The organism is Kitasatospora sp. NPDC054795 (assembly GCF_053611565.1).
The window spans coordinates 1-41005 of sequence record NZ_JBSHAP010000082.1 but is presented as its reverse complement, the minus strand read 5'-3'; the positions used below and the strand labels follow the sequence as shown (position 1 = coordinate 41005).

Annotated in this window: 33 protein-coding genes and 1 pseudogene; 27 read left to right on the top strand and 7 right to left on the bottom strand. The window is 73.7% G+C overall.

Annotated elements, in window-relative coordinates; all coding sequences use genetic code 11:
* Nucleotides 1-247: 247 nt before the first annotated feature.
* From ACWGJO_RS26750 to ACWGJO_RS26715, 8 genes are all read left to right on the top strand, one after another.
* Nucleotides 248-1657 carry a sensor histidine kinase gene (locus ACWGJO_RS26750; protein WP_452187513.1) on the top strand — a complete coding sequence of 470 codons (1410 nt, stop codon included), beginning with the start codon at nt 248-250 and terminating at the stop codon, nt 1655-1657.
* On the top strand, nt 1609-2274 hold the full coding sequence (locus ACWGJO_RS26745; RefSeq protein ID WP_387736816.1) for a response regulator transcription factor: 666 nt from the start codon (nt 1609-1611) through the stop codon (nt 2272-2274). The genes ACWGJO_RS26750 and ACWGJO_RS26745 overlap by 49 nt, the downstream gene beginning before the upstream one ends.
* Before the next feature lie 220 nt (nt 2275-2494).
* Nucleotides 2495-4135: a DUF2637 domain-containing protein gene (locus ACWGJO_RS26740; RefSeq protein ID WP_452187511.1), complete on the top strand. Its 1641-nt coding sequence runs from the start codon at nt 2495-2497 to the stop codon at nt 4133-4135.
* Nucleotides 4136-4245: 110 nt separating this feature from the next.
* Nucleotides 4246-5535 (top strand): DUF6986 family protein, encoded by a 1290-nt coding sequence (locus ACWGJO_RS26735; RefSeq protein WP_452187510.1) that lies wholly within the window; start codon nt 4246-4248, stop codon nt 5533-5535.
* Nucleotides 5536-5667: 132 nt separating this feature from the next.
* Nucleotides 5668-6324 carry a YigZ family protein gene (locus tag ACWGJO_RS26730; protein ID WP_359909213.1) on the top strand — a complete coding sequence of 219 codons (657 nt, stop codon included), beginning with the start codon at nt 5668-5670 and terminating at the stop codon, nt 6322-6324.
* 299 nt (nt 6325-6623) lie between these two features.
* Complete coding sequence (locus ACWGJO_RS26725; RefSeq protein ID WP_452187508.1) at nt 6624-8630, top strand: hypothetical protein; 2007 nt, start codon at nt 6624-6626, stop codon at nt 8628-8630.
* A 114-nt stretch (nt 8631-8744) separates the two neighbouring features.
* Nucleotides 8745-10511 (top strand): restriction endonuclease, encoded by a 1767-nt coding sequence (locus ACWGJO_RS26720; RefSeq protein WP_452187506.1) that lies wholly within the window; start codon nt 8745-8747, stop codon nt 10509-10511.
* Between the two features lie 267 nt (nt 10512-10778).
* Nucleotides 10779-11543 carry a ZIP family metal transporter gene (locus ACWGJO_RS26715; RefSeq protein ID WP_387695008.1) on the top strand — a complete coding sequence of 255 codons (765 nt, stop codon included), beginning with the start codon at nt 10779-10781 and terminating at the stop codon, nt 11541-11543.
* A gap of 47 nt (nt 11544-11590) precedes the next feature.
* Here ACWGJO_RS26715 and ACWGJO_RS26710 read toward each other — a convergent pair whose 3' ends face one another.
* Nucleotides 11591-12496: a LysR family transcriptional regulator gene (locus tag ACWGJO_RS26710; RefSeq protein WP_452187502.1), complete on the bottom strand. Its 906-nt coding sequence runs from the start codon at nt 12494-12496 to the stop codon at nt 11591-11593.
* Between the two features lie 169 nt (nt 12497-12665).
* Between ACWGJO_RS26710 and ACWGJO_RS26705 the strand changes: the two genes are divergently transcribed.
* Nucleotides 12666-13607, top strand: coding sequence for an EamA family transporter (locus ACWGJO_RS26705; protein ID WP_452187515.1), 942 nt, complete (start codon nt 12666-12668; stop codon nt 13605-13607).
* On the opposite strand, the gene ACWGJO_RS26700 is transcribed toward ACWGJO_RS26705, so the two are convergent.
* Complete coding sequence (locus ACWGJO_RS26700; protein WP_359909198.1) at nt 13522-14043, bottom strand: MarR family winged helix-turn-helix transcriptional regulator; 522 nt, start codon at nt 14041-14043, stop codon at nt 13522-13524. The two genes, ACWGJO_RS26705 and ACWGJO_RS26700, sit on opposite strands and share 86 nt — an antisense overlap.
* Before the next feature lie 167 nt (nt 14044-14210).
* On the opposite strand from ACWGJO_RS26700, the gene ACWGJO_RS26695 reads away from it, so the two are divergent.
* Nucleotides 14211-14546, top strand: coding sequence for a DUF2218 domain-containing protein (locus tag ACWGJO_RS26695; protein WP_359909195.1), 336 nt, complete (start codon nt 14211-14213; stop codon nt 14544-14546).
* Here the strand turns inward: ACWGJO_RS26695 and ACWGJO_RS26690 are convergent.
* A complete protein-coding gene (locus tag ACWGJO_RS26690) occupies nt 14516-15193 on the bottom strand; it encodes a phosphatase PAP2 family protein (protein ID WP_452187500.1) in 678 nt (225 codons plus the stop codon). The genes ACWGJO_RS26695 and ACWGJO_RS26690 overlap by 31 nt on opposite strands.
* A 468-nt stretch (nt 15194-15661) precedes the next feature.
* Nucleotides 15662-17002, bottom strand: coding sequence for a 4-aminobutyrate--2-oxoglutarate transaminase (gene gabT, locus ACWGJO_RS26685; protein ID WP_452187498.1), 1341 nt, complete (start codon nt 17000-17002; stop codon nt 15662-15664).
* 245 nt (nt 17003-17247) lie between these two features.
* Between gabT and ACWGJO_RS26680 the strand changes: the two genes are divergently transcribed.
* The 3 genes from ACWGJO_RS26680 (at nt 17248) to ACWGJO_RS26670 (ending at nt 22709) form a co-directional block, all read left to right on the top strand.
* Entirely contained in the window at nt 17248-19320 is a 2073-nt protein-coding gene (locus ACWGJO_RS26680) for an ATP-binding protein (protein ID WP_452187496.1), read from the top strand.
* 153 nt (nt 19321-19473) lie between these two features.
* A complete protein-coding gene (locus ACWGJO_RS26675; RefSeq protein ID WP_387695013.1) occupies nt 19474-21042 on the top strand; it encodes a PucR family transcriptional regulator in 1569 nt (522 codons plus the stop codon).
* A gap of 224 nt (nt 21043-21266) precedes the next feature.
* Nucleotides 21267-22709 carry an aldehyde dehydrogenase family protein gene (locus tag ACWGJO_RS26670; RefSeq protein WP_452187494.1) on the top strand — a complete coding sequence of 481 codons (1443 nt, stop codon included), beginning with the start codon at nt 21267-21269 and terminating at the stop codon, nt 22707-22709.
* Between the two features lie 89 nt (nt 22710-22798).
* Here ACWGJO_RS26670 and ACWGJO_RS26665 read toward each other — a convergent pair whose 3' ends face one another.
* On the bottom strand, nt 22799-23467 hold the full coding sequence (locus ACWGJO_RS26665; protein WP_452187492.1) for an NAD(P)-binding oxidoreductase: 669 nt from the start codon (nt 23465-23467) through the stop codon (nt 22799-22801).
* A gap of 122 nt (nt 23468-23589) precedes the next feature.
* Between ACWGJO_RS26665 and dxr the strand changes: the two genes are divergently transcribed.
* The 5 genes from dxr to ACWGJO_RS26640 all read left to right on the top strand — a co-directional run bounded on the left by dxr (nt 23590) and on the right by ACWGJO_RS26640 (nt 29256).
* A complete protein-coding gene (gene dxr, locus ACWGJO_RS26660) occupies nt 23590-24831 on the top strand; it encodes a 1-deoxy-D-xylulose-5-phosphate reductoisomerase (protein WP_452187490.1) in 1242 nt (413 codons plus the stop codon).
* 69 nt (nt 24832-24900) lie between these two features.
* The gene (locus tag ACWGJO_RS26655) at nt 24901-26205 is read left to right on the top strand and encodes a M50 family metallopeptidase (RefSeq protein ID WP_452187488.1); all 1305 of its coding nucleotides are present in this window, start codon (nt 24901-24903) and stop codon (nt 26203-26205) included.
* 143 nt (nt 26206-26348) lie between these two features.
* Nucleotides 26349-27509, top strand: a complete 1161-nt coding sequence (gene ispG / locus ACWGJO_RS26650; RefSeq protein ID WP_452187486.1) for a flavodoxin-dependent (E)-4-hydroxy-3-methylbut-2-enyl-diphosphate synthase — start codon at nt 26349-26351, stop codon at nt 27507-27509.
* 214 nt (nt 27510-27723) lie between these two features.
* On the top strand, nt 27724-28599 hold the full coding sequence (locus ACWGJO_RS26645) for a GNAT family N-acetyltransferase (RefSeq protein WP_380545025.1): 876 nt from the start codon (nt 27724-27726) through the stop codon (nt 28597-28599).
* A gap of 90 nt (nt 28600-28689) precedes the next feature.
* Entirely contained in the window at nt 28690-29256 is a 567-nt protein-coding gene (locus ACWGJO_RS26640) for a GNAT family N-acetyltransferase (protein WP_452187484.1), read from the top strand.
* Nucleotides 29257-29273: 17 nt separating this feature from the next.
* On the opposite strand, the gene ACWGJO_RS26635 is transcribed toward ACWGJO_RS26640, so the two are convergent.
* Both ACWGJO_RS26635 and ACWGJO_RS26630 read right to left on the bottom strand, forming a co-directional pair.
* Nucleotides 29274-30191, bottom strand: a complete 918-nt coding sequence (locus tag ACWGJO_RS26635; protein ID WP_452187482.1) for an aminoglycoside phosphotransferase family protein — start codon at nt 30189-30191, stop codon at nt 29274-29276.
* 84 nt (nt 30192-30275) lie between these two features.
* Nucleotides 30276-31208, bottom strand: a complete 933-nt coding sequence (locus tag ACWGJO_RS26630; RefSeq protein ID WP_452187480.1) for a ferritin-like domain-containing protein — start codon at nt 31206-31208, stop codon at nt 30276-30278.
* A 283-nt stretch (nt 31209-31491) separates the two neighbouring features.
* Here ACWGJO_RS26630 and rimP point away from each other — a divergent pair, with 283 nt between their 5' ends.
* The 9 genes and pseudogenes from rimP to ACWGJO_RS26585 all read left to right on the top strand — a co-directional run.
* Entirely contained in the window at nt 31492-32028 is a 537-nt protein-coding gene (gene rimP / locus ACWGJO_RS26625; protein WP_359909157.1) for a ribosome maturation factor RimP, read from the top strand.
* A 55-nt stretch (nt 32029-32083) separates the two neighbouring features.
* Entirely contained in the window at nt 32084-33085 is a 1002-nt protein-coding gene (gene nusA, locus ACWGJO_RS26620; protein WP_359909154.1) for a transcription termination factor NusA, read from the top strand.
* 127 nt (nt 33086-33212) lie between these two features.
* A complete protein-coding gene (locus ACWGJO_RS26615) occupies nt 33213-33455 on the top strand; it encodes a YlxR family protein (RefSeq protein WP_387695021.1) in 243 nt (80 codons plus the stop codon).
* 228 nt (nt 33456-33683) lie between these two features.
* Nucleotides 33684-36809 carry a translation initiation factor IF-2 gene (infB, locus tag ACWGJO_RS26610; protein WP_452187478.1) on the top strand — a complete coding sequence of 1042 codons (3126 nt, stop codon included), beginning with the start codon at nt 33684-33686 and terminating at the stop codon, nt 36807-36809.
* Between the two features lie 152 nt (nt 36810-36961).
* Entirely contained in the window at nt 36962-37258 is a 297-nt protein-coding gene (locus ACWGJO_RS26605; RefSeq protein WP_030311386.1) for a DUF503 domain-containing protein, read from the top strand.
* A 153-nt stretch (nt 37259-37411) separates the two neighbouring features.
* Nucleotides 37412-37852, top strand: a complete 441-nt coding sequence (rbfA, locus tag ACWGJO_RS26600) for a 30S ribosome-binding factor RbfA (RefSeq protein WP_359909144.1) — start codon at nt 37412-37414, stop codon at nt 37850-37852.
* Between the two features lie 2 nt (nt 37853-37854).
* Complete coding sequence (locus tag ACWGJO_RS26595) at nt 37855-38958, top strand: DHH family phosphoesterase (RefSeq protein ID WP_387695023.1); 1104 nt, start codon at nt 37855-37857, stop codon at nt 38956-38958.
* Between the two features lie 35 nt (nt 38959-38993).
* Nucleotides 38994-39923 (top strand): tRNA pseudouridine(55) synthase TruB, encoded by a 930-nt coding sequence (gene truB / locus ACWGJO_RS26590; RefSeq protein WP_452187475.1) that lies wholly within the window; start codon nt 38994-38996, stop codon nt 39921-39923.
* A 208-nt stretch (nt 39924-40131) separates the two neighbouring features.
* Nucleotides 40132-41005: pseudogene (locus ACWGJO_RS26585) on the top strand (hypothetical protein); the annotation flags it as partial.

Genomic DNA, 41005 nt, shown 5'->3' with positions numbered 1-41005 from the left:
ATGGTACTGCAGGGGGGACCCTGTGGGAGAGTAGGACGCCGCCGAACAATTATTCAGAAGAACCCCCATCCGGGATCCGGATGGGGGTTCTTCGCATTTCCGGACTGTCTCATCGGTCGGTGTCACTTCCTCCACTCGCAGGTGGTCCTAGGTCTACCTCGGGATTGGGGTGCCATGGCCAGTGTGGGTGATGGACGGTTCGTGAAGACTGATGGAGGACGATCGGTACCGGCATCAGGAGCTTCCCGTGACAACAGTGAGTCGTACGAGCGGCGCGTCCGTACGTGCTCAGGCCCAGGCGGCCTTCAAGGCCGGCGGTGAGGGGCTGGCGCGGCTCGGTGTGGTGGTGTTGGCAGCGGTGCCGGGGGTGGTGCTGCCGGTGGGCGCGGCGATCTTCTCGGGGGCGGTAACGGCCCGCCTCCTGCAGTCGTACGACCTGGGGCTCTTCCTCGCGCTTCTGGTAGCAGTGACTGCCGGCGGTGTGGTGGCCGCAGCCAGCGTCCGCCGTACCGCGAACCGCACCCGCGGCCAGTTGGAGCGCTGGTTCGGCATACGGCTGCCGGCGGTCTACGAGCCGTGGCCGGAGCTGGAGTTGGACGGCCGGGGGCACTGGTGGACGGGCTACACCTACCACCGATCACGGACGGTGGCGAAGTACGCCCAGGTGGTCCACTGGGGCCTGCGGGACCGGACCACCCGCGGCGAACTGCTCTGGCTGCTGGTGAACCCGTTCCTCGTGGTGGCCTTGGCCGGCCCGCTGGCTGTCCTGCTCGGGCTGGGCGTCGCCTACACCCTGTCCTCGCCGGTGCCGGCGGACGACTTCGGCCCGCTGAGCGGCCGGATGGCGTCCATGCTGCTGAGCGTCGTGCTCGGAGCCGCCATGGTCGTCGGCGGCATACTCCTGGCACCGTTCGCGGTGCGGGGGTACGTGGAGGCCGCCCGCCGGGTGCTGGACCAGGACGGCCGGGCGACGCGCGCCCAGCTGACCAGGCGGGTCGTCGAGTTGACCGAGACGCGGGCGGACGCGGCGGGCAGCCAGGCGGCAGAGCTGCGACGGATCGAGCGGGACCTGCACGACGGCGCCCAGGCTCGACTGGTCGCGATCGGGATGACGCTGGGCACCATCGAGCACCTGATGGACACCGACCAGAGGGCCGCGCGGGAGCTCCTGGCCGAGGCTCGCCAGTCCTCGGCCCGGGCCCTCCAGGAGCTGCGGGACCTGGTGCGCGGCATCCACCCGCCGGTGCTCGCCGAGCGCGGACTCGGCGATGCCGTCCGGGCCCTCGCGCTGGACAGCGCGCTGCCGACCGAGGTGTGCGTGAGCCTGCCGGACCGTCCGCCGGCGCCGGTGGAGGCCGCCGTGTACTTCAGCATCTGTGAGCTGCTGGCCAATGCGGCCAAGCACTCGGAGGCGGAGCAGGTCTGGGTGGACATCCTCTACCGGGCCGGCCTCCTGCGGATCACGGTGACGGACGACGGGGTGGGGGTGGCGGACCCTTCGCGGGGGACGGGACTGCGTGGTATCGAGAAGCGATTGGGTACCTTCGACGGTGTCCTCTCCATCGACAGCACGTCGGGCGGACCCACCACCATCACCTTGGAGTTGCCGTGCGAGTTGTCCTCGCCGAGGACCTCTACCTCCTTCGCGAAGGCCTGATCCGGCTGCTGGAAGCGCACGGCTTCACCATCGCCGCGGCGGTGGAGACCGGTCCCGAGCTGCTGGAGGCGCTTCTGACCCACCGGCCGGACGTTGCCGTGGTCGACGTCCGGCTGCCCCCGACGCTCACCGACGAGGGCCTGCAGGCCGCGCTCAAGGCACGGCGGGAGATCCAGGGCCTGCCGGTGCTGGTGCTGTCGCAGCACGTCCAGCAGCTCTACGCGCGGGAGTTGCTGGCCGACGGCACCGGGGGGATCGGCTACCTGCTGAAGGACCGGGTGTTCAACGCCGGGCAGTTCATCGACGCGGTCCGCCGGGTGGCGGCCGGCGGCACGGCGATGGACCCGGACGTGATCGCCAAGCTGATGGAGACCACCGCACGCAGGCCCGGTCCGTTGCTGCGGCTGTCCCCGCGGGAGCGCGAGGTGCTGGAACTGATGGCCGAGGGCTGTTCCAACTCGGCGATCGCCGCCCGGCTGTCGGTGAGCGACGGTGCGGTGGCCAAGCACATCGCCAACATCTTCAGCAAGCTCGACCTCGCCCCGGACGAGGACGCCAACCGCCGGGTGCTGGCCGTACTGGCCTACCTCAACGGCACGGCGAGGCAGACCCGCTGACGGTCCGGCCGGCCCCGGCGCCGATCCGCACGGTGCCGGGGCCGGCGTTCGGCCGCCGCACTGTGACACCCCAGGCTGTGGGAACGCTTAAACACGCGTACGAGTAAACTCCGGTGGGCCGAGCCCGGAGGCTGCTCAGCCGTCCGGCGGCCCGACCAACGGGACCCGGCAGCCGAGGCACTGTACGCCAGCGGCCGACATCCAGGGGTTGATAGACGTAATGGCACGCCCAACGCTCACCAAGGCCCATCGTGGCCTGCTCGGCCTGGTCGCGGCCGGTGCCTTCATCATCTCGGGCATCGGCTTCGCGGGCTCGTACAACGCGGTGCGCGAGCTGGCCGAGGAGAAGGGCTTCGGCGCCTTCTCCTACGCCTTCCCGATCGGCGTGGACGCCGGCATCGTCGTGCTCCTCGCGCTCGACCTGGTGCTGACCTGGCTGCGGATACCCTTCCCGATGCTGCGGCAGACCGCGTGGGTGCTGACCGTCGCCACCATCGCCTTCAACGCGGCCGCGTCCTGGGGCGACCCGCTCGGCATGGGGATGCACGCGGTCATTCCGGTGCTCTTCGTCGTCGTGGTCGAGGCCTCGCGGCACGCGGTCGGCCGAATAGCGGCGATCACGGCGGACCGCCACATGGAGTCGGTCCGGGTGATGCGCTGGCTCCTCTCGCCGGTGCCGACCTTCCGGCTCTGGCGGCGGATGAAGCTCTGGGAGCTCCGCTCCTACGACGAGGTCATCCGACTGGAACAGAACCGTCTGGTCTACCGGGCGCAGCTGCGTTTCCGGTACGGCCGCGGCTGGCGCCGCTCGGCGCCGATCCAGGCGCTGCTGCCGCTCAAGCTCGCCAAGTTCGGCGTGCCGCTGGACCCGGCGCTGCTCGACCGGCTGGATGACGAGGGTCGTGTGCGCGAGGTCCCGGAGGCGCTGCCGGAGCAGGAGGCGCAGGGGATACCCGGCCAGGAGAACCGCGCCACCGCGGCCATCGCCCCGGTTGCCGAGGCCCAGGCCCAGCAGGCCCAGCAGCCGCAGCAGCCCCAGCACTCGCAGCAGGAGCCGCAGGCCGCCCAGCAGGCTGCTCCGCAGGTTCAGCAGGTTCAGCAGGCCCAGCCCGAACAGGCTGCGGCACAGGCACAGGCACAGGCACAGGCACAGGCACAGGCACAGGCACAGGCACCCGCGGCCGTCGCGCCGTTGTCCGCCGAGGTCGCCGCGCCGATGCTCGCGAAGCTGGCCGCCGTCCGGCTGCGGGCCGCCCAGGAGCCGGACGAGGTGGCGGACGCCACCCCGCAGCCGCGCGGCGAGGAGCTGAACGTCTGGACCGAGCGCCCGGTCCGCACCACCGGCCACCCGGCCGACGCCGCCCCGGGTGGGCGGGTGCCCGGTCAGGCCTCGCCCTGGTTCAAGCCCCCGCGCCCGGTCGCCGAGGAGCCCATCGCCCTCGCCGCCACCGCCACCGCCCTCGCCCCCGCCTCGACCTCCGCCCCCGAGTCGGGTCCGCAGGCCCAGCACGCGGCCGGCTCGCAGCGGCAGCCCGAGCACTCCGAGCGGCTTGAGCAGCCTGCCGAGCCCGAGCAGCAGGTCCCGGCCGAGGAACGCGTCCACGCCGAGCAGCCGGTCCACGCCGAGCAGCGCGCGGTTGCTCCGGTGCCCGCGCGCCTCGACCCGGACCTCGCCTACGAGGCGCTCGTCTCGTACATGGACAGCTACGGTCACCAGCCCGACCCCCAGCGCCTCGCCGACTGGCTGACCAGGGAGTTCGGCGTCACCGGCAAGGGGCCGGACGGTTCGGTCCACCCCAAGGAGGTCGCCGACCTGTACCCGGAGCTGAACGAGCGCTACGCCGCCGCCGGGAGGGACTGACCGCGGCTGCCACCGTCCGGTGCCGGGTCGGCCATTGACGCCCGTACCCGCCGGAGCTACCTTCGCCTCAACAAACTGTTGAAGCGCTGGTTCGGCATGGAGGAGTGCGGATGACACGGGTCGGGACCGACGGAAACGGGCCGACGGACGCGGCCTCCTTCTCCACCGCGGCCCGCGCCGCCGTGGAGGCGCTGCTCGCCCCCGTCGACGCCGATCTGGCACGCCGTTACCCGGGCGAACCCGGGACCAGGCAGCCGGTGCACACCGTCTACGTCCCGGCCGACGCCTTCGGTGCCGACACCGTGCGGGAGTGGGGCCGCCGGGCCCTGGATGCCTTCGACCGGCACGCCGCCACCCCCGCCGAACTGGCCCGCGCCCTCGGCGTCGCGGACGACGAACTGCTCGCCGACGTGCACGCCCGGGTCCGCGCCAAGCTGGAGCGCGAGCCGATCGAGGACCTGCGGATCGACTTCGAGGACGGCTACGGCCCCCGCCCCGATGCCGAGGAGGACGCGGCCGCCGTCCGCGCCGCCGGGCTGGTCGCCGCCGCGGTGGCCGGGGGTGGCGCCCCGCCGTACCTCGGCATCCGGATCAAGTGCATGGAGGCCGCCGTCCGGGCCCGCGGCATCCGCACCCTGGAGCTGTTCCTGGCCACCCTGATGGCCCGCGGAGGGCTGCCGGAGGGCCTGGTCCTGACCCTGCCGAAGGTGACCTACGCCGAGCAGGTCACCGCGCTGGTCCGGCTGCTGGAGGACTTCGAGGGCCGGGCCGGGCTGCCCGCCGGCCGGATCGGCTTCGAGATCCAGATCGAGACCACCCAGGCGATCCTCGGCCCGGACGGCCGGGCCACCGTCGCCCGGATGATCGAGGCCGCCGAGGGACGCGCCACCGGCCTGCACTACGGGACCTTCGACTACAGCGCCGCCTGCGGCGTCAGCGCGGCCCACCAGAGCATGGACCACCCGGTCGCCGACCACGCCAAGGCGGTCATGCAGGTGGCGGCCGCGGGCACCGGGGTCCGGCTCTCCGACGGCTCGACCAACGTCGTCCCGACCGGTTCCACCGAGCAGGTGCACGCCGCCTGGAAGCTCCACCACGGCCTGGTCCGCCGCTCGCTGGCCCGCGCTTACTACCAGGGCTGGGACATGCACCCGGCGCACCTGCCCACCCGCTACGTCGCGGTCTACTCCTTCTACCGCGAGGGCCTGGCGGCCGCCGCCGCCCGACTGGCCGCGTACGTCGCGAAGGCGGGCGGTGACGTGATGGACGAGCCGGCCACCGCCCGGGCGCTGAGCGGCTACCTGCTGCGCGGCCTGGACTGCGGCGCCGTCGACCTCCCCGAGGTCACCGCGCTGACCGGTCTGGACCGCGCGCGGCTGAACGCCCTGGCCGGGCGCTGACCCGTCGGCGGCCGACGGCCGGTGGCCGGCCGCCGGTCCTCCCGTCGTGCGCCAACTAGGCTGGCGGTGCCGCCCCGGTGTCCCGGGGCGGGCGCCGTCAGCCTTCGCCGTCCTCGGGAGGACCTCCCCACCATGTCCGCCACGCCGGAGCCCACCGCCAGGCCGTACCTCACCATCCGGCGGGCCGGCAGCCACGAGACCGAGATCAAGAAGTCCCGGTTCATCTGTCACCTCGCCCGGGTCGCCGACGAGGAGGAGGCGCAGGCGTTCATCGCCGGCATCCGCAAGCAGTACTGGGACGCCCGGCACAACTGCACCGCCTTCGTGGTCGGCGACGAGCAGCGCCGCGAGCGCTCCAGCGACGACGGCGAACCCGGTGGCACGGCCGGGGTGCCGATGCTGGAGGTGCTGCGTCGGCGCGGGCTGACCGACACCGTCGCCGTGGTCACCCGGTACTTCGGCGGGATCAAGCTCGGTGCGGGCGGCCTGGTGCGGGCGTACGGCAACGCGGTCTCGGCGGCGGTGGACGGGATCGGCCTGCTGGAGCGGCGGCCGGTCGCGCTGCTCGCGGTGACGGTGGACCACGTCCGGGCCGGGCGGGTGGAGAACGACCTGCGGGCGGCCGGGTACACGGTGAGCGATCTGGCCTACGAGGCCACCGGGGTGCGGATCGAGGTGGGCGTGCCGGAACCGGACGTGGCGGAGTTCCACACCTGGCTGGCGGAGGCGACCGGCGGTACCGCGGTGGCTGTCCCGGCCGGCCGCACCTATGTCGAGGTGCCGGTCTGAGCGCTGCCGCTCCGAGCGGCACCGGTCCGGCCGCGGGGCGGGTGGTACCTCGTGGGTTCCGGGGACGGACGATCCGTGGGACGGCTCGTCGGACGGCCCGTGACCGGCCGTTTCCGGTAGCCCAGGCCTTGCGCCACGCGGAAGAACGCTTGAGCAGATTCACCCGAACGTAGTGTCGTTGCCCGGAGTTGGAACTTCCGCTCCGGGCCGTGGCGTTTCCTGGGCAAGGTTCCGGCAGAACCGGACGAAACCGTCGATGGAGGACACAGGACCCGACCCCGCACCGCGGAGGTATGCGCATGACCTCAGACCGTTCGACCTCGAATCCCCTGTCCGCGACGAACCCGATCTCCAGCCGCCCGACCTCGAACCGTCCGACCTCGTACCACCCGACCTCGAACCACCCGATCGCGAACCGCCCCGCCCCGAACCGCGTCCGCGCGCACGCCGCCGCCGACCTGCCCGGCCCCCGCGGTCCCGCGACGCCCTACCGGATGACGGTCACCACGCTCCTCGGGCACGCCGAGGCCGTCGCCCTGGCCGACGAACAGCTGGCCTCCTGGCTGAAGCAGGAAGGCTACGAGGAGCCCCCACCGGCCCACCGCGCCCCCATCGGGCAGATCGCCGAACCGGCTCCCAGTGCCGAACCGGCTCCCACCGCCGAGCGCCTCCGCCTGGGCGAGCGCGTCCTGCTCGACCGCGACCTGGGCCCGCTGCGCGAGGGTCCGGGCGGCGGCCGCTACGACCGCCGCCGACTGCGCACCCCGGCCCCGCACGGCACCCAGCAGCTCACCCTCACCGTGGCCACCGCGGCGGACGGCCCCACCTGGGTCCGGCTGGAGGCCGAGACACACAGCACCGGCAGCGGTGTGCGCACCCCGTGCCGGGTGCCGGTGCCCGAACTCGCCCGCTCGCTCCTCCCGCTGCTCGACGCCACCGACGGCCCGTCCGCCGTCCGCTCCGACCCCCGGGTGATCACGGCCGACGAGGTCGACGCCCTGATCGACGAGCTGTGCGACCCCGAGCGCAGGCTGCCCACGGTGGTGGCCAGCGTCCCGGTGAACCTCCCGCTCGACCGCTGGGTGGAGGACGTGGTGGCCCCGCTCTGCCAGCAGCTTCCCGGCCTCGCCACCACCTACGTGCTGGACCCCGGCGCCCGCACCGGGTTCAACGTCGCGCTGGAGTACCACACCGTCTACGGCGGAGCGGTGCGCACCTACCTGCCCGACGTCGACCCGGCCTCCCGGCAGGACAGCGCCCGACATCCGGTGCTCGCCCGGGGCCGAATAGAAGAGGACCTGCGCCGTGCCGCCGGGCTGCTCTCCCGCGAGCCGCGCCGCCTGGCCGCGGAGCAGCCGCTGCCACCGCCGCTCGCGGCCGTCCCGGTGCTGCGCGTCCCGCCGCCGCAGCTCCGCGAGCCCGCCGAGCAGTCCGCCGAGCAGTCGGCCGAGCGGGCATCCGAGCAGGCCGGGCGGACGGCTGGGCACGTCGTCGGGCAGGCCTGCGAACAGGACGCCGAACGGGCCGCCCCGGACCAGGGCGACGACCTGGCCGCGCTCGTCCGCGAGGAGCAGCAGGACCGCGAGGAGCAGCAGGCCCGGGCCGACGAGCTGGAGCAGGTCCGGCACACCCTGCGCCTGGAACGCCGCGAGCACCGGGACCGGGGCCAGGGCCGGGAGGGCCGCGACGGCCGGGACATCCGGGAGGGCCGCCTCCGCTCCGGAACCCGAGCCCTGACCGGACGCCACTGCGTCGCACCGGGCAATGGTCCGGTCGTCGGGCCGCACTCCGTGGCCCAGCTCCACGACCGCCGGGGCACGCCCGAGACCTTCTCCGAACTCATGGCCAGACTGGGCGAGTTCCCGCTGGTGACCTTCACCGGGGACCAGAAGAACGCGCTCGCCCTGGACGAGCTGCAGTGCGCCGGCGCGGGCTGGGCCCGGCTCGCCTGGGACGGGCTGACCGCCCTCCAGGAGTACGCCGAGGCGGCCGTCCGCGGCGCGGCCGGCGGGGACTTCAAACAGTGGTGCGAGCGCACCCCCGAGGGCTGCCACCGCTTCCCGCCCCGCAAGGCGGTCCGCGGGGAGTCCAGGACGGTGTTCAGCCACACCAAGTGGAAGCGCGAGCGGATGCTGCCGGTGCCGGAATGCGTCGACTCTTCCCGGCGCGCGTTCATGGGCGCGCACCTGCGGATCGGCGGCGGCCGCACCGCGCCCCGGCTGCACTACCTGGACGACTGCTCCGGCAGCGGCCGGATCTACGTCGGCTACATCGGTCTGCACCTCACCAACACCCGGACCAACTGAGCGGCTTGGCTGACCGCTGCGTCCGTTCGGGGGACAATGTCCGGCAGCGGCGGGTCCACAGGTTCGCCGATCGCCCCGGGCAGGCGCCGGACGAGCATGGGGGAACGACGACCGATGCAGTACCCAGCAGACGGCCAGTCCGACGGAACCGCCACCGTCCAGTTCCCCCGGCCGGGCTTCCTCGCCTCGGTCTTCCGCGACCTCGGAGCCGAGGGGGAGCAGGAGCCGGACGACGCCGTCGCCGGCCGCCCCAGTGGGGGCACGGTCGGTGACGGTCCGTCCGGCGGCGGCCCGGCAGGTGGCGATCCGGCAGGTCGCGGTCCGACCGGTGCCGGTCAGTCCGACCCGGATCCCGTCGGCCGCGGCCCCGGCCGAGCCGACCACGGAACCGGCCACTCCGGCCCCGGTGAGGCCGACCAGGACGAGGCCGTGGCGGCGCACGCCCGGGCCGCCGCCCTGACCCACCACCGCACCCGCACCGTCCAGGCCGAGCACGACCGGCTGGCCGACCTGCTGCGCCGGGCCGCGCTGCCCGTCTCGGCCATGGACTTCGAGAGTCAGCTGCGCCACTACCAGCCCCGCCCCTACCCGGCCGACGGTCCCGCCGCGGCCGAAGACTCCGAGCCCCGCTGGGAGGACTACGCTCCCGCCGAGCCGCCCGCGGCCGACCCGGACAGCGGTCCGTCCCGCCGGCTGCTCGACTCCGGCTACCAGCGCGAGCTGGCCCAGGCCCGGCTCACCCACCAGCGCGCCCTGCGCGAGTGGCGCACCCGCCGGGCCGAGGCCGGAAGCCCGGCCGCCGACGAGTCCCGGCGCGCCCACGAGGCGGCCGAGGAGGCCCGGGCCCGCGCCGTGCGCGAGTACAACGAGAGCCTGGAGGAGTGCCGACGGGCCTACCGGCTGGCCGAACCGGCCGCGGTGGAATCGCTGCTGGAACGGGCGCTGGCCGCCGCCGAGACCGCCACCCAGGACCTGCCCGCCCCCTGCCGGGCGGTCTTCCGCCCGCTCACCCGCACCGCCGTGCTGGACCTCGACCTGCCGCCGCTCGACCTGGTGCCCTCGCTCACCGGCTACCGGCTCGACCCGGACGGCGACATCCGTCCGGTGCCGCGCCCGCCCGCGGACCGGGCCACCGACTACCTGCGGCTGGTCGCCCGGCTCGCCCTGCGCGCCCTTCAGGCCGCCGACGCCGTCGACACCGACGAGATACTCGCCGGCGTCGTCCTCAACGGCTGGCTGCGCGACCCCGCCGCGGCCGAGCCGCTCTGCCTGGTCAGCGTGGACGCCGACCGCGACGCACTGGCCCGCACCCGGCTGCTGCCGCCGGGCACCCCGTACGAGGAACGCGACGACGAGGGCGTCTACGCCGACGCCGAGCAGGACGAGGCCCTGGTGCGGCTGCGCCAGCTCGGAGCCGCCGTCACCCCGGACCCGTACGACCGGGCCGGTGTCCAGCCGGCCGCCCGGGCCGGGGCCACCGTGCCGGCCGCCTCCGACCTGTCCGCCAACGAGTTCGCCCAGCTGGTGCGGGACCTGCTGACCAGGGGCGGGATCGCGCAGTGGAGCGTCCGGCTGCGCGGCCCGGCCGGGCTGGTCGCCACCGGCGAGGGCGCGCCCGGGACCGCGCTGCCCGGCCGCTGGGTGGTCTGGGCCTCCCGGGACACCGCGTCGGTCGGCGCCGAGCAGATCGAGACCCTGGCCGAGGCGGTCGGGGAGGAGTCCGCCGAGCGCGGGCTGCGGCTGACCACCGGCCGGTTCACCGAGGAGGTGCTGGACCTCACCGCCGAGGAGAGCCACCGCCACATCCACCTGATCGACGGCGACGGCGTCCGCGAACTCGCCCACACCCACCTCGGCCTGCCGCTCGCCACCGGCGGCTGAGGCTCCTCGCCCCGGCGGGCGGCCTCACTCCGACAGCCCAACCGGCGGCCCATCCGGGGGCGCCCGAGCGGGCCCGGGCCGAGGCTGGGGGCACGGCTCCCGGTCGGGCCCGGCACCCCGGGTGATCACCGTCGAACGGGCGTCCGGTACGGTCGGCGGTCGGCCCGGTCACGGGCGGATCCCAGGGGGAGGAATGGGCAGAACGCTCGGCGGACCACCCGGTGAAGGCCCCGGCCACCAGGCCGGACCCGAGACGGAGTCGGCCCGATGACCGCGGTACTGGTCGCCGCCGCGGCGTTCCTGATGACCCTCATCGGCGGCTTCGTGGCCCAGCGCACCCGCGACCGCCGCCACCTGGTGCTCGGCTTCGCCGCCGGGCTGATGCTCGGCGTCGTCGCCTTCGACCTGCTGCCCGAGGCGATCCACCAGGCCCCGAACGAACTGCACGGCGTCCCGCAGGCGCTGCTGATGTTCGCGGCCGGCTTCCTCACCATCCACGTGATCGAGCGCGCGGTCGCCATCCACCGCGGCCACGAGGGCGAGTACGCCGCGCACTCCCACGGCCACCAGCACGGGCACACCCACTCCGTCGGGCACCAGGGCGTCGGGATGACCGCCGCACTGGCCCTGGTCGGGCACAGCGTGATGGACGGCTTCGCGATCGGCGCCGCCTTCCAGGCCGGCACCACGGTCGGCACGGTGGTGGCCATCGCGGTGGTCGCGCACGACTTCGCCGACGGCTTCAACACGTACACGATCACCCGGCTGTACGGGAACAACCGGAGGCGGGCGCTGACCCTGCTCGCCGCCGACGCGCTGGCCCCGGTGTCCGGCGCGGCGATCACCCTGGCGTTCACCATCCCGGCGCACCTGCTCGGCCTCTACCTGGGCTTCTTCTCCGGCTTCCTGCTCTACCTGGCGACCTCGGACATCCTCCCCGAGGCGCACAGCCCGCACCCCTCGCGCACCACCCTGCTCTGCACCGTGGCCGGGGTCGGCTTCATGTGGCTGGTGATCGGCTTCGCCGGCTGAGGCCCGTACGAGGCCCGGGCCCCGCGATGCCCCGAACACGGCGGCCCTCAGACCGGAAGCCGCCCCCAGCACTCCCGCATCGAGGCCAGCACCTCGGTGATGGCCGGACGCCGGGAGGCCTGGGAGCGCCAGAGTGCGAACACCCGGCGGCCGGGCTCCGGCGTCACCCGGCGGACCGCCACCCAGGGCGGCAGCGGGCCCCGTCCGAGCCTGGGCACCAGACCCATGCCCAGACCGGCCGCGACCAGGGCGATCTGCGTCTCGAACTCCCCGACCTGGTAGCGCACGTCCGGCTCCTCGCCGGCTTCGCGCAGGGTGCGGACCAGCCAGTCGTGGCAGATGTTGCCCGGCGGCACGCTGATCCAGCGCTGCCCGCACAGCCGCTCCACCGGCACCGGGTCGAGCGCGGCCAGATCGTCGTCGGCGGGCAGCAGCAGGTCCACCGGGTCCGTGCCGAGGTCCATCCGGGAGACCCCCTCCTGCACCGGCAGCGGCACGGTCGGCCAGTCCTGCACCAGCGCCAGGTCCACCTCGCCCCGGGCCACCAGCTCGGCCGCCGGGTAGGGGTCGCGCTCCAGCAGCCGGACGTCCAGCTCCGGGCAGCGCCGCCGCAGATCGGCCAGCGCCCCGGGCATCAGTCCGCGGGCACCGGACGGGAACGCGGCCACCAGCAGCCGCCCGACGGCCCGGCCGCGCTGCTCCTCCAGCCGCACCTCGGCCTGCTCCACCAGCCCCAGCACGGTCCGCGCGGTGACGGCCAGCTCGCGCGCCGCGTCGGTCAGCACCACGCCGCGGCCCTGCCGCTCCAGCAGCACCGTGCGGGTCTCCCGCTCCAGCTTGGCGATCTGCTGCGAGACCGCCGAGGGCGTGAAGCCGAGTGCGGCCGCCGCCCCGCCGACCGAGCCGTGCACCGCCACCGCGTGCAACGCCCGCAGGCGCCCCAGGTCCATCATGCAGTGATCCTAAAGTGTCCGCTTCAGTATTCATCGCTGGTGCTGCACGGTCAGGGGTCGCCATGCTCGACCCATGACCGCGACAACCGCCGCCGCCCCGAGCGGCCGCACCAGCACGGGCAGCACCGGCAGCACGAGTGGCTCGGGTGGCAACGGCGGTCCGGGCGGCATGAGCCCGCGCCACATCGCCCTGGCCGTCCTGGTGGCCGCCGTCTGGGGCCTCAACTTCGTCCTGATCCACGTCGGCCTCGACAGCTTCCCGCCGCTGCTCTTCTGTGCCCTGCGGTTCGCCGTCGTCGCGGTGCCGGCGGTCTTCTTCGTCGGCCCGCCCAGGGTGGCCCGGCGCTGGGTGGTGGCGGTCGGCGTGGTCCTCGGGGTGGTCAAGTTCGGGCTGCTCTTCCTCGGCATGCACGCCGGGATGCCGGCCGGACTCTCCTCCCTGGTGCTCCAGGGGCAGGCCGGCTTCACCGCGCTGTTCGCCGCCGTACTGCTGCGCGAGCGCCCCGGCCGGCAGCGGCTGGCGGGCCTGGTGGTCGCCTTCGCCGGCATCGCGCTGAGCGCCTGGGACCAGGGCGCGGGCGGACCGCTCGGGGCCTTCGCCCTGGTCGTCCTGGCCGCCGTCGCCTGGGGTCTGGCCAACGTGCTGACCCGCAAGGCCGCGCCGCCGGACGCCCTGCGCTGGATGGTCTGGGTCAGCGCCGTCCCGCCGCTGCCGTTGCTGGGCCTGTCCCTGCTGGTCGAGGGGCCCGACGCGGACCTGCGCGCCCTGCGCGGGATCACCGCGGCCGGACTGGGCGCGATCGGCTACGTCGGGCTGGTCTCCACCCTGTTCGGCTTCGTCGCCTGGAGCTTCCTGCTGCGCAACTACGACGCGACCGCCGTCGCGCCCTACTCGCTGCTGGTCCCGGTGTTCGGGATGTCCTCGGCCTGGCTGCTGCTGGGCGAGCGGATCAGCCCGACCGCCGCCGCGGCCGCGCTGCTGGTGATCGCCGGGATCGGGATCACCGCGCTGCGCCCGGGGGCCGCTACCGGCGTGGTGGCCCGGCTTCGAGGAAGCGGGCCTCGGCCGAGCGCAGCACCCGCAGCAGCACCTCCTCGTCGGCGGGGCTGACCTCGCCGAAGTACTCCTGCGCCACCTCGTCCCGGACCTGTCCGATCCGCTCCACCGCCGCCCGGCCGGCCTCGGTCAGCAGGATCCGCACCGCCCGCCGGTCGGCCGGGTCGGGGCTGCGCTCGACCAGGCCGGCCTCCTCCAGCGCGTCGACCACGGTGGTCGCCGAGCGCGGGGCGATGTGCAGCTTGTCGGCGAGGTCGCTCAGCCGCATCGCGTGGTCCGGCGTCTCGCAGCCGGGCACGTGGGCGAGCGTGCGCAGCGCCCGGGCCTGGCCGGGGGTGATGCCGTAGGGCTCCAGCCGCCAGCCGGTCTGACGGCGGATCCGCTTGATCGCCCTGGTCATCGCGTCGGCCAGTTCGGCGGCGGTGTCCGGGGTGCCGGACCGGGGGCCGGAGGAGGGGTCCGCCGGTTCGTCGGTCGGCGTGGTGGTCATCGGCGGTCTCCTCGGCTGGCGTCCGCCCAAGGGTAGCCGTCGGTCCGGGGCCCGCGGCCGGCGGCGGAGGGTGATCGCGGAAATATGTTGAGCTTAGCTCAGTATCTGGGTTAGCGTTGCCCCGAGTGAGGGGACCCTAAGTTCCCCTCCCCGACCTTGGAGGACCCATGCCCCGCTCCGAAGCCCGCGTCGCCACCGACCGCCCGGGCCGTTACGCCAAGCAGCTCACCGCCCACATGGGGCGCAAGATCGAGGCCGTCTACTCGGAGGAGACCGGCCGCGGCACGATGGTCTTCGGCGCCGGCACCGCCACCCTGGAGGCACAGCCCGACGCGCTGCTGCTCACCGTCGAAGGCGAGCGCGAGAACCTGCCCGGCCTGGAGGACGTCGTCGGCCGCCACCTCGTCCGCTTCGGCGCCCGCGACGAACTCGTCATCGCATGGCACCGGGACAACGGCGAGCCCGGCCTCGTTCACCGCAACGAAGAGGCCCCCGAAGCCTGACGACCCCCGGAACCCGGCCGGGGCAGCCACCGGGCGAACGCCCACAGCACCAGGACGGCCAGGCACCAGCTCGCCACCACGTCCAGCAGCCAGTGGAAATCGCTCCACACCAGCCCCGCGCCCACCCCGAGCGACAACAGCACCGCACCCGCCGTCAACCCCCGGACGGCGCACGGCCCCGCCACCCGGGCCAGCAACAGCGCCGCCACCCCGTACGAGACCGCCGCGGTCGCGGTGTGCCCGGACGGGTACCAGCCCCACTGGCCCGCCGCCAGCGGCTCCCCGAGCGGACCCGGCCGGGCGAAGGCCGCCTTCGCCGGGACCACCAGCAACGGGATCAGCACCGCCGTCAGCGCCGCCACCGGCAGCGGCAGCCACCAGCGCCCGGCCCCGGCCCGGCGCCCGAGCCACGCGGCCAGAGCACCGGCCAGCAGCAGCACCGGGACCGCCGGAACGCTGCTGCCCAGGTCCGACAGGAGGAGACCGAGCCGGTCGAGCAAGGCGTTCGGGAAGTCCCGGTGGGCCGAACGGACCGCCCGGCGGACCCAGCGGTCCACACCGAGCAGCGGCCCCTCCGCCGCGACCTGCCAGGACACCACCACCAGCAGCACCGCCGCGACCACCGGCACCGCCACCGACCGCGCCACCCGGCCCGGCAAGGCGGACAGCCGCCCCGGAGCAGGGGGGAGAGCTCCGGGGCGGCTCTGATGATCGCCGTTCCGCGCGCCCCGGGGGGTGTGGGTCGGACGGTCGGTCGATCGGCCTTCGGTGGGCGCCGACCCTCCCGGGCCGGCCTGGTCGTCCTCGTGCGGCACCCGCGCGACCGGCCCCGGAAGGGGCCCCGCGGACGGCCGCGCCAACGGCTGAGGCTCGCTGTCCATCTGCGATGACACTACGTCAACAGCCCTTCCGCGCCGAGCGCCTTCAGCGATTCCGCACACCATCTTCACCCCGCGCCGGGCAACCTCCGGGGCACCCCGTCGATCATGCCCGGACCGCCCGCGCGGCACGCCGGAAACCGAACGGCCCGTGCGGACCAAGAGGTCCCCACGGGCCGTTCAGCGCTGTCCGGACAACCCTCCGGCGGGGGTTCACGACCTGACGGGCGACACCGCTCAGAGGGCGGCGAACGCACCCTCCAGGATGTCCAGGCCCTCGGTCAGCAGGTGCTCCGGCATGACCAGCGGCGGCAGGAAGCGCAGCACGTTGCCGTAGGTGCCGGCCGTCAGCACGACCAGGCCCTCGGCGTGGCAGGCCTTGGCGAGGGCCGCGGTGGCCGCCGCGTTCGGCTCCTTGCCGCCCGGCAGCACCAGCTCGACGGCGATCATCGCACCGCGGCCGCGGACCTCACCGATGATCTCGTACTTCTCCTGCATGGCCCGCAGGCGGCCCAGCATGATCTCGCCGATCCGCCGCGCCTTGCCGTTGAGGTCCAGCTCCTTCATGGTCTCGATGGCACCCAGCGCGGCGGCACAGGCCACCGGGTTGCCACCGTAGGTGCCACCCAGACCACCGGTCTGCGCGGCGTCCATGATCTCGGCGCGGCCGGTCAGCGCGGACAGCGGCAGACCGCCGGCGATGCCCTTCGCGGTGGTGATCAGGTCCGGGACGATGCCCTCGTCCTCGCACGCGAACCACTGGCCGGTACGGCAGAAACCGGTCTGGATCTCGTCCGCGACGAACACGATGCCGTTCGCCTTCGCGAACTCCACGATCGCCGGCAGGAAGCCCTTGGCCGGCTCGATGAAGCCGCCCTCGCCCTGGATCGGCTCAATGATGATCGCGGCGACGTTCTCGGCACCGATCTGCTTGTTGATCGCGTCGATCGCCTGGGCCGCGGCCTCGGCGGCGGCATTCTCCGCACCGGTCAGCCAGCGGTACGGGTAGGCGACCGGCACCCGGTAGACCTCGGGGGCGAACGGACCGAAGCCCTGCTTGTACGGCATGTTCTTCGCCGTCAGCGCCAGCGTCAGGTTGGTGCGGCCGTGGTAGCCGTGGTCGAACACCACGATGGCCTGGCGCTTGGTGTAGGCGCGGGCGATCTTCACCGCGTTCTCGACGGCCTCGGAACCCGAGTTGAACAGCGCGGTGCGCTTCTCGTGGTCACCCGGGGTCAGCTCGTTCAGCTGCTCGGCGACCGCCACATAACCCTCGTACGGGGTCACCATGAAACAGGTGTGCGTGAAGTTGCCCAGCTGCTCGGTCGTCCGGGCCACCACGGCCTCGGCGCTGTTGCCGACGTTCGTCACGGCGATGCCGGAACCGAAGTCGATCAGCGAGTTGCCGTCCACGTCCTCCAGCACGCCGCCGTTGGCACGGGACACGTACACCGGCAGGGTGGTGCCGACACCGGCCGCCACCGCACCCAGCTTGCGGGCGTGCAGCTCCTGCGACTTCGGACCGGGGATCGCGGTGACCAGGCGGCGCTCCTGCGGGAGCGGCGTTGCGGCGCTCATGGGGTTTCTCCAGACTTCTCGGCTCGGTGCTTCGCAGGCTACGGCCGCCCTCCCCACCCGGGCACGCGCCACTCGGTAGCAGTGCGCCGTCCGACTTGTCCGGCACGGCCAGCGCGGGCGGCACGACTACCCGCAGGCCACGCTCCACTACCCTGAGCGCGGGCGTGTCGCCGGTACGGCGGCATGGGTATGGCGGCACCGACGGCGGTCGGGCCGGGCGGGCGGGCGAGGGAGCGGGGCCGTACATGGCACAGGACGGGGCACACCACCACGGCGAGCACACCACCACCAGCCCCCCGAGCCCCTTGCCCCACCAACGCCCCGGCGGGGGCACCGCCCCCTTCGACCTCGCCGCCTGGGCCTGCGCCCCGCGCCCCGACGCCGAACCGGGCGTCTACCGGCTCGGCTACCGCCGCCTCGACCCGGAGCGGGCGGAGGCGGCCAAGGTGGCCACCTGGCCGCTGCTGCTGCGGGCGGGGCTGAACGCGGTGGTGGGGTGGCTGGTCTTCGTCTACGGCGTTGAGTTCGCCACGGACGGGGCGACGGTGATCGGAATACTTCCGTCGAAATCGGCCTTCGTCGCGACCTCGGTGGTCCTCACGCTGAACATCCTGGTGATGGGCATCGTCATCAAGGTCTTCGGCCGGATGGGTCGCTGGCCCGAGGTGTGGCGCCGCTACGTCTCGCCGCTGCTGTCGCGCACGGTGACGCAGGAGCGGCCCGTCGAGGAGGACACCCCGGGGGCGGCCGAGGGCGTGCGGGGGCAGGATCCGTGGGACGGGCTGCGCCGGGGCGGTGCGGTCGGGGCGGCGGCCCGGCTGGACGGTGAGGCCGTGGGGGACGTCGACTACGTGCGGATCCGGCGTGCCTGGGAGTCCGCCCAGGCGGACCCGGTGTTCGTGCCCGCCTTCGACGAGCAGGTGGCCTCGCGCGGTGCGGCGGCCTTCGCCCATCCTTCCGGGTCGCGCGAGCTGCCCGGTCGTGCCGAGCGGCACGATCTGCTGCTCGGCCAGGTCCGGCTGGGCACCGCGCAGGACGTCCCGAAGAACCCGTTGGGCCACCGGGCGGCCGGTTTCGCGCTGGACCCGGCGGTGCTGGGCACGTCGCTGCTGGCGGTGGGCCCGGCCGGTACGGGGAAGACGGCGCGGCTGGCTCGGCCGGTGGCGGAGGCGTTGTGCCTGCAGGCGTTGTCGGGTACGGCCTGTGCGGTGGTGGTCGGGGCGGCGGATGCCGATCTCGGCCCGGACGCCTGGTACGACGTGGTGATCGCGCCCGGCGATCCGTCCTCGTTGTACGGGCTGGACCTCTACGGCGCCGCACGGGACCCCGACGAGGCGGCCGCCCGGCTGGCCGAGGCGTTGCTGCCGGACGAGCTGACCGCCCGCGCGGAGCACGCCCGGACCGCGTTGCAGCAAGTGGTGGGCCCGTTCCACGCGGCGTACGGCCGTTACCCGGGGGTGCGGGAGCTGCGGGCGCTGCTGGCGGGTGACCCGGATGTGCTGGCGCCCCTGGTGAAGGCGCTCGGGGTGGCCGGCCGGCTGGCCGTCCACGAGCGGGACCTGGAGCACCGGGAGCGGCAGCGCGACCGGGCGGACGACCCCGGGGCGCTGCTGGCGGACCGGCTGGCGTTGTTGGAGCGGCCCGCCTTCGAGGGGGCCTTCGCGACCGATGGGACCGGTCGGCCCCCGTTCGCGATGCGGGTGCTGGACCATCCGCTGCGGGTGCGGGTGAAGTTGCCCGAGCGGAGTCACCCGGAGGCGGCGCGGATGCTGTCCCGGCTGGTGGTGGGGCAGTTCGTGCAGGCGGCCGGGGCCCGCGAGGACCGTTCGCTGTTCGCGGGCCTGGTGGTGGACGACGCCTCGGCGGCGCTGGACGCCACCGCGGTGCGCGGCCTGCAGCGGGTGCGCGGGGCGAACGCGGGCGCGGTGCTGTTGCTGCGGACACTGGTGGACCTGCCGGAGGCGCTGCGGGCTCCGCTGTTCGGCGCGGTCGGCTGCCGGATGGCGTTCCCGGGGATCGCGCCGTGGGACGGGAAGCTGTTCTCGGAGGCCTGGGGGACTCACCTGGTGCAGGAGACTGCGGTCACCCACACCCCCGACACCTCCGGTGGGGTGATACGGCGGGCCGGGCGGGTCGGGCGGAAGGCGTTGTCGGGGACGACGGCGCAGACGGAGTCGGTGACGACGCGGGACGTGGAGCGGCTGCGGTGGTCGCCGTCGGATCTGGCGCACGCGCTGCCGGCGGGGCATGCGGTGGTGTCGTTGACGGCGGTGTCGGGGGAGCAGGTGCCGCCGTTGCTGGTGGATCTCCGGGGTTGACGGCGGGGTGCCGGGGAAGTCGCCTTCGAGGTGGATTCGGCAGTGCGGGTTGTCCGGGGCGTCCATAATGAAGGGGAGAGACCCTCACCAGTCCCACGTCCCTCTCCTCGCCCGGCCGCAACGGCGCGGTCAGGTCGATCCTTCGAAGGTGCCATGCCCCCCACACTCGCCTCCGTCGTCCGTAACACGTCGCTCCATCTGACGGTTCTCGCCGGTGCGGATCACCTGGAACGTCCGGTCCGCTGGGTGCACACCAGTGAGCTGGACGACCCGACGCCGTTCCTGGAGGGTGGCGAGCTGCTGCTCACCACCGGTATCAAGCTGGGCCGTACGGCGGCGCAGTTGCAGGCGTATGTGCACCGGTTGGCCGACGCGGGGGTGGTCGGGCTGGGGCTGGGGGTGGGGTTGTCGCACACGGAGGTGCCGCAGCCGCTGGTGGACGCGGCGGCGCAGCGCGGGCTGCCGTTGTTGCGGGTGCCGGAGCCGACGCCGTTCATCGCGATCAGCAAGGTGGTGTCGGCGGCGCTGGCCGCGGAGCAGTACGAGGCGGTGACGACCAGCTTCGAGGCGCAGGAGGAGTTGACCCGGGCGGCGCTCGGCAAGGACGGTACGACGGCGGTGGTGCGTCGGCTGGCGGCCCGGCTGGGGGGTTGGGCGGCGCTGTACGACGGGTCGGGCGCGCTGTCGGTGGTGGCGCCGGACTGGGCGGCGCGCCGGGCGGGGCGGCTGGCGGCGGAGGTGGACCGGCTGCGTCGGCGGCCGGCGCCGTCGAGTGCGGCGTTGCAGGGGCGCGCGCCGGGGATAGACACGGCGGACGAGGACTATGTGGTGGTCCAGTCGCTGGGGGCGGACCGGCGGGCCCGGGGTTTCCTGGCGGTGGGGACCGAGGACCGGATCACGCCGACCGAGCGGTATGTGCTGAACGCGGCGGTGGCGCTGCTGACCCTCACCCTGGAGCGGTCGCGGGAGTTGCGGCAGGCCGAGGAGCGGATGGGCGCGGCGCTGCTGCGGATGGTGCTGGCCGGTGAGGTGGCGACGGCCCGACAGGTGGCGGTGGGGCTGTTCGGGGGGCTGCCGGAGGGGACGATACGGGTTCTGGTGGCCGGGGCGGGACCGGCGAACGCGGATGCCGTGGAGGCGCTCGGGGAGCTGGGCGACCGGGCCGAGCAGGCGGGCGCCCGGGTGGGGGAGAAGCTGCTGGTGGCGCGGGAGGACGGTGCGCACGGGCAGCGGCTGATGGTGCTGGCGTTGGACAACGGTGCGGTGCACCGGGCTTGTCTGGGCACGGTGGAGGAGCACGAGGGCCTGTCGTTGGGTGTCTCGGCGCCGGCCGCGCTGGAGGAGGCCGGGACGGCGCACGCGCAGGCCGAGCGGGCGTTGGCGGTGGCGTTGCGCGGCGGCCGCCGGTCGGTGGACCACGAGGAGGTCGGCGCGGGGTCGCTGCTGCCGCTGCTGGGCGAGGACGCGGTGACGGCCTTCGCGGAGGGGTTGCTGCGGCCGTTGCGGGAGCACGATCGGACGGCCCGCGGGGATCTGGTGGCGTCGTTGCGGGCGTGGTTGTCCCGGCACGGCCAGTGGGACGCGGCGGCGGCGGACCTGGGGGTGCACCGGCACACGTTGCGCTACCGGATGCGCCGGGTCGAGGAGCTGCTGGGGCGCTCGCTGGACGACACGGACGTGCGGATGGAGCTGTGGCTGGCGCTGCGTTCCGGCGAGGAGTGACATACGGGGTGGCACGGTCGGTTCACGCGGCCGGTGGCGGGCGGCGGGCGGCGGACGAGGCTCCGGCGGTGCGCGGACCGCGCCCCGGTAGGACGTGGTGGAGTGGCCCCGGGGGCGAACGCTCCTAGTCGGCCAATCCGGTCGGCGCGTCGCCCCGCCTACCCTCAAATCCGGGTCCCACGTCCGTGGGCCGTAGGACAGACGAGGAGAGGGCCGGTACCACGGTGACCACCACGTACGATTTCTGGCTCGCCGGCCGCCGGGCGAGCGGTGACGCCGACTTCGAGGTGCACAACAGCTGGGACGGCCGTCTGGTCGGCAAGGTGAGCATCCCGACCGAGGCCCAGGTCGAGGAGGCGCTGGACGCCGCCGTGGCCGCGCTGCCGGTGTTCGCCGCCACTCCGGCGCACCAGCGTGCCGCCGCCCTGGACCACGTGGCCAAGCGGCTGAGCGAGCGCACCGAGGAGCTCGCCCAGCTGGTCAGCGCCGAGAACGGCAAGCCGATCAAGTGGGCCCGCGGTGAGATCGGCCGTGCGGTGTCGGTCTTCCGCTGGGCCGCCGAGGAGGCGCGTCGCACCAACGGCGAGACCATGCGCCTGGACACCGACCCGGGCGGCGTGGGCCGTTTCGCGGTGGTGCGCCGTTTCCCGCGCGGCGTGGTGCTCGGGATCGCCCCGTTCAACTTCCCGCTGAACCTGGTCGCCCACAAGGTCGCCCCGGCGATCGCGGTCGGTGCGCCGATCATCCTGAAGCCGGCTCCGTCGACCCCGCTGTCGGCGATGGTGCTGGGCGAGATCCTGGCCGAGACCGATCTGCCGGTCGGCTCCTGGTCGATTCTGACCGTGCCGAACGACCGGATGCCGGCCCTGGTGCAGGACGAGCGCCTGCCGGTGATCTCCTTCACGGGTTCGGACAAGGTCGGCTACCAGATCATGGACTCGGTGCCGCGCAAGCACTGCACCCTGGAGCTCGGCGGCAACGCCGCGGCCGTGGTGCTCGCCGACTGGTCCTCGGAGGCCGACCTGGACTGGGCGGCCACCCGGATCGCGATGTTCGCGAACTACCAGGGCGGCCAGTCGTGCATCTCGGTGCAGCGGGTGATCGCCGACGCCTCGGTGTACGACGCGCTGGTGGAGAAGGTCGTCGCGAAGGTCAAGGCGCAGGTCACCGGTGACCCGGGCGACGACGCGACCGATGTCGGCCCGCTGATCGACGAGAACGCCGCGAAGCGCGTCGAGTCCTGGGTCGAGGACGCGGTCGCCAAGGGCGCCAAGGTGCTCACCGGCGGCTCCCGCGAGGGTGCGACCTACGCCCCGACCGTGCTGGCCGACCTGCCCGGGGACGCCATCCTGGCCAAGGCCGAGGTGTTCGGCCCGGTGCTGTCGCTGCACAAGGTGGACGGCGTGGACGAGGCCTTCGCGGCGGTCAACGACTCCGCGTTCGGCCTTCAGGCGGGTGTGTTCACCCACGACCTGCAGACCGCCTTCCGCGCCCACCGGGAGCTGGAGGTCGGCGGTGTGATCATCGGCGACGCGCCGTCCTACCGCGCCGACCAGATGCCGTACGGCGGCGTCAAGGACTCCGGTGTCGGCCGTGAGGGCGTCAAGTACGCGATGGACGACTACACCGTCGAGAAGGTCATGGTCCTGACCGGCCTCGACCTCTGAGCGACGTCGTGGCAGTGCCGTAGCGCTGCGGTGGGAGGGCCCGGTTCGTCGAACCGGGCCCTCCCGGCGTTTCGCGCCCCCGCGCGGGCTCAGCCGTCGTGCCCGGCGGCCTCCTCGACGGCCTCCTCGACGGCGACGTTCCCGGAGACCAGTTCCAGGGTCAGTCCGGCGGTGCCGGGCTCGTGCAACAGGGCGGCCAGGACGGCGGCGACGTCGGCCCGGTCGACCGCGCCGCGGTCGACCGAGGGGGCGAGCCGGACCAGGCCGGTGCCGGGGCCGTCGGTGAGCCGCCCGGGGCGCAGCACGGTCCAGTCCAGGCCGGTGCGGGCCCGGACGGCGTCGTCGGCGGCGCCCTTGGCCCGCAGGTAGGTCTCGAAGACCTCGTCGGCGGGGAAGCGGGCGTCGGCGTCGGCGGCCATCGCCGAGACCATCAGGTACCGGCGGATCCCGGCGAGTTCGGCGGCGTCGGCGAGCAGTACGGCGGCGTCCCGGTCGACGGTGTTCTTGCGGGCGGCGCCGCTGCCCGGTCCGGCGCCGGCGGCGAAGACGACCGCGTCGGCGCCGGTCAGCAGTCCGGCGAGCTGGGTGGCGGTGGCGGCCTCCAGGTCGAGCAGCAGTGGTTCGGCGCCGGCGTCGACGAGGTCCTGGGCCTGTTCGGGGCGGCGGATGATGCCGGCGGGGCGTTCGCCGCGGGCGGCGAGCAGCCGTTCCAGCCGGAGCGCGATCTGTCCGTGGCCCCCGGCGATGACGGTACGCATGGTTCCGACGGTAGCCCGGGACGGGCCGGGCGGCCCGGGGAGGTCGTCCTGGGAAGTCCGGGGCGGCCCGGGGAAGTCCGGGGAAGTCCGGGGCGGTGCCGCGGACAGGACACAATGGGCGCATGACTTCGCTCGCCCACCCGCAGCTGCGCTTCACGCCCACCGTGGCGGACCCCTCCGGCCCCCGGGAGCTGGTGATCCTGGGTTCCACCGGTTCGATCGGCACCCAGGCGATCGACGTGGTGCTCCGCAACCCGGACCGCTTCCGGGTGGTCGCGCTGTCGGCGGCGGGCGGCCGGGTGGAGCTGCTCGCCGAGCAGGCGGTGCGGCTGGGCGTGCACACCGTGGCGGTGGCCGATCCGGCGGCCGAGCCGGCGCTGCGCGAGGCGCTGGCCGCGAAGGCGGCCGGCGGTCCGCTGCCGACCGTGCTGGTGGGCCCGGACGCGGCAACCGAGCTGGCCGCCCTGGAGTGCCACTCGGTGCTGAACGGCATCACCGGTTCGATCGGTCTGCGGCCGACGCTGGCCGCGCTGGAGGCGGGCCGGGTGCTGGTGCTGGCCAACAAGGAGTCGCTGATCGTCGGTGGTCCGCTGGTGAAGGCGGTGGCGAAGCCGGGCCAGATCGTGCCGGTGGACTCCGAGCACGCCGCGCTGTTCCAGGCGCTGGCCGGCGGGACCCGGGCCGAGGTGCGCAAGCTGGTGGTCACCGCCAGCGGCGGCCCGTTCCGCAACCGCACCCGGGAGCAGCTGGCCGGGGTGACCCCGCAGGACGCGCTGGCGCACCCGACCTGGTCGATGGGCCCGGTCGTCACGATCAACTCCGCCACCCTGGTGAACAAGGGCCTGGAGGTGATCGAGGCGCACCTGCTGTACGACGTGCCGTTCGACCGGATCGAGGTCGTCGTCCATCCGCAGTCGGTGGTGCACTCGATGGTGGAGTTCACCGACGGTTCGACCCTGGCCCAGGCGAGCCCGCCGGACATGCGGATGCCGATCGCGCTGGGCCTGGGCTGGCCGGACCGGGTGCCGGACGCCGCTCCCGCCTGCGACTGGACCAAGGCCGCCACGTGGGAGTTCTTCCCGCTGGACGACGAGGCCTTCCCGGCGGTCGAGCTGGCCCGCGAGGTGGGCGCCCTGGGCGCCACCTTCCCGGCGGTCTTCAACGCGGCGAACGAGGAGTGCGTGGAGGCATTTCTGAAGGGCCGCCTCGCCTTCACCGGAATCGTGGACACTGTTGCCAAGGTCGTGGCCGAGCACGGTCAGCGGGACGGCGCCGCGGCGGCGGGAACTTCCCTGACGGTGGAGGACGTCCTGCACGCGGAGGACTGGGCGCGCGCCCGGGCCCGCGAGCTGGCGGCCGGCTGACGGTCGGCCAATGGCCCCGATTGCGGTAGGACGAGACGATGAGCGGAGCGGCATGACGGAGGACCAACGGTGGCAACGGTTTTGACGGTGGTCGGCATCCTGGTCTTCGTCATCGGGCTGCTCATCTCGATCGCCTGGCACGAACTCGGCCACCTCTCCACGGCCAAGCTGTTCGGCATCCGGGTGCCGCAGTACATGGTCGGCTTCGGCCCGACCCTCTGGTCGCGCCGGAAGGGCGAGACCGAGTACGGCATCAAGGCGATCCCGTTCGGCGGGTACATCCGGATGATCGGGATGTTCCCGCCGGGCGAGGACGGCCGGATCACCAAGCGCAGCAGTTCGCCCTGGCGAACCATGATCGAGGACGCTCGCGAGGCCTCCTACGAGGAGATCCAGGAGGGTGACGAGAGCCGGCTCTTCTACACCCGCAAGCCCTGGAAGCGCATGATCGTCATGTTCGCCGGTCCGTTCATGAACCTGATCCTGGCGTTCGGGCTCTTCCTGACCGTCATGATGGGCTTCGGCGTCAACATGAGCGTGCCGACGGTCAGCTCGGTCGAGAAGTGCGTGGTCAAGGTCGGCCAGCCCCGGGACACCTGCCCGGAGGGCGCCCCGCAGACCCCGGCCGCCCAGGCCGGACTCAGGGCGGGCGACCGGATCCTCTCCTTCGACGGCGACCGGATCCACAGCTACGACCAGCTCCAGGCGGACATCCGGGAGTCGGCCGGCCGGAGCGTGCCGGTCGTGGTCGAGCGGGCCGGGGAGCAGGTCACCCTCAACCCGACCATCGCGGTCAACGACGTCCAGAAGTACGACGGCAACGGCGTCCCGCTCAAGGGCCAGAGCGTCCAGGCCGGGTTCCTCGGATTCACTCCCGCGAGTGGTGTGGTCCGGCTGGGATTCGGGCAGTCGGTCGACCGGATGTACGACATGACCGAGAACGGGGTGAAGTCGCTGATCGCGTTGCCGGGCAAGATCCCGGGGCTGTGGAACGCGGTCGTCGGCGACGCCCCGCGCGATCCGGACTCGCCGATCGGCATGGTCGGCGCCGCCCGGGTCAGCGGCGAGGTCTTCTCGCTCGACATCCCCGGCACCCAGCGGATCGCGTTCTACGTGAACCTGCTGGCCGGCATCAACCTGTCGCTCTTCCTCTTCAACATGCTGCCGCTGCTCCCGCTGGACGGCGGGCACATTGCCGGCGCGGCCTGGGAGGCGGTCCGGCGCCGGTTCGCACAGCTGTTCCGGCGGCCCGACCCGGGCCCCTTCGACGTCGCCAAGCTGATGCCGGTGGCGTACGTGGTGGCCAGCATCTTCATCGGCTTCACCCTGCTGGTGATGGTCGCCGACCTGGTGAACCCGGTGAAGATCAGTTAGGGCGTTCGGGCACCACGGGTGTGCTGGGCGCCATGACGGTGCCGTACCGTGGAGGCCGGGTGCGCGATCGTCAGCGCGCCCGGCCTCGGCCGTGTCACGGCCGGGCGGTCGACCACACCTCAACCCCGGGGAACCCTGCGCACATGACCGCGATCTCGCTCGGTATTCCGTCCCTGCCGCTCAAGCCGCTGGCCAAGCGCCGTTACTCCCGGCAGATCATGGTCGGCAATGTGCCGGTCGGCGGCGACGCGCCGGTCTCGGTGCAGTCGATGACCACCACCGTGACCTCGGACATCAACGCCACGCTCCAGCAGATCGCCCAGCTCACCGCGTCCGGGTGCCAGATCGTCCGGGTCGCCGTGCCCTCGCAGGACGACGCCGACGCGCTGCCGATCATCGCCAGGAAGTCGCAGATCCCGGTCATCGCGGACATCCACTTCCAGCCCAAGTACGTCTTCGCGGCGATCGACGCCGGCTGCGCGGCGGTGCGTGTGAACCCGGGCAACATCAAGGCCTTCGACGACAAGGTCGGCGAGATCGCCAAGGCCGCCAAGGACGCGGGCATCCCGATCCGGATCGGCGTCAACGCCGGCTCGCTGGACAAGCGGCTGATGGAGAAGTACGGCCGGGCCACCCCGGAGGCGCTGGTCGAGTCGGCGCTGTGGGAGTGCTCGCTGTTCGAGGAGCACGACTTCCGCGACATCAAGATCTCGGTCAAGCACAACGACCCGGTCGTGATGATCAACGCCTACCGCCAGCTCGCCGCCGCGTGCGACTACCCGCTGCACCTCGGCGTGACCGAGGCCGGGCCGGCCTTCCAGGGCACCATCAAGTCGGCGGTCGCCTTCGGCGCGCTGCTGGCCGAGGGCATCGGCGACACCATCCGGGTCTCGCTCTCCGCCCCGCCGGCCGAGGAGATCAAGGTCGGCAACCAGATCCTGGAGTCGCTCGGACTGCGCGAGCGCGGCCTGGAGATCGTCTCCTGCCCCTCCTGCGGACGCGCCCAGGTCGACGTCTACAAGCTCGCGGAGGAGGTCACCGCCGGGCTGGAGGGCATGGAGGTGCCGCTGCGGGTGGCCGTCATGGGCTGCGTCGTGAACGGCCCGGGCGAGGCCCGCGAGGCCGACCTCGGGGTCGCCTCCGGCAACGGCAAGGGGCAGATCTTCGTCAAGGGCGAGGTCATCAAGACCGTTCCGGAGTCGAAGATCGTCGAGACCCTGATCGAGGAGGCGCTCAAGCTCGCCGAGCAGATGCAGGCGGCCGGCGTCGAGGCGGGCGCGCCGACGGTGGTCGCCGGGGAGTGACCCCCGCGCGGCTTGTGCGGGAGCGAACCCCGCGTAGCTTGTTCTGACAGCCGTAGGTTGTCCTGACCGTACGGGAGCACCCGTGCGGTGCATTCCGGAAGCGGGGCCGTCCGTTCGCGGACGGCCCCGCGGCCGTAGCCGGGTGGGGCCACGGAGTAGGGTGCGGCCAGAGTCGTCTCAGTGAGGTGCTGTCTCGATGCTCGATCGAGGTGTGATGCTCCCGAGCTCCTTCCAGGCCGCCCGGGCCCTGGCCACCACCCGCGTGCTGGAGCCGCCGGACCTCCCGGACGCCCTGGAGATCCTCCACCGCGACCCGGTCGCCAACGCGTTCGTCGCCACCAGGGTCGAGGCCGTCGGGCTGGACCCGTGGCGGCTCGGCGGGGAGTTGTGGGGCTGGTACGACGGGGACGGCGTGCTGGACGCGCTCTGCTACGCCGGGGCGAACCTGGTCCTCGTCGACGCCGGGTCGGAGGCGGTCGCGGCGTTCGCGGAGCGGGCCCGCCGGCAGGGGCGGCGCTGCTCCTCGATCGTCGGGCCGGCGGCGGCCACGGCGGCCTTCTGGGCGCTGCTGGAACGCAGTTGGGGGCCGGCCCGGGACGTGCGGGCGCACCAGCCGCTGTTGGCGACCTCGGTGCCGTCGGCGGAGATCGCGCCGGATCCGCTGGTGCGCAGGGTGCGGCGCGACGAGGTCGAGGCGCTGATGCCGGCCTGCGTGGCGATGTTCACCGAGGAGGTGGGGGTGTCGCCGCTGGCGGGGGACGGCGGGCTCCTCTACCAGGCCCGGGTGGCCGAACTCGTGTCCGCCGGGCGGTCGTTCGCGCGGTTCGGGGAGGACGGGCAGGTCGTCTTCAAGGCGGAGATCGGGGCGGTGACGGAGGGGGCCTGTCAGATCCAGGGGGTCTGGGTCGCTCCGGAGCACCGGGGGCAGGGGCTCTCCGAGACCGGGATGGCGGCGGTCCTGGACGTCGCGTTGCGGGAGGTGGCGCCGGTGGCGTCGCTGTACGTCAACGACTTCAACCTGCGGGCCCGGGCCGCGTACCGGCGGGTGGGGTTCCGGGAGGTCGGGGCGTTCATGAGCGTGCTGTTCTGAGGGGAGGCCCGGGCCGGGCGGGCGCGGTGTGCGAGGTGCTGTTGGGATCTTCGGCCGCGCCGCCGGGCCACGGGTAGTAACGTCCGGAGCATGGATCAGCTGACCGGGGTGACGATCGAGGCCATCGACCTTGCGGCCTGGGCGCCGCAGGCGCTGGAGGTCCAGGCGGTGGCGTTCGGGCTGACGCCCGAAGAGGTCGCGGTACGGCTGCACATCGTGGGGCGGCACGCCCAGCAGCCGGGGGTGATCGCGCTGGGGGCGATGAGCGGGGGGCAGCTGGTCGGGTTCGGGTACGGGATGCCCAACCAGCGGGAGCACTGGTGGAGCACGGTGATCGAGCCCTACCTGGCCGCCCGGGGGTACGGGGACTGGCTGGACGGGGTCTTCGCCGTCACCGAGCTGCACGTGCTGCCGGAGTTCCAGGGACAGGGGGTCGGCTCGCGGATCATCCGGACCCTGTGCGAGGCGTCGGGCCTGGACCGGAGCATCCTCTCGGCGATCGACGCGGAGACGCCGGCGCGGCGGCTGTACCGGTCGTTGGGGTACCAGGACCTGGCGCGGGCGGTGCGGTTTCCGGCGACGGACCGGCTGTACGCGGTGATGGGGGCCCGGCTGCCCCTGCGGGGAACCGGGGTCCAGCAGTCCAAGTACCTCTGACCCCAAGGGTCTTGGGGTCAGAGGGAGTCGGCGAATTCGAGGTGGAGCTCGGCGTCCTCGCGGCGGTCCGCGGCGAGGGCGCGGAGGGCGAGGTCGACGGCCCGGAAGAGGGTCCAGCCGCGCAGGCGCTCCCGGTCGACCTCGAGGGACTCGGCGAGCCGGCCCAGACGGCGGCGGACGGCCGCGGGGGCGCCGGGGGAGCCGAGCAGGGTGTCGGCGCGGTCCAGGGCGAGACGGGCCAGGTCGTAGGCGCGCTCGCCGGCCAGCGGGCTCGGGTCGACGGCCAGCCAGGGGGCCCGGTCGGCGGCCAGGACGTTGCCGTGGTGGAAGTCGCCGTGCAGGAGGAAGGACTCGTCGGCGGAGTCGGCCAGGCTCCGGGCGGTGTCCAGGGCCTCGGCGATCAGCTGCCGCGCTTCGGCGGCGGCGGGGTGGGGGTGTTCCGCGAGGCGGGCGGCGGCGGCGATCCGTTGGGCGGCGGCGGGGAAGGGGTGGCCCTCGGGGAGTTCCGTCCAGAGCCGGTGCAGCAGGCTGGTGGCCTCCAGTGCGGCCTTGGGCTCGGCGAGGGAACGCAGCGGGATCTCGCCGTGGAGGCGTTCGAGCAGGAGGACCCCCTCGGCGGGGACGGCGTCGAGCAGGAGGACGGCTCCGCGGCCCGCCCAGTGGGCGAGGGCGGTGTGCTCCTGGGCGGTCTCGGGGGTGGGCAGGCCGATCTTGAGGACGGCGGGGGAGAGGTCGTCGCGGTGGACGTACGCGACGAGGCTGAGGCTGCCGCCGGGGTCGAGGATCCGTTCGAGCGTGAGGTTCCAGGCGGCGAGGTGGGTGGCGGCCTTCGCGGGGAGGTCGGCCAGCCATTGGCGGCCGGCCTCGCCGTGGGTGGCGGTGACGGTGTTCGTCAGCCAGGTGGGGACGGTGATGGTGGCTTCGGCTCCCGACATGGGTCCATTGTCGGGGTTTGGGAGGGCGGGGGCGCTCGGGAGGGTGCCGGCTTCCGGGCGGGAGGCGGGCGCGGGGGCTCCGGGTCAGCCGGGGGTGCCGGGGAAGGGGGTGGCGGGGGCGCCCCAGTGGTGGGCGCGCAGGGTGGCTTCGCGGAGGGCGGTGGCGGCGAGGAGGCGGTAGGGGGCGGGGACGGCGGGGACCAGGTCGGCGTAGGCGGTGGTCAGGCGGGTTTCCAGGTGGACGGCGAGTTTGGCGGCGTCGGTGGGGGAGGTGACGGGGAAGGGGAGCCGGTAGCCGCCGGCGGCGGGGGCGGGGGCGGCGGTGAGGGTACCGAGGAGGCGTTGCCAGGCGTCGCGTTGGGCCTGGTGGGCGGCGTGGGTGGTGCGGGCGTCGGCGCGTTGGGGGTCGTCGGGGAAGTGGGCGCCGACGACGCCGTAGCCGTAGACGGCGGCGTGCTCGGCGCCGAGGGCGGCCTGGAGGGCGGGGACGGCGGCGGCTCTGCCGGCGGGGGTGTCTTCGGTGTCGGTGTCGGGGGTCAGGACGGGGGTCGTGTCGCCGAGGGCCGCGGCGTGCAGGGCGTTGGAGGCGGAGACGGAGGCGAGCAGCCGGGCCAGGGGCGGGCCGACCTCGTCGAGGTCGTGGAGGTGGGCCTCGGCGGTCCGGTGCTCCATGAGGGCGAGCTCGGGGAGGGTGGGGAGGGAGCGGTACGGGGTGCTGGTGGGGGAGGGGCTCGCGCTCGGCAGGCCCTGGACGAGGGCGGCGCGGTGCTGGACGGTGTCGTCGCGCAGGGGCTGGAGCAGGGCGGTCCGGGCGCCCGGGACGGTGAGCAGGTTGTCGTAGGCGCCGAGCAGGAGGTCGGTGGCGGCGATCGCGCGCAGGCGGACCGGGGTGTCCGGGTCGCGGGTCGGGGTGGGGTCGGCGTGCCGGTCGCCGACGGAGGCGGTGCAGGCGGTGAGGGTGGTGAGGGTGGTGAGCAGTCCGAGGGCCAGGAGGGACCGTCGGCTGGGCGGCTGCATCGGGGGCGCTCCGGGCGGGTACGGGAGGACGGCCTCCCCGCCAGCCCTCGTTGGCGTGAATGATTACAGAATCCCCACGTTCCCGGGTCCGGTTCGGGGATGCCGGGCCGGGTGTGAGGTTGCTCGCAGTGGGTGGTGTGCGGGCGGCCGGGGGAGGTCAGGAATCGGTGGTTGGGGGCTTGACCGGATAGGCTTTGGGCCGAGCTGCCGTGATTCCGGTGTGGCACCGGGGGTGCGCGGCGACCTTCTGACAACAGCAGACGCGGCCGAGGAGTCCACCCGGATGAGCACCACCCACACCGACCGGCTGCGAGCGTTGCTGGAGCCGCTGGCCGAGCAGGCCGGACTGGACCTGGAGGACGTCAGGGTCACTCGGGCGGGCAGCCGCCGGCAGGTGCAGATCGACGTCGACACCGACGGCGGTGTGGACATGGACGCCATCGCCGAGTTCAGCCGGGTGGTCGGTGAGGCCCTGGACGAGTCGGACCTGATGGGGGACGACGCGTACCTGCTGGAGGTCGGCTCGCCGGGTGCGGAGCGCCCGCTGGTCCTGCCCCGGCACTGGCAGCGCGCCGAGGGTCGGCTGGCCAGGATCCACCTGGTGGACGGCGGGGAGATCGTCGCCCGGGTGCTGGAGGCCGACGAGGACGGCGCACTGGTCGAGGTGCAGCCGGTGAAGGGGCGCGGCCGTCCGAAGGAGCGCCGTCTGGCGTACGCGGAGGTGACCCGGGCGCGCGTCCAGGTCGAGTTCAACCGCAAGGACGACGAGCTCCTGGACGAGGCCGCGGACTTCGACGAGGGGGAGGACGGCGCCGAGTGACCCCCGGGTGCCGTACGACCATGACGAACGTGACGAAAGACGAGGAGGCGTAGCCGTGGACATCGACATGAGTGCCCTGCGCACGCTGGTCAACGAGAAGAACATCCCTTTCGACCTGCTGGTCGAGTCCATCGAGTCCGCCCTCCTCACCGCGTACCACCGCACCGAGGGCTCGCGCCGCCGGGCCCGGGTGAACCTGGACCGCAAGAGCGGCCACGTCACCGTGTGGGCCATGGAGGACCCGGCGGAGCTGGACGAGGGCGTCGAGCCGAAGGAGTTCGACGACACCCCGAACGGCTTCGGCCGGATCGCGTCCAGCATCGGCATCCAGGTGATGATGCAGCGCCTGCGCGACGCCGCCGACGACCAGACCTTCGGCGAGTACGCGGGCAAGGAGGGCGACATCGTCACCGGTGTCGTCCAGCAGGGCAACGACCCGAAGAACGTGCTGGTCGACATCGGCAAGCTGGAGGCCATCCTGCCGCCGCAGGAGCAGGTCCCGGGCGAGGACTACCGGCACGGCACCCGGCTGAAGTGCTACGTGGTGGCCGTGCGCCGGGGTGTGCGCGGTGCTTCGGTGACGCTGTCGCGCACCCACCCGAGCCTGGTGAAGAAGCTGTTCGCGCTGGAGGTCCCGGAGATCGCGGACGGCAGCGTGGAGATCGCGGCGATCGCCCGTGAGGCCGGCCACCGGACCAAGATCGCGGTCTGGTCGCGCCGCCAGGGCCTGAACGCCAAGGGCGCCTGCATCGGCCCGATGGGCTCCCGGGTGCGCGCCGTGATGGGCGAGCTGCACGGCGAGAAGATCGACATCGTCGACTGGTCCGAGGACCCCCGGGAGATGGTGGCTGCCGCCCTGTCGCCCGCGCGGGTGACCAGCGTGGAGATCGTGGACGCCGCCCAGCGCTCCGCCCGGGTGATCGTGCCGGACTACCAGCTGTCGCTGGCGATCGGCAAGGAGGGGCAGAACGCCCGCCTGGCCGCGCGCCTGACCGGCTGGCGGATCGACATCCGTCCGGACACCGAGGGCCAGGCCGAGGAAGCGCAGGCCCGGTAATCAGTGTCGTCGTCGGCGTCCCCGCCGGTCCTCCGGGTTCGGCGGGGCGGCGCCATGTCGCTTCGGAGGGGTAGACTTGCCTTCGTCTGGCCGGACGCACGTCCGAGCACGCCCGGAACGCACCTGCGTGGGCTGCCGCAAGCGCGCGGCCAAGCACCAGCTGTTGCGTGTCACGGCGGTCGAGGGCGAGTGCGTCCCTGATCCCCGTGGCGCACTCCCGGGCCGGGGCGCTCATCTGCACCCCGATCCGACCTGCCTCGACCTCGCGGTCCGCCGTCGGGCGTTCCCCCGGGCCTTCCGGCTCCAGGGCACGCTCGACACCGAGCGGCTCCGCGGGTTCATCGGGGAGCGGGCGGGCGAAGCCTCGTAGCAGGGCCGCCTCCCGCGACGGCCGCCGCTCGCGCGGCGGAGAACCACCGCAACAAGCACAGCGCTCGGGAAGCCGCGCGCCGTGCACCAGTCAGGTACCTCGCGATGTGGAAGTAGGTCGAGATTGCGATGAGCTCTCGATGAGTACGCGATGAGTACGCGATGGGTACGCCCATGAAGTAGCGACAGTCCGGCGGACGAGACCCCCGGACTCATAGACAGGAGTGAAGTGGCTAAGGTCCGGGTTTATGAACTCGCCAAGGAGCTTGGCTTGGAGAGCAAGGCCGTCATGGCCAAGCTCACCGAGCTCGGTGAGTTCGTCCGTTCGGCGTCCTCGACGATCGAGGCGCCGGTCGTGCGCAAGCTGACTGACGCGCTTGGTGTGGCCCCCACTGGTGGTTCCGCCGCCAAGCCGGGCCCGCGGAAGTCCGCGGCGCCCTCCCCCGCCGCCGGCTCGGGTTCCCCGAAGCCGGGCGCCCCGACCCCGGGTCCGCGCCCCAGCGCGACCCCTGGTCCCCGTCCGACCCCGGCTGCCGCCGCGCCTTCCGCGCCGGCCGCCCCCGCCGCCCCGAAGTCGGCCACGCCGGCTCCGGGTGCGCCGACTCCGGGCCCGCGCCCGGCCGCGCGTCCCGCCGCTCCGGCGGCCCCGGCCGCGCCCGCGGCCGAGTTCTCCTCGCCGGCTCCGGCCGGTGACGCCCCGCGTCCGGCCGCCCAGGCCCCGCGCCCCAGTGGCCAGGCCACCGGCGGTGCCCGTCCGGGCCCGCGTCCGGCCGGTCCGCGTCCGGGCAACAACCCGTTCACCTCGGGCAGCGCGACCGGCATGGGCCGCCCCGGTGACCGCCGTCAGGGCGGTCAGGGCGGTGCTCCGCGTCCGGGTGGCGCCCAGGGCGGCGACCGTCCGCGTCCCGGTGGCGACCGTCCGCGTCCCGCCGGTGCTCCTGGTGCCGGTGCCCCCCGTCCGGGTGGTGCTCCGGGTGCCGGTGCTCCCCGTCCGGGTGGTGCCCCGCGTCCCGGTGGCGACCGTCCGCGTCCCGCCGGTGCTCCGGGTGCCGGTGCCCCCCGTCCGGGTGGTGCCCCGCGTCCCGACGGCATGCCGCGTCCGGCCGCGCCGCGTCCCGGTGGTCCGACCCCGTCCGGCATGCCTCGCCCGAACCCGGGCATGATGCCGCAGCGTCCGGCCGGCCCGCGTCCGGGTCCGGGTGGCCGTGGTCCGGGTGGCCCCGGCGGCCGTCCGGGTGGTCCGGGTGCCGGCGGTGCCCGTCCGGGCTTCCAGGGCCGTCCGGCCGGTCCGGGCTCGCGTCCGGCCGGTGGCGGTGGCTTCGGCGGTCCGCGTCCCGGTGGCGGCGCCCCCGGCGGTGGCGGTGGCTTCGGCCCGCGTCCCGGCGGCTTCGGCGGTCGTCCCGGTGGCCCGGGTGCCCGTGGTGGCACGCAGGGTGCCTTCGGTCGTGGCCCGGGCGGTCGCCCGGCTCGCGGTCGCAAGTCGAAGCGGGCGAAGCGCCAGGAGTACGAGGCCATGCAGGCCCCGTCCGTCGGCGGTGTGATGCTGCCTCGCGGCAACGGCCAGACCGTTCGCCTGTCGAGCGGCGCCTCGCTGATGGACTTCGCGGAGAAGATCAACGCCAACCCGGCCGCGCTCGTCTCCGTCATGTTCAACCTCGGTGAGATGGTCACCGCGACCCAGTCGGTCTCCGACGCCACGCTGCAGCTGCTGGCGGACGAGATGGGCTTCGTCCTGGAGATCGTCAGCCGGGACGACGAGGACCGCGAGCTGCTGGAGTCGTTCGACATCGACTTCGGTGCCAACGAGGGCGACGAGGACCAGCTGGCCCCGCGCCCGCCGGTCGTCACCGTCATGGGTCACGTCGACCACGGTAAGACCCGCCTGCTGGACGCGATCCGCAAGTCCAACGTGGTGGCCGGTGAGGCGGGTGGCATCACCCAGCACATCGGTGCCTACCAGGTGGCGACGGTCGTGAACGGCGAAGAGCGCCCGATCACCTTCCTCGACACCCCGGGTCACGAGGCGTTCTCCGCCATGCGTGCCCGTGGTGCCAAGTCCACCGACATCGCGATCCTGGTGGTCGCGGCCAACGACGGTGTCATGCCGCAGACGGTCGAGGCGCTGAACCACGCCAAGGCCGCGGGTGTGCCGATCGTGGTCGCCGTCAACAAGATCGACGTCGAGGGCGCCGACCCGACCAAGGTCCGCGGTCAGCTGACCGAGTTCGGTCTGGTGGCCGAGGAGTACGGCGGCGACACCATGTTCGTCGACATCTCCGCGCGCCAGGGCCTGAACATCGACCAGCTGCTGGAGGCCGTGGTCCTGACCGCGGACGCCTCGCTGGACCTGCGGGCCAACCCCGAGCAGGACGCGCAGGGTATCGCCATCGAGGCGCACCTGGACAAGGGCCGCGGCGCCATGGCGACCGTGCTCGTGCAGCGCGGTACCCTCCGCGTCGGCGACTCGATCGTCGTGGGCGACGCCTACGGCCGCGTCCGGGCGATGCTGGACGAGAACGGCAACAGCCTCGCCGAGGCCGGCCCGTCCCGTCCGGTGCTGCTGCTCGGTCTGACCTCGGTGCCCCGCGCCGGCGACAGCTTCATCGTCGTCGACGAGGACCGCACCGCCCGTCAGATCGCCGAGAAGCGCTCGGCCCGCGACCGCAACGCCGCCTTCGCGCAGCGTCGGGTCCGGGTGTCCCTGGAGGACCTGGACAAGGCCATCGCCGCCGGCTCCATCGAGCAGCTCAACCTCATCATCAAGGGTGACGTCTCCGGTTCGGTCGAGGCCCTTGAGGACGCCCTGGTCAAGCTGGACGTCGGCGAGGAGGTCGAGCTCCGGGTCCTGCACCGCGGTGTGGGTGCCATCACCGAGTCCGACGTGGACCTGGCGATGGGCTCGGACGCCATCATCATCGGCTTCAACGTGCGCGCCGAAGGCCGTGCGCGCGCCGCGGCCGACAAGGAAGGCGTGGACGTCCGGTACTACTCGGTCATCTACCAGGCGATCGAGGAGATCGAGAACGCCCTCAAGGGCATGCTCAAGCCGGAGTACGAGGAGGTGCGCCTCGGCGCCGCGGAGATCCGCGAGGTCTTCCGCTCCTCCAAGTTCGGCAACATCGCCGGTGTCCTGGTCCGCGACGGCATCATCCGCCGCAACGCCAAGGCCCGCCTCATCCGCGACGGCAAGGTCGTGGCGGAGAACCTCTCGATCGAGGGTCTGCGCCGCTTCAAGGACGACGCGACCGAGGTCCGCGAGGGCTTCGAGGCCGGTGTCACCCTGGGGTCGTTCAACGACATCAAGGTCGAGGACATCATCGAGACCTACGAGATGCGCGAGAAGCCGCGCGCCTAGTCGGTGTCAGCCGGGGCCGGTCGACGGGTGGTATTTCCGTCGACCGGCCCCGGTCTCGCTGTGTAGGGTCCGGGGAGTAGTCGGACACAGCGGAGCCGGCCCGGTTCCGGGCTGCTCCCCGAGGCCTTCCAGGTCGGCGAGACCTGTCATACATGTTCGTGGGAACACTCACCTTCGACCTGCTGTTGGGCGACGTCCACTCGCTCAAGGAGAAGCGTTCGATCGTGCGGCCCATCGTGGCCGAACTGCAGCGCAAGTACAGCGTGTGCGCTGCCGAGACCGGGAACCAGGACCTGCACCGCCGGGCCGAGATCGGTCTGGCGGTGGTGGCCGGCGAAGCCGGGTACGTCACCGAGGTCCTGGACAGCTGTGAGCGGTTGGTCGCCGGCCGCCCCGAGGTGCAACTCCTCTCCGCGAGGAGGCGCTACCACAACGACGACGATGAATGAGGCCCGTGGAGCCGGCCGGCGGAAGTCGCCGTTCTCACACGGATCAGGACCGAGAGCGCCCGCAAGGCCGGGCGCGGGCCGGTACTTTGGGGCGTGGGCCCCGACGGGTGCGCAGCTCACCCGGGTACCGGGCCCACTGCACGAGGAGGCAACGTGACCGACACCGCAAGGGCGCGCAAGCTCGCCGACCGCATCCAGGTGGTCGTCGCCCAGACCCTGGAACGGCGGATCAAGGACCCCCGTCTGGGGTTCGTGACCATCACCGACACCCGGGTGACCGGAGACCTGCGCGAGGCCACCGTCTTCTACACCGTCTTCGGTGACGAGACCGAGCGCGAGGCCACCGCGGCCGCGCTGGAGAGCGCCAAGGGCGTGATCCGTTCCGAGGTCGGCAAGATCGGCGTGCGCTTCACGCCGACGCTGACCTTCGTCGCGGACGCGCTGCCGGACAACGCCCGGAACATCGACGACCTGCTCGACCGGGCCCGCACCTCGGACGCCGCCGTGCGCACCCAGGCCGCGGGGGCGGACTACGCCGGCGGCGCGGACCCGTACCGGGTTCCGGCGTCCGAGCGTGACGACGAGGACGAGTAGTCATGGCGGGTGAGCCGGCGCGGGCCGCCCCGCGAGCCGGATCGACCACGGGGGCGTCCTCCACCAGCACGGTGGAGGGTGCCCTCGCGGCGCTCCCGGGCCCGCGCACCGAGGAGAGCGGGTTCGAGCTGATCTGGCAGCAGGTGGTGGCGGAGATCGGGCGGGCCCGTTCGATCGACCTGATCTGCCACATCTGCCCGGACGGCGACGCGCTGGGCTCCTCGCTCGCGGCCGCGCTGGCGCTGCGCGCGCTCGGCAAGCAGGTGCGGGTCTCCTTCGGCGACGACCCGCAGATCGTGCCCGAGTCGCTGGTCTTCCTGCCCGGCCAGGAGCTGATCGTGCCGGCCGCCGCGGTGCCGGACGTGCCCGAGCTGGTGCTCTGCTTCGACGTGGCCGCGGAGAGCCGGCTCGGCCTGCTGCACGACAAGGCCTTCGCCGCGCCCGTCCTGGTGGTGTTCGACCACCACGCCTCCAACCCGGGCTTCGGCACCCACCAGCTGATCGACCCGACCGCTCCGGCCACCGCCGTGCTGGTCGACGAGCTGCTGCGCCGGCTCGGCGTCGAGCTGGACGAGGAGCTGGCCACCTGCCTCTACACGGGTGTGGCCACCGACACCGGCTCGTTCAAGTACCGGGCCACCACGCCCGCCACCCACGAGCTGGCCGCCCGGCTGCTGGCCACCGGCATCCGGCACGACCTGATCTCCCGGCAGCTGTGGGACACCTCGTCCTTCGGCTACCTCAAGGTGCTCGCGGGCGCGCTCGACCGGGCCGTCTACGAGCCGGAGGCGGCCGACGGGCTGGGGCTGGTGTGGACCTGGGTGCCGTACCAGGACCTGGCGCTGTTCAGCGTCACGGTCGAGGAGATCGAGGGACTGATCGACATCCTGCGCCGCCCGGCCGAGGCCGAGGTGGCGCTGGTGCTCAAGCAGGACCCGGACGGCACGCTGCGCGGCTCCTCGCGCTCCCGGGGCGTGGTGGACGTCGCCGCGGCCTGCGCCGAACTGGGCGGCGGTGGGCACGTCCACGCGGCCGGATTCAGCGTCCGGGAGGACGTGGCCGCAGTGGTCGAGCGGTTCCGGGGCGCGCTGCGACCGGTACGTTGATCATCTCTGCTGATGTTGTTGAGAGAAAGAACCCGATGAAGCGCAAAGGCACCGGCCCGGACGGCCTGGTGATCGTCGACAAGCCCGAGGGCATCACCTCGCACGGGGTCGTCGCCAAGCTGCGGTGGCTGGCCGGAACCCGGAAGGTCGGACACGCCGGCACCCTGGACCCGATGGCCACCGGCGTGCTGGTGATCGGCATCGAGCGGGCCACCCGGCTGCTCGGCCACCTGATGCTCACCGCCAAGACCTACGAGGCGACCGTCCGGCTCGGCCAGACCACCGTCACCGACGACCGCGAGGGCGAGGTCACCTCCTCGGCCCCGGCCGACGCCGTCACCCGGGAGGCGATCGACGCCGGGATCGCGGCACTCACCGGCGAGATCATGCAGGTGCCGTCCAAGGTCAGCGCGATCAAGATCGACGGCAAGCGCTCGTACGCCCGGGTGCGCGAGGGCGAGGACTTCGAGCTCGCGGCCCGGCCGACCACGATCCACTCCTTCACCGTGCACGAGCAGCGCGCGGCGGTCGCCGAGGACGGCACGCCGGTGATCGACCTGGACGTCACCGTCGAGTGCTCCTCCGGCACCTACATCCGGGCGCTGGCCCGGGACCTGGGCGCCGGGCTCGGTGTCGGCGGCCACCTGACCGCGCTGCGGCGCACCAAGGTGGGGCCGTACGGGGTGGAGTCGGCGCGCACCCTGGAGCAGCTGGAGGCCGAGGCCACCGGCGAGGACGCCAAGGGGCTGGAGGTGCTGCCGATCGCGGAGGCCGCGGCGGCCGCCTTCCCGCGCTGGGACCTGGACGAGGCCTCGGCGCAGAAGCTGTCGCACGGCGCCCGGCTGAAGGCGCCCGGGATGGGCGTGGACGGGCCGATCGCGGTGTACGGGCCGGACGGGCGCTTCCTCGCGCTGGTCGAGGAGAAGGGCGGGCAGGCGAAGCCGGTCGCGGTCTTCGTCGGCTGACGGCCCCACCGCTGTTCGGCCCCACCGCTGTTCGGAGCCCCCGTCGGGAGTCATCCCGACGGGGGCTCCGCCGTTCCCGCCGCACCTTCACCCGCACGAGGGAGCGCGCGGAGCGAACGCCCGTGGTGAGCGGCGCGGGCGCGGTCGGGGCGCCGCTCCGGCGGGCATGCTCCCGACGGCGAGCGAGCGACGGCCGAAGGGGTACGGGATGCCGGGGTTTCCGGAGGGCGATCCGGGGCGGTACCTGCTGCGGATCCGCGACCTCGACGGGCGGCTGCACGGCCTGGGGTTCGTCGCCGACCCGCAGGGGAGCGTGCTGACGGCGCACGAGAGCGTGGCCGGCCTGGACCGGATCGTGCTGCACACCCCCGGCGGGCAGACCAGGGTGCTCGGCCCGGACGCCGTGCTGCCACTGCCCGGGTACGGCCTCGCCCTGCTGCGCACCGAGGCGGTCGGCGGGCTGCCGGTGCCGCCGCTGCCGCTGGCCCCCGCCGCGGGCGCGCGGGAGGTGCTGCTGCCCGCGCTGGCGGGGGAGGACGGCCGGGTGGTCGCGCTGCGCTGCGGACTGCTCGGGGTCACCGCGGCGGCGTGCCGCGGGCACCGGCTGGGCGGGGTACTGCTGCTGGACGTGCCGGTGGTCGGCGGGGTCGCGGTACCGGCCGGCTCGCCGGTGCTGGACGCCCGCAGCGGGGCGGTGGTCGCCCTGGCCGCGCCCGCCCTGGCCGCGCCCCGGCACGGCGGGGCGCTGCCGGCCGTGACGGTGGGCGCGGGCCCGTCGGACCGGACGGGCGGCGCCGAGGCGCTGGCCGGGCTGCTGGCGGGCAACGCGGCCGCGGTGCCCGGCTACGGCCCGGCGCTCAACCTGGCCGGGGTGCTGCGGCTGACCGCCGCCCAGGTGACGGCGGCCGGTGCCGGGCCGGGCCGGGTGGCCCACCTGGCCGCCGACCGGGTGGACCGGTCGGACGGCCTGGCCGGGGACGCTCCGGCCGCGACCGTCACCGTGCTGGTCGGCGCCCCCGGCAGCGGGCGCACCACCGAACTGGCCGCCCTGGCCGCCCGCCGCCACGGCGGCGCCCACCCGC

Excerpts from the sequence above, each read along its gene's own strand:
- ACWGJO_RS26680 (WP_452187496.1), top strand. The coding sequence starts at position 17,248 with ATGGCACAGGACGGGGCACACCACCACGGCGAGCACACCACCACCAGC.
- ACWGJO_RS26665 (WP_452187492.1), bottom strand. The coding sequence starts at position 23,467 with ATGCGTACCGTCATCGCCGGGGGCCACGGACAGATCGCGCTCCGGCTG.
- ACWGJO_RS26700 (WP_359909198.1), bottom strand. The coding sequence starts at position 14,043 with ATGACCACCACGCCGACCGACGAACCGGCGGACCCCTCCTCCGGCCCC.
- rimP (WP_359909157.1), top strand. The coding sequence starts at position 31,492 with ATGAGCACCACCCACACCGACCGGCTGCGAGCGTTGCTGGAGCCGCTG.
- ACWGJO_RS26735 (WP_452187510.1), top strand. The coding sequence starts at position 4,246 with ATGACACGGGTCGGGACCGACGGAAACGGGCCGACGGACGCGGCCTCC.
- truB (WP_452187475.1), top strand. The coding sequence starts at position 38,994 with ATGAAGCGCAAAGGCACCGGCCCGGACGGCCTGGTGATCGTCGACAAG.
- ACWGJO_RS26730 (WP_359909213.1), top strand. The coding sequence starts at position 5,668 with ATGTCCGCCACGCCGGAGCCCACCGCCAGGCCGTACCTCACCATCCGG.
- ACWGJO_RS26635 (WP_452187482.1), bottom strand. The coding sequence starts at position 30,191 with ATGTCGGGAGCCGAAGCCACCATCACCGTCCCCACCTGGCTGACGAAC.
- ACWGJO_RS26725 (WP_452187508.1), top strand. The coding sequence starts at position 6,624 with ATGACCTCAGACCGTTCGACCTCGAATCCCCTGTCCGCGACGAACCCG.
- ACWGJO_RS26695 (WP_359909195.1), top strand. The coding sequence starts at position 14,211 with ATGCCCCGCTCCGAAGCCCGCGTCGCCACCGACCGCCCGGGCCGTTAC.
- ACWGJO_RS26715 (WP_387695008.1), top strand. The coding sequence starts at position 10,779 with ATGACCGCGGTACTGGTCGCCGCCGCGGCGTTCCTGATGACCCTCATC.
- ACWGJO_RS26740 (WP_452187511.1), top strand. The coding sequence starts at position 2,495 with ATGGCACGCCCAACGCTCACCAAGGCCCATCGTGGCCTGCTCGGCCTG.
- ACWGJO_RS26640 (WP_452187484.1), top strand. The coding sequence starts at position 28,690 with ATGGATCAGCTGACCGGGGTGACGATCGAGGCCATCGACCTTGCGGCC.
- ACWGJO_RS26710 (WP_452187502.1), bottom strand. The coding sequence starts at position 12,496 with ATGATGGACCTGGGGCGCCTGCGGGCGTTGCACGCGGTGGCGGTGCAC.
- ACWGJO_RS26705 (WP_452187515.1), top strand. The coding sequence starts at position 12,666 with ATGAGCCCGCGCCACATCGCCCTGGCCGTCCTGGTGGCCGCCGTCTGG.
- ACWGJO_RS26645 (WP_380545025.1), top strand. The coding sequence starts at position 27,724 with ATGCTCCCGAGCTCCTTCCAGGCCGCCCGGGCCCTGGCCACCACCCGC.
- dxr (WP_452187490.1), top strand. The coding sequence starts at position 23,590 with ATGACTTCGCTCGCCCACCCGCAGCTGCGCTTCACGCCCACCGTGGCG.
- ACWGJO_RS26675 (WP_387695013.1), top strand. The coding sequence starts at position 19,474 with ATGCCCCCCACACTCGCCTCCGTCGTCCGTAACACGTCGCTCCATCTG.
- ispG (WP_452187486.1), top strand. The coding sequence starts at position 26,349 with ATGACCGCGATCTCGCTCGGTATTCCGTCCCTGCCGCTCAAGCCGCTG.
- ACWGJO_RS26720 (WP_452187506.1), top strand. The coding sequence starts at position 8,745 with ATGCAGTACCCAGCAGACGGCCAGTCCGACGGAACCGCCACCGTCCAG.
- ACWGJO_RS26595 (WP_387695023.1), top strand. The coding sequence starts at position 37,855 with ATGGCGGGTGAGCCGGCGCGGGCCGCCCCGCGAGCCGGATCGACCACG.
- ACWGJO_RS26630 (WP_452187480.1), bottom strand. The coding sequence starts at position 31,208 with ATGCAGCCGCCCAGCCGACGGTCCCTCCTGGCCCTCGGACTGCTCACC.
- gabT (WP_452187498.1), bottom strand. The coding sequence starts at position 17,002 with ATGAGCGCCGCAACGCCGCTCCCGCAGGAGCGCCGCCTGGTCACCGCG.
- ACWGJO_RS26605 (WP_030311386.1), top strand. The coding sequence starts at position 36,962 with ATGTTCGTGGGAACACTCACCTTCGACCTGCTGTTGGGCGACGTCCAC.